This window comes from Parabacteroides sp., from assembly GCF_977054455.1.
Map to the genome: position 1 here is coordinate 1 of NZ_CDRTCT010000005.1, position 57,671 is coordinate 57,671.

General features: G+C 45.0%; 38 protein-coding genes (1 of these 38 running past the window's edge). 8 read left to right on the forward strand and 30 right to left on the reverse strand.

The genetic code is table 11. The annotated features are described in order from the left end of the window. Window positions 1-116 precede the first annotated feature (116 nt). The 17 genes from ACW6QF_RS03320 to ACW6QF_RS03400 all read right to left on the reverse strand — a co-directional run bounded on the left by ACW6QF_RS03320 (window position 117) and on the right by ACW6QF_RS03400 (window position 27,766). The gene (locus ACW6QF_RS03320; RefSeq protein ID WP_456086813.1) at window positions 117-1,061 is read right to left on the reverse strand and encodes a pectate lyase-like adhesive domain-containing protein; all 945 of its coding nucleotides are present in this window, start codon (window positions 1,059-1,061) and stop codon (window positions 117-119) included. A 567-nt stretch (window positions 1,062-1,628) separates the two neighbouring features. Further along, the gene (locus tag ACW6QF_RS03325; protein WP_456086814.1) at window positions 1,629-2,342 is read right to left on the reverse strand and encodes a hypothetical protein; all 714 of its coding nucleotides are present in this window, start codon (window positions 2,340-2,342) and stop codon (window positions 1,629-1,631) included. A gap of 76 nt (window positions 2,343-2,418) precedes the next feature. Further along, window positions 2,419-7,248, reverse strand: coding sequence for an efflux RND transporter permease subunit (locus tag ACW6QF_RS03330; RefSeq protein WP_456086815.1), 4,830 nt, complete (start codon window positions 7,246-7,248; stop codon window positions 2,419-2,421). A 17-nt stretch (window positions 7,249-7,265) separates the two neighbouring features. Beyond that, complete coding sequence (locus ACW6QF_RS03335; protein ID WP_456086816.1) at window positions 7,266-7,547, reverse strand: hypothetical protein; 282 nt, start codon at window positions 7,545-7,547, stop codon at window positions 7,266-7,268. Window positions 7,548-7,640: 93 nt separating this feature from the next. Next, a complete protein-coding gene (locus tag ACW6QF_RS03340; protein WP_456086817.1) occupies window positions 7,641-10,850 on the reverse strand; it encodes an efflux RND transporter permease subunit in 3,210 nt (1,069 codons plus the stop codon). Next, window positions 10,847-11,905, reverse strand: coding sequence for an efflux RND transporter periplasmic adaptor subunit (locus ACW6QF_RS03345; RefSeq protein WP_456086818.1), 1,059 nt, complete (start codon window positions 11,903-11,905; stop codon window positions 10,847-10,849). Before ACW6QF_RS03345 ends, ACW6QF_RS03340 begins: the two co-directional genes overlap by 4 nt. A 1-nt stretch (window position 11,906) precedes the next feature. Beyond that, on the reverse strand, window positions 11,907-13,382 hold the full coding sequence (locus ACW6QF_RS03350; protein ID WP_456086819.1) for a TolC family protein: 1,476 nt from the start codon (window positions 13,380-13,382) through the stop codon (window positions 11,907-11,909). A gap of 37 nt (window positions 13,383-13,419) precedes the next feature. Then, entirely contained in the window at window positions 13,420-16,692 is a 3,273-nt protein-coding gene (locus ACW6QF_RS03355; RefSeq protein ID WP_456086820.1) for a golvesin C-terminal-like domain-containing protein, read from the reverse strand. A 16-nt stretch (window positions 16,693-16,708) separates the two neighbouring features. Then, window positions 16,709-17,602, reverse strand: a complete 894-nt coding sequence (locus ACW6QF_RS03360; protein ID WP_456086821.1) for an ABC transporter ATP-binding protein — start codon at window positions 17,600-17,602, stop codon at window positions 16,709-16,711. 163 nt (window positions 17,603-17,765) lie between these two features. Continuing rightward, complete coding sequence (gene rbr, locus ACW6QF_RS03365) at window positions 17,766-18,344, reverse strand: rubrerythrin (RefSeq protein WP_456086822.1); 579 nt, start codon at window positions 18,342-18,344, stop codon at window positions 17,766-17,768. A 229-nt stretch (window positions 18,345-18,573) separates the two neighbouring features. Next, on the reverse strand, window positions 18,574-19,050 hold the full coding sequence (locus tag ACW6QF_RS03370) for an HlyD family efflux transporter periplasmic adaptor subunit (RefSeq protein WP_456086823.1): 477 nt from the start codon (window positions 19,048-19,050) through the stop codon (window positions 18,574-18,576). Between the two features lie 2 nt (window positions 19,051-19,052). Next, on the reverse strand, window positions 19,053-21,254 hold the full coding sequence (locus tag ACW6QF_RS03375; protein ID WP_456086824.1) for a peptidase domain-containing ABC transporter: 2,202 nt from the start codon (window positions 21,252-21,254) through the stop codon (window positions 19,053-19,055). Window positions 21,255-21,262: 8 nt separating this feature from the next. Continuing rightward, the gene (locus tag ACW6QF_RS03380; protein WP_456086825.1) at window positions 21,263-23,542 is read right to left on the reverse strand and encodes a TonB-dependent receptor; all 2,280 of its coding nucleotides are present in this window, start codon (window positions 23,540-23,542) and stop codon (window positions 21,263-21,265) included. A 19-nt stretch (window positions 23,543-23,561) separates the two neighbouring features. Next, complete coding sequence (locus ACW6QF_RS03385) at window positions 23,562-24,857, reverse strand: radical SAM protein (protein WP_456086826.1); 1,296 nt, start codon at window positions 24,855-24,857, stop codon at window positions 23,562-23,564. A gap of 100 nt (window positions 24,858-24,957) precedes the next feature. After that, a complete protein-coding gene (locus tag ACW6QF_RS03390; RefSeq protein WP_456086827.1) occupies window positions 24,958-25,212 on the reverse strand; it encodes a hypothetical protein in 255 nt (84 codons plus the stop codon). Between the two features lie 40 nt (window positions 25,213-25,252). Continuing rightward, window positions 25,253-25,645 carry a DUF3244 domain-containing protein gene (locus ACW6QF_RS03395; protein WP_456086828.1) on the reverse strand — a complete coding sequence of 131 codons (393 nt, stop codon included), beginning with the start codon at window positions 25,643-25,645 and terminating at the stop codon, window positions 25,253-25,255. A 174-nt stretch (window positions 25,646-25,819) separates the two neighbouring features. After that, the gene (locus ACW6QF_RS03400) at window positions 25,820-27,766 is read right to left on the reverse strand and encodes a tetratricopeptide repeat protein (protein ID WP_456086829.1); all 1,947 of its coding nucleotides are present in this window, start codon (window positions 27,764-27,766) and stop codon (window positions 25,820-25,822) included. A gap of 897 nt (window positions 27,767-28,663) precedes the next feature. Here ACW6QF_RS03400 and ACW6QF_RS03405 point away from each other — a divergent pair. Beyond that, on the forward strand, window positions 28,664-30,340 hold the full coding sequence (locus ACW6QF_RS03405; protein ID WP_298548105.1) for a SulP family inorganic anion transporter: 1,677 nt from the start codon (window positions 28,664-28,666) through the stop codon (window positions 30,338-30,340). Here ACW6QF_RS03405 and ACW6QF_RS03410 read toward each other — a convergent pair. Beyond that, window positions 30,333-30,503, reverse strand: a complete 171-nt coding sequence (locus tag ACW6QF_RS03410) for a hypothetical protein (RefSeq protein ID WP_456086830.1) — start codon at window positions 30,501-30,503, stop codon at window positions 30,333-30,335. The genes ACW6QF_RS03405 and ACW6QF_RS03410 overlap by 8 nt on opposite strands. Before the next feature lie 104 nt (window positions 30,504-30,607). Between ACW6QF_RS03410 and ACW6QF_RS03415 the strand changes: the two genes are divergently transcribed. Continuing rightward, window positions 30,608-33,163 (forward strand): T9SS type A sorting domain-containing protein, encoded by a 2,556-nt coding sequence (locus ACW6QF_RS03415; protein WP_456086831.1) that lies wholly within the window; start codon window positions 30,608-30,610, stop codon window positions 33,161-33,163. 97 nt (window positions 33,164-33,260) lie between these two features. Here ACW6QF_RS03415 and ACW6QF_RS03420 read toward each other — a convergent pair whose 3' ends face one another. The 4 genes from ACW6QF_RS03420 to dinD are packed head-to-tail and all read right to left on the reverse strand — an operon-like array spanning window position 33,261 to window position 37,783. Next, complete coding sequence (locus ACW6QF_RS03420) at window positions 33,261-34,040, reverse strand: radical SAM protein (protein WP_456086832.1); 780 nt, start codon at window positions 34,038-34,040, stop codon at window positions 33,261-33,263. A gap of 36 nt (window positions 34,041-34,076) precedes the next feature. After that, window positions 34,077-36,104 (reverse strand): helix-hairpin-helix domain-containing protein, encoded by a 2,028-nt coding sequence (locus ACW6QF_RS03425; protein ID WP_456086833.1) that lies wholly within the window; start codon window positions 36,102-36,104, stop codon window positions 34,077-34,079. A gap of 12 nt (window positions 36,105-36,116) precedes the next feature. Beyond that, window positions 36,117-36,923, reverse strand: a complete 807-nt coding sequence (locus ACW6QF_RS03430; RefSeq protein WP_456086834.1) for a hypothetical protein — start codon at window positions 36,921-36,923, stop codon at window positions 36,117-36,119. A gap of 20 nt (window positions 36,924-36,943) precedes the next feature. Next, window positions 36,944-37,783 carry a DNA damage-inducible protein D gene (dinD, locus tag ACW6QF_RS03435; protein ID WP_456086835.1) on the reverse strand — a complete coding sequence of 280 codons (840 nt, stop codon included), beginning with the start codon at window positions 37,781-37,783 and terminating at the stop codon, window positions 36,944-36,946. Between the two features lie 264 nt (window positions 37,784-38,047). Between dinD and ACW6QF_RS03440 the strand changes: the two genes are divergently transcribed. After that, the gene (locus ACW6QF_RS03440) at window positions 38,048-38,650 is read left to right on the forward strand and encodes a DUF4294 domain-containing protein (protein ID WP_298553209.1); all 603 of its coding nucleotides are present in this window, start codon (window positions 38,048-38,050) and stop codon (window positions 38,648-38,650) included. Here ACW6QF_RS03440 and ACW6QF_RS03445 read toward each other — a convergent pair. Then, window positions 38,642-39,172: an RNA methyltransferase gene (locus tag ACW6QF_RS03445; RefSeq protein WP_298553211.1), complete on the reverse strand. Its 531-nt coding sequence runs from the start codon at window positions 39,170-39,172 to the stop codon at window positions 38,642-38,644. The two genes, ACW6QF_RS03440 and ACW6QF_RS03445, sit on opposite strands and share 9 nt — an antisense overlap. Before the next feature lie 790 nt (window positions 39,173-39,962). On the opposite strand from ACW6QF_RS03445, the gene nadA reads away from it, so the two are divergent. Genes nadA through ACW6QF_RS03460 form a run of 3 tightly spaced genes read left to right on the forward strand, consistent with a single transcriptional unit; the run spans window position 39,963 to window position 43,415 of the window. Further along, a complete protein-coding gene (gene nadA / locus ACW6QF_RS03450; protein ID WP_456086836.1) occupies window positions 39,963-40,949 on the forward strand; it encodes a quinolinate synthase NadA in 987 nt (328 codons plus the stop codon). Window positions 40,950-40,973: 24 nt separating this feature from the next. Next, window positions 40,974-42,425, forward strand: coding sequence for an MBOAT family O-acyltransferase (locus ACW6QF_RS03455; RefSeq protein ID WP_456086837.1), 1,452 nt, complete (start codon window positions 40,974-40,976; stop codon window positions 42,423-42,425). Between the two features lie 6 nt (window positions 42,426-42,431). Continuing rightward, window positions 42,432-43,415: a hypothetical protein gene (locus tag ACW6QF_RS03460; RefSeq protein WP_456086838.1), complete on the forward strand. Its 984-nt coding sequence runs from the start codon at window positions 42,432-42,434 to the stop codon at window positions 43,413-43,415. Window positions 43,416-43,432: 17 nt separating this feature from the next. Here ACW6QF_RS03460 and ACW6QF_RS03465 read toward each other — a convergent pair whose 3' ends face one another. The 7 genes from ACW6QF_RS03465 to ACW6QF_RS03495 form a co-directional block, all read right to left on the reverse strand. After that, complete coding sequence (locus tag ACW6QF_RS03465; protein WP_456086839.1) at window positions 43,433-44,530, reverse strand: acyltransferase family protein; 1,098 nt, start codon at window positions 44,528-44,530, stop codon at window positions 43,433-43,435. Window positions 44,531-44,534: 4 nt separating this feature from the next. Next, window positions 44,535-46,850: a type IX secretion system anionic LPS delivery protein PorZ gene (porZ, locus tag ACW6QF_RS03470; protein WP_456086840.1), complete on the reverse strand. Its 2,316-nt coding sequence runs from the start codon at window positions 46,848-46,850 to the stop codon at window positions 44,535-44,537. Between the two features lie 13 nt (window positions 46,851-46,863). Next, the gene (locus ACW6QF_RS03475) at window positions 46,864-47,445 is read right to left on the reverse strand and encodes a non-canonical purine NTP diphosphatase (protein WP_456086841.1); all 582 of its coding nucleotides are present in this window, start codon (window positions 47,443-47,445) and stop codon (window positions 46,864-46,866) included. Window positions 47,446-47,529: 84 nt separating this feature from the next. After that, window positions 47,530-48,408 carry a YitT family protein gene (locus tag ACW6QF_RS03480; RefSeq protein ID WP_298553221.1) on the reverse strand — a complete coding sequence of 293 codons (879 nt, stop codon included), beginning with the start codon at window positions 48,406-48,408 and terminating at the stop codon, window positions 47,530-47,532. Window positions 48,409-48,418: 10 nt separating this feature from the next. Further along, window positions 48,419-51,256: a leucine--tRNA ligase gene (gene leuS / locus ACW6QF_RS03485; protein WP_456086842.1), complete on the reverse strand. Its 2,838-nt coding sequence runs from the start codon at window positions 51,254-51,256 to the stop codon at window positions 48,419-48,421. A 95-nt stretch (window positions 51,257-51,351) separates the two neighbouring features. Further along, on the reverse strand, window positions 51,352-51,912 hold the full coding sequence (locus ACW6QF_RS03490; RefSeq protein WP_298553223.1) for an ORF6N domain-containing protein: 561 nt from the start codon (window positions 51,910-51,912) through the stop codon (window positions 51,352-51,354). A gap of 926 nt (window positions 51,913-52,838) precedes the next feature. After that, complete coding sequence (locus ACW6QF_RS03495; protein WP_456086843.1) at window positions 52,839-54,290, reverse strand: arylsulfatase; 1,452 nt, start codon at window positions 54,288-54,290, stop codon at window positions 52,839-52,841. Between the two features lie 86 nt (window positions 54,291-54,376). Here ACW6QF_RS03495 and ACW6QF_RS03500 point away from each other — a divergent pair, with 86 nt between their 5' ends. Further along, the gene (locus ACW6QF_RS03500) at window positions 54,377-55,852 is read left to right on the forward strand and encodes a right-handed parallel beta-helix repeat-containing protein (RefSeq protein ID WP_456086844.1); all 1,476 of its coding nucleotides are present in this window, start codon (window positions 54,377-54,379) and stop codon (window positions 55,850-55,852) included. A 45-nt stretch (window positions 55,853-55,897) separates the two neighbouring features. Further along, a protein-coding gene (mutS, locus tag ACW6QF_RS03505; protein ID WP_456086845.1) for a DNA mismatch repair protein MutS crosses the window boundary here: on the forward strand, window positions 55,898-57,671 show its 5' portion. The gene runs 866 nt beyond the window's last position; 1,774 of the gene's 2,640 nt are visible here — the first part of the coding sequence; it begins with the start codon at window positions 55,898-55,900; its stop codon lies beyond the right edge, outside the window.

Consider the following 57,671-nt stretch of genomic DNA (forward strand, 5'->3'; position numbering starts at 1 on the left):
AATTTATAATGTTAATTAGTGTAGATAAAACTCAGACTTTTATATGCGATAGCCCTAAAGTTCTATCCAACGGGTGGGATACTTTTCAATTATTTTAGTGGAGTACTTTTCAGTTATTATCTACAATTAATTTCTTCAATTGTTGCAAATCTCAAATTAAGAGTAGAATCCAGTTGATTAGCTGTGCTTACAGCTACAAATGCTTTTTGGCCCCAAACATAAGCCAATGCACCATTATTAGATGTATGCATTGTTGCCAATTGTAAAGAACGATACCATTTATCATTTTCAGGCGTTACTACTGAAGCGATTATCTCAGCTACAGATGTTGTCGGATTACTGCTCCATTCGGAATAGGCATGTCTGTCGTAAAAAGCAATTTGCGGAACATTGTTCTCACTAATTGTTCCACTAACCAAAGTAAACTTCGGCATATTATCTACTTGACGAGACAATTTAACAGCGAACTTTCCATTGCCACTTGTGGTAAAATTAGTAGCTTCCAACTTTGAAGAGTTCAAATGCAAACCACCTTCTTTATTATCAGATAATAAAACCTTATTGAACTTCAGATTATTCAGATTGTAAAGATTGAAAGCCAAAATGTTTGTATTCCTTACAGTCAGGTCTTTGAAAGTAATAGGGCTGTTTCCTGAACCATCAAAGTAGAATACATAATTTTTAGTAGGATCAAAACTTCCCTCTACTGTATTTGAGGTATTTTCACCTGTAATACTATGTCCAGCTCCATCAATGGTTAAAGATGTAATTTTTGCTGCAGTAGCATTCAAGTAGAATACTCCTTGCCATTGTGCTCCTGTAGGTCCCGCAAATGAAACCTCAGAGATGTTCAAATCGTTTGCCAAAGTAATCGTTGTAGTCTGTGCCGTCTTAACTTCGTTTAGCTCTTTCAACACATTTTGCAACCCCTCCGCGGTTGTCACTGTGTAATCATTTCCGGTCTTTGTATAACCGTCTCCTGAGGTATCTTGCGCCTGCAACCACCCCACACTCGTCACCGCCATAAAGACGGCGAACAACATAAGTAATCTTTTCTTCATAACTTTTTTAATTAAAGCATTAATAATGAGTTTATTGAATGATATTATACTCTCTCTGCTCCAATCGCTTTATTAACTTACCCCATACGCACGTTTATCATCTAATAGAAGTTAACAGGTGTGATTTTATGTACTTTGACGACCGAAAACGATCGTTTTTTTTAGTCATTTTTTGTCTGGATGCGGGTTTGGAGAGTTTTTAGGCAAAAATCGACGATAACTATTGATAATTAAGGCATATTTATTTTTGAAAAAGTTTGGAGGATTGAAAAATAATGTTGACTTTTGATGACTAAAAAAAACGATCGTTTTTTTTAGTCATTTTTAGGATAGATTTTTGATTTGCAAATAAGGTTTGATTATCAAAATATATTAGTACTTCAGGAAAAACGCTTACGTTTTTTCACAAAAACCTGCCGACAGTTTTCTAAATGTATTTTCACAAAACAGCATTTTCGGAATAGGTTTCCGCAGATTCCGCATGTCCGCCCTATACAGTTTTGGGCTGGTAAGATTTACTGTTTTTCAAGCTGTTACGTTTATATTTTCCTTGCATGACCCGCACGATCAGACAAACTTCTCCCTCTTCTGCAAGTTCAGGAGGCCGATCAGCATCCAAACGATGCCGGCGATGAGGAGGAAGATGCGGCTTTTGATGATGATACCTTCCCAGATGACCGGCAGGAAATTGCGGGGGATGGAGAAGGGATTGAGGAGGATATTCCAGAAGGAACGTTCGATAAGGGGCGTGTTGCTGAAGATCAGCAGGGCGATGCCGATGACGATCATCAGAACGGCAGTCCCGTTGCCGCTGCGGGTGATGGTGGAAAACATGAAGGCGAGGTTCCCGAAGAAAAGGATCGGGAACATCAGCTGCGCCGACATCTCAAGAGGGTTGACGGGATAGAGCAAGAGCGTAGCCAGCCAGGAGAAGACGACCAGGATCGCGAAGACCGCCACATAGATCATCATAAGGCGGATGCCCCATACCTTATATTTATAGTCGGGGATGCCGAACAGGATTTCCAGTATCCGGCTGTCCTCATCGTTCTGGATGCCGAAAACGGCAGGGTAGAACACCAACAGGACACAAGGGAACATCAGGAGGTTATAGACCACCCCTTCGTTGACCTCCGACCGGCTCCAGGCGGTCTGGAACATGAAATAGCCGAAGAACAGGAACGCCGCCAGCAGGAACCAGATGAATTTCCCGGCAAAGATGATCTTCAGGTTATATTTAACCAAGCGGGGCAAGAGGGATATGAATTGTTTCAGTGTCATAATGATTTATGATTTGAGATTTATAATTTATGATTTATGCGTCGATGATAAATCATAAATTATAAATCATAAATTTTTAAAGTCCTTTCAACAAGCAAAGATAAGCATCTTCCAGGTTCGGTTCCACCTGTACCGCCCCCAGATAAGGAGAGGCGGACGAGAGGTAACGGACGCGGATCCGGTCGTCCCTCTGGATATGGTTGACGATGCGGGATTTATCCAATGCCTGTTCAAATTCCGTCTTATCGATATCGAACTGCCAGACTTTTCCTGCCGCCATGCCGACCATATCGACCGGATCGCCGAAATACTTGAGGCTGCCCTTGTTGATCACGGCCACCTGGCTGCACGAGCTGGATATGTCTTCGATGATATGGGTGGAGAAGATCACGATGCGATCCTTGCTCAGCTCCACCAACAGGTTACGGAAGCGGATGCGCTCGCGCGGGTCGAGTCCGGCAGTCGGTTCGTCCACCACCAAGATGCGCGGCAGGTGCAGCAGGATGAGGGCGATGCCGATACGCTGCTTCATACCGCCGGAGAAAGAACCGATCTTCTCGTCCTTGCGGTCGTACATATGGACGGCTTTCAAAACATATTCGAGGCGTTCGCGGCGGACAGTACTGTCGACGAGGCCCTTCAGGATCGCCTGGTAGTCGAGAAATTCCCAGGACGACATGTTCTCGTAGGTCCCGAACTCCTGGGGCAGGAAACCGATCAGGCTCTGCAACTCCTCCCGGTAGACACGCGTGTCCAGTCCGTTGATCCAGATACTGCCGTAGCTCTGCTCCAGGATGCCGCAGACGATACGCATCAGCGTCGACTTGCCTGCCCCGTTGGGACCCAACAAGCCGAACATGCCGGTACGGATCTCGAACGATACGCCACGGAGCGCCTTGAACGGACGTTTCCGCCTGCCGATCAGAGGAATCCCCTTGACCATGCGAAACCACGAACGGCGCAGCCCGGCGAAACGCCCCTTCACACGCTCGATATTGATCTCCTTCTCGTAGAGATAGCCCGAAGTTACGTAGACAGCGATACAGAACGCCCACACCAACCCGACCGTCCCCACCAGGTTCGGATTGTCCAACCTGCGGAACAGGCCGAAGAGGATCAGCGGCGGGATGCTCCAGAAGAGGATGCGGTTGAGGTGCTTCACCGTCCGGCTCCCCGCAAACCGCCAGTAGAGGTATTCGCGTACCTTCCGCCACAGGTAAAGGGCAGCCGCATAGACCGCGAAGGAAAGGATAAAGATCCACAGCCGGCTGTCGGCAAAGAACCAGGTGAACCAGATCCCGAACCCTAAAAGGGCGAACTGCCAGCTCACGTTTATAAAGTCCTTCAGCGAATGGCATTCGCCGTCGATCCCCAACCGCCGGCGGATCAGCCGGCCGCTCCGCCACTGGCGGCTGACGCGTCCCGGCCAATCGTATATCTTCACCAAGTTGCGGACGGAAATCCGGATGTCCGCCTCCGGGTCGATCACCTTCGAACGGGCGCGGCGCAGGCTTGCCTGCATAAAATAGGTCACGCCCGGAATACCGGCCGACAAGACCACCCCGTAGACGGACTGCCACAGGAGGCTGCCGCCATAGAGGCAGATACAGCCCGCGCCCGCCACAAAGAGCACGCCGTGCAGCCCCCATATCTTCGGAGAAAGACCGCGATACCACGCCAACGTATTTTCCAGCCCCATGCAGACGGTAGGGATCAGGATCAGCGTCAGCAACGCCGAGAAGGAAAGACCGCCGATCACGGTGATGGCAAACGGCGCCCCGATCGCCCCGGCATACTCCGAGTTGCCCATCGCCATGGGGAACAGGGCCACAATGGTCGTGATGGAGGTGATCAGGATCGGACGGATACGCGACAACCCGGCCGTCATCAACGCCCGGTTACGGCGATACCCGCGCCGGCGCAGGATGTTGGCATAGTCGATCAGGATAATGCCATTGTTGACCACCACTCCCAGCAGGATCAGGAAGCCGACCATCACGTTGGCATTGTTCAGCAGGCTGTTGCCCGTCAGCAACAAGGCCAGCAGCGAACCGATCGCAGCCAGCGGGATGGAGAACAGCAGAACGAACGGCGTCGCAAAGGACTCGAACACCGAAGCCAGGATCATAAAGATCAGGATAAAGGCCGCCAACAGCAGGAACTTGAAGTCGGCCAGCATCTCTTCTTCATGAAACACCTCGACCGCCACGCCCGAAGGCAAGTTATAGCCCGACACCAACCGGTCGATATCCGAACGGTAGCCTTCGAGGAGGTCTTTCGACTCTTCGACGTCGCGCGAGAAAGAATAGAACAGCTCGATCTGCTTGTCCTGGTTCACACGGGTGATGCGGGCACGTCCGCGTCCATAGTCGACGGAAGCGATATCCTGCAACCTGTGCAAGCCGCCGGAAGCGCCCGGTATGCGGACTTCGCGCAGGTCGTCCACCGTCTTTTCCCGCTCCTTCTCCGCCTCCCGCTCTTCTTCCGTGCCGTTCGAACGGTTGCGGATGATGATATCGTAGGTGTCCTCCCCCACCTTGAAGGAAGTGCCGGACGAAATCTCCGGATTCAACGACGTGAGGCCGGAGGCTATGTTCTGGCGGGAGATATCGTAGGAGGTCAGCAGGACCGGATCGAAACCGAGGCGGATCTCCGGCTGGCGGCTGTTGTAGGAGACACGGGTAGTGCGGATGAACTCCTGTTCGTCGAGGTAATAGCGGAAATCCTCCGCCACCCGCTGCATGAGGTCGAAATCGGAGCCTTTGATCACGATGCGTTCGCGGTTGTCGCCGATCCCCAAGAGGCGCATGAAGCCGGACATGCCTGACATGCCGCCTCCACCTTCCAAGACGGATCCTTGCCCGCCGCCGCTCCCGGCTTCGGAAAGGGATATCTCAGCGCCATTCACATTCCGCAGACGGGTTTGTACGTCGGACTTGATGTCGGAGATGCTGCGTCTCCCGATCTCCCGGTAATCTTCCCTGAGGACGAACGTCAACTCGGCATCCGTTTCCCGGACACGGCTGATGAGGTCTTGCTTCTCCGGGAACCCGGCAAGGCGTCCTTCTATGACACGGACCACCTCGTCGGCATTCTCCAGCGTGCTGCCGGTCGGCATCGTCACATAGATGCCGAACCGGTCGCTCTCCACCTCTTTCCGGTCCTGGATATCCAGGGAGACAGAGAGGATCAGGCAAAGGAACAGCAGGATGACGGCCCCGAAGACCGTCACGCCGGGATTCCGCATACAGGTCTTCAACAATACCAGATAGATCTGTACCGGCCGCTGCGTGACAGACACCTTCTCATAAAAGACGGTGTCCCCGCCCTTGAGCCGGGACCGCATCGGTTCGAACCATTTGCGGAACCCATCGAGGCGACCTGTCTTTTTGCGGCTCCGCGTCAAGCGCGGGGACACAGGACGCGGGGACAGGGAAGGGCGGCGCAACACCGTATAGGTGGCCATCGGGATGAAAAGAAGGGCGACGGCCAGGGAGATCAGGAGGGTCGAGATGATGGAGACGCCGATATGGTGGCCCATCAGCTTGATCAGGAAATTGTCGGAAAAGACGAAGGGCAGGAAGACCGTAACCGTCGTCAGGGTGGCGGCGAGGATGGAACGCCAGACTTCGCGCGTCCCTTGCGTCACGGAACGTTCGGGCGTGCTTCCGGCGGCATTGAGGCGGTAGATGTTCTCCAATACCACCACGCTATTGTCCAGCAACATGCCGATCGCCAGCGCCATGCCGACCAGCGTAAGGCTGTTGATCGTAATCCCCGCCCCGTAGAAGAAATTGAACGCCGTATAGACGGAGATCGGGATGGACAGGGCGATGAAGAACACCAACCGGAGGTTCTTCAGGAAGAGCCAGAGGATGACGACGGCAAGCAGGCCGCCGACGAAAGCGAGACGGATAATCTGGTCGATATTGTCTTCCATCGTCTCGGCCTGGTTGTTCTCCACCACGATCGTCAGGTCGAGCGGGGCAAGCCGTTCGTTCAGGCGGTCGACCACTTCGACCGTCCGGTGGGAAAGCCCGATCAGGTTCGCCTGCGAATCGGCAAGCAGGGAGACGGAGACGGCCTCTTTCCCGTTCACGCGGCTATAGCTCGTCTCTTCCTTCATATCGAAGAAAATCGTCGCAATGTCCTTCAGCAGGACGGGACCGGGAGCGACGACGATGTTTTCGAGGTCGGAGACTTCGGTATAAGGCGAGTTGACATGGACGAAGTATTTCCCGTCCGGCTCGTTGGCATAGCCGACGAAGGCCTTCTCCTCGGTATTCTGCGTCAGGAGGCTGCCGATACCGGAAGGAGTCAGATTAAGGGCTTTGCAGGCATCGGGATCGAGCTGCACCTCGATGGCCTTCTCACGTCCGCCATAGACATTGACGGAGGCGATGCCGTCGATGTTTTCCAGATCGGGCCGTATCTCTTTCTCCACTAAGTTACGGACGCGGTCCGTACCGCCCGACCCGCGCACCTGAAGCGACATGAAGCCGCCGCTGAGCATCGAGACATCGACCTTCCGCACCTGTACCGTAAAGCCTTCGGGAAGCGAGGAGGCGGTCTCGTTGATCTTCTCCTGCAACTTCAGGGCGGTGATCTTGAAGTTGACATTCGGCTTGAAGTCGATCTTGATGGAAGACTGGCGGCTGTCGATCCGGGATTCGATCTGCTCCACCCCGCCGATCGTGCCGATGGCTCCTTCGAGGGGGATCACGACCTCCGACTCCACATACGACGGGTCCATATCCTGCGTCGACGCGACCTGCACGAACAGCATCGGAAGCTCCGCATTGGGCAACAGCTCGACCGGCAACTGCTTGTACGACACGTAGCCCAACCCCGTCAGGGCTATGAACAACATGCAGATGGCAATCCTTCTATGTAGTAAAAAATTCATATCGCTTTTCTTTATGATCATTCATGACAAATATCCGAACGGCGGGCCGTTTGCCCTCCGAACCTCTTCGGGAACCCCAACGGCAGGCCGTTTGCCCTTCCAAAGGGCTTCGGGAACCCCAACGGCGGGCGGTTCACCCTTCCGAAGGGCTTCGGAACCTCCAACGGCGGGCGGTTCGGCCTCGGAACCAAGGTTCGCGCCTCCAACGGCCCGCCGTTCACCTTCCCGAACCCCTTCGGCGCCTCCAACCGCAGGCGATTCACCTTCCCGAACCCCGTGTTATACTTTCTTTTAGGCACGGATTTCACGGATTACGCAGATTTCACGGATTTTTCTTTATCTTTTCCGTGTAATCCGTGAAATCCGTGCCTAAAATCATAACATAACGTAAGCTATGACCGAATTTTCGGACAGTCTCCCCCGGAAATACCATTTTTCCCCCTTTTCATCCTTTCAAACACATCATAGACGCAGGGGATCACCACCAGGCTCATGACGGTCGAAGTCACCAACCCGCCGATCACCGCGATCGCCATAGGCGAACGGAGCGAAGCGCCTTCGCCGAAGCCGAACGTCATCGGCAGGAGGGCGAGGATCGTCGTGAGCGTCGTCATCAGGATCGGGCGGATACGCTGCTGGCCGGACTCGACGATGGCATCCGTCAGCTCCATCCCCGACTGTTTCAACTGGTTGATGCGGTCGACCAGGATAATCGAGTTGTTCACCGCGATGCCGACCAGCATCACGATGCCGATCACTCCCATCATGTTGATCGTCGTCCCCGTCAGGAAGAACAGCAGGACCGCTCCTACCACCGCCAACGGGATCGTCAACAGGATCGTGAAGGGGTGCAACAGCGACTCGAACTGCGAGGCAAGCACCATATAGACCAGGATCACCGAGAGGACAAGGGCAAACATCAGGCTGTTCATGGATTCCTGCCGCTTCTCTTCCTCGCCGGTGACGGTAATCGAGTAGTCGGCAGGCAGGTCGATATCTTTCACGGCAAGGCGTATCCCGTCCGCCACCTTGTCGAGCGAATAGCCCGCACCGAGGTCGGCCGTCACCTTGCCGATGCGGTTCTGCCCGCGTCGGAAGATTTCTTTCGGAGCCTGCGAACGGGTGATCGTGGCGATCTCCTGCAGGCGGAACTCTTTCTCGCCGCTTCGTATGACCAACCCGCCGAGGTCGTGCAAGGTGATATCGGGAACCTTGATCAGGATATCCCGCATCTCTCCCCGGTATTCCATCTTGCCGGATTCGAGACCGCCGAGCTGCTGCTTCAGCTGTTCGATGACGGTCGAGACGCTGACATTATGGATGCCGGCAACCGTGCGGTCGACGGAGACCGTTACCTCCGGGGCACCGTCTTCGACGGACGAACGGAGGTTATAGATTCCGGGAATGCCGGCTATCCGTTCCATTACTTCAGCGGTGACGGCGCCGATCTCGTCCAGCTCCTCCCCCTTCACCTCGACCACGATAGGGGCTCCTTCGCTTCCCAAAAGGGAACTGAGGGAGTTTTCTTCCTGTTTCAGGGTGACTTCCAGCCCTTCGGTGTCCTCGGTCGTCCGGACGAACCGCGCCATCACCTCTTCGGGCGGAACCGGGCAGGAGGGAGAAAGGATCACTTTCATGACAGCCGTGTTCTCGCCTTCGAATATATCATTCTCCGAACCGCTGCCCGATCCGATATGGCTGTAGACCGTACACAGGGAGTCCTGCGAGACAGCACGCATCAGCTCCTCCAAATTCCCGACAGCCGAAGCGGTGCGCTCCAACGGGGTCCCCTCCGGCAACTTGATAACGGCGGAGAAGGCCCTGCTCCCGGCTCTCGGCATGAATTCCGTACCGATAAAGGGAACCAACAACCCCGCTATCACCAACAACAGCAGAGCGCAGCCGATCACCCCCCAACGGCGGCGGAGCAGGGTGCGCAACAGGGGACTGTAAGCGGCAATCCGGATCCCTTGTCCCCGCGCCCGACGCGGGGAAGCAGGCGAACCGGCACTATCACCGCCGGTTTCCTTGCGATCACGCGTCAAGCGCGGGAAGGGGTTGGGACGTCCGGTAATCCGGTCGTATAGCATCGGGATCACCCCTATCGCCACAAACAACGACGATACCAGCGAGAACGTCACCGTCCAGGCCTGATCCTTGAACAGTTCTCCGGAGGCGCCATGCAGGTAGACGATCGGCAGGAAGACGACGATCGTCGTCAGCGTCGAGGCCATGACCGCACCGGCCACCTCGGAGGTTCCCGTTATGGCGGCCTCACGCACCGTCATCCCTTTCTCCTGGTTACGGAAAATGCTTTCGATCACCACGATCGCATTGTCCACCAGCATACCGGCTCCGAGGGCCAATCCGCCGAGCGTCATGATATTCAGCGTAAGATGGTTGAAGAACATCAGGTTGAACGTGGCGACAATGGAAATAGGGATCGCCAGGCTGACGATCAGCGTCGTCCCCAGGCGGCGTAGGAAGACGAACAGGATCACCACCGCGAGGATAATCCCCAGGACGGCACTGCTCTTCACCTCCCCTATCGCGTTCTTGATAAAGGTCCCCTGGTTCGTGATCACCTGGAAACGGTAGCCGGGCAACGCCTGCTCGATAACCTCCAACCGGCGGATCACGCCATCGACGACCTTCACCGTATTGAAACGCATCTCCTTATAAACGGACAACCCGATACTACGCTCGCCATCGATGCGGACAATATTTTCCGGGCGGGCATTCTCGAAGCTGACGGTAGCGACTTCGCGCAGGAAGATCGGAGCTTTGTCCGCAGACGATGAAACGGCCGCGCCGGAAGTCCCCGCTGCTGCCGTCCCGCCCGTCTCGGCCGTAACCGGCTTGTAGCCGACAATCAGATTCTCGAAATCGCGCTCCGTCGCAAACAGGCTCGAACTCTTGACGATGTATTGCAAGCCCAACTCGCTGACACGGCCGCCGGATATGCTTTGGTTGTTCGCCTCTATCTTGGAAGACAGGTCATTTATCGTCAGCTTGAAGGCATCCAATTTATAAGGGTCGGTGCGGATCGTCAGCGTACTGACCTCGTCACCCGACAGCGTGACATCCGCCACCCCTTCCAGACGGATCAACTCGTTACGGATATAACTCTCCGCCACCTTCCGAAGCTCCGCCATATCGGTAATGCTGCGGTGCGAAAGTCCGATCAGGACGACGGGGGACTGGTTCGGATCGTGCTGCGTGATCTTGAGTTCGGTGATATCCTTGTTCTGGGCAAAAGGGTTCATGGCTTTCTGCAGGTCGAGAAAAGCCTCGTCCATATCTTTCTTCCAGGTGTACTCGACCGTGATGCGGGCGGAACCGGCACGGATCACGGACGATACCTGTGTCACGTCGCTCTGCCGGATCGCCATCGACTCCATGTTCTTGACAAACTGCTTCTCGATCTCCTCCGGCGGACGTTCGCCTGCCTTCAGTTCGATGAAGAGGCGGGGATTATTCAGGTCGGGCAACAGGTCGACCGCCAACTGGTCGTACGAAATCTTGCCCAACAGCAGGATCGCCAGTACCAGCATACAGATCGTAACCGGTTTGCTTACCGCAAATTTGATCATCCTTTTCATCTCTGAACCTTTACCTTTGCATTCTCTTTCAATGTCTCGAAACCTTTCACCACCAGGTTATCGTTCTCTTTCAGCCCTTCCAGAACCTGGATGCTCTTGTCGTCCTCCAGCCCGGTCTTGAGCTCGCGGAGCAGGGCCGTGTTCTTCTCGACGACATAAACGTATTTGACACGGCGGTTGGACTGGATCACGTCTTTCGGTATGATGATGGCACTGTCCGCTTTGTCCACCACGATATCCGCTTTGACGAACATACCGGGACGGAGTTTCAACCCCTCGTTCCGGATCAGTATCTTCCCTTTGAAGGTACGGGTTTCGGAACTGATGGCGGGCGACAGTTCGCTGATCACTCCCCGGATCGTATCTTCGGGCAACGTATAATGGGTGATATAGACCGGCTGGTCCGCTTTCACATACCCGATAGCGCTTTCCGGCAGGTTGATATCCATGTACATGCGGGCATAGTCCATGATGCCGGCTACCGGTTTTCCCTGTTCGATGCGGACATCGGACGTGTAGTGGGGCAGGTCCACGATCACCCCGTCGAAAGGCGCTCTGACATTCATCTTCTCCAGATTGAGCTTGCCGTTCTCGTAGTCGTAGCGGGCGTTCGTCACCTTCACTTCCGTGTTACGCATTTCGCTAAGCGTCACACCGCCTTTCTCATACAGGGCTTTCTGCTTCACCTGTTCCTGCTCGGCTATTTCGAGGCTCAACTCCTTGGCGTCGATAGCGATGCCGTTTTCGTATTCCCGGTCTTCGAGGCGGACGATCAGTTGTCCTTTGGAGACGATATCGCCCAGTTTAAAGGGCTTGCCTGTACGGGGATTGGTTTGCAGTTTATAGAGGCCGCTCATTTCGGAATTGAGCGTTACCCCGCAGGTTGGCTGTGCCGTCCCGGTCGTATTGACCAGCTTGCTGATAGAGCCTTTCTTCAATTCCGTTACCGACACGGGCGTGGCGATATCGTTCTGCGTACTCTGCGGCTGATGATTGCAACCGGTCGCCAACAGAGCAAACAATAAGAGAGATGTGACTGTATATTTCATATTCATACTACTTTTTCGTTACTAAATCTTCCATCGGGACAATGGGCACGTCGTGCTCGAAGTCGTAGAGGGAAAGTATCTTGAGGTTCAACAATTCGATCTTATAATTGATAAGCGCCTGCGTATAGGCGATCTTTTTATTCGATAGCTGGGTCTGGAACTGGTTCATGTCCATACCGGTGATATCGCCCTCCCGGTAACGGGTCAGGTTCAGGTCGTAGGTACGCTGCGCATTTGCGACGTTCTGCTCGGCTATCTTGATCTGCGAAAGCAGGTTCTCCAGGCTGCGCCAGGTCTGGCGGATGTTCAGTTCGATGCTGACCTTGTCTTCATGGAACTCCAGTTGGTTGATCTTCCGGGCTACTTCCTGCGCCTTCACACGGGCTTTCTTCTCTCCCCAGTCGAAGATCGGGACACTGAAGCTGATGGCGACACGCGGGTTCTGCGTCGGGTTATTATATATCTTTTCCAGATGGCGGTTATCGCCGATCAGGCCGAAGGAAAGGGAGATGTCGCCTTTGAACTCGTTCAGGGCCTTCGTCTTGATCATATCGAATGCCAGTTCTTTGCTCTCGATCTCCCGCTGACGCAGTTCCAGGCGCGATTCGAGGCCATGCTGTATCGCCTTTTGCAGATTCACTTCCACCGGCTTGATCTTTACTTCGGCAAAGACCATGATGTCCTCGTTCAGGTCCATCCCCAACGTCTGCTTCAACTGGTCTTTCGAGTTTTCGAGCGATACCTGCTGCTCTTCCAGGGAGGAGCGTGCGGAGGCGAGGTTCACTTCCGCCTGGAACAGCTCATCGCGGGCAGCCAGGTCGGCTTCGACCTTATTCTTGATAATCTCGTAGCTTTGCTGCGCATTGGCCAGTTCCTCTTTCGTAATCGCCAGCTGGCTTTGTGCCATATAGACGGAATAGAACTGTTGGGTAATATCCTTTTCCGTACTCAACCGTTGCAGGGCGTAGCTGATGTTGGCATTCTCATAATCGTATTCGATCTGTTGCAGTTCCATCTTACGCTTGTTATAAGTAAAGACGGGTTGCGAGAGTTGCAGGTAGAGGTCGTTGCTGAATGCCTTGTTACTGGTCTTCGTCCCGTCGATATTGGAGTTGTTATCCTGCCAGCCGAAACGGTTGATCAACGAGAGGACACCATCCGTCCACAAGATCGGCTGGTCCACCTGGAACGTTCCGGTCGTACTGAACCGCTCGTTCGTGTACCACTGGGACAGGCGGTTGTCGAAACTGCGGCTCTTGCTGTAATCCACCGGATTGAGGTTCAACGAGAACTTCGACTTCAGGGAAGCCCGCTGTGCAACCAGGTTCTGCTGATAGCGCTCCAGGTTCATGTGGGAACGGCGCAGGGAAGGGCTATGCTCTTCCGCTATATCCATCGCCTTCTCGATCGTCAGCGAGACCTGTCCCTGCGACGGGACAGACACCCCTAAGCAAACGGCGGCCGCCAGCATTATCTTTTTCATGGATAGTAACTCTCTTCGTATCATGTATCTAATTCTATTAATATCGTTTTACTATTTTGACCGCATCGGCCGTTACGCTCCGTAGCTTGCACTCGTTCGTCAGGGTGATCCGGACCGTATCGGAACCGAAGTAGTAGGCGCCTATGGGTTCCCAGCCTTCATTCGCCCTTTTCAGGTCTATGTAAGCATCTTCGTTTTCCTCGTCATACTCCACCTTAAAGTGGTATTCCCCGCCGGCCTGTTTATTATATTTCAGCTCATTGTCTTTGGAGACATAATAGTAGACGTCGTATTGCCCGGCAGAAGGGACCGGAATTTTCCAGGTCGCCGTCTGGTTGCCGTTGCCGCTCTTGATCACATAGGCGGACCGGATATAACGGCCATAGTAGGCGGCGTTCGTCGTAGCCGTCCACTGCAACGGGGCACGCCAGGGAGAGACACCGGCATACTTGAAAGAGGTATCTTCCACCTTGTCGAGCCATTTGGGCAGAAGCCCGACCACGGCCGGTTCGGACAGGGAGAAAAGAGGATCTTCATTATCCACGATCACCTCCCCTTCCGCTACGGGAGAAAAGTCCGCAACGATGAAATCGCCTTCGGCATCGACCGCCCTCTCCCGCTCTTCCCGGATGTCGGTGACAGGCAGGTTCAGGACATTCGGCAAGTTACCGGCTATCAGCGTATTCACATCCACCTGTCGAGGCGCTTCCTCCCAGACCGTTACCAACAGCTTGGTCTGGCGGGCGGCAAGAGGCAGTTTACGGCTCGTACGCGGATCGATATCCGGGCCATAGCCTCCGGCCTGTATATCGAGTTGAAGCATACCGTCGTGATCGGAATTATTGCTGACTAATTGCTTCAGCACGAAGCTCTCCTGTCCCTTGTTCGTGATCTTGGTCACTTCGGGCCGGCCGATCGTATAGAAAGGCAGAGGCGTCGGACGGTCCCATCCGGAAATACCCGCACGGATATCGGACCCGCTGATCATCCCCAACGTATCCAACAGGTTCTCGAAACGCATATTCCGAAACTCGTTCCGTTCCAGCAGGGCATACAGGGAATCCCGGAACAGGCTCACCCCCATCTTCACTTCGGCAGGGGCAAACAGGCAATACCCTTTCAGGCTGATCGTGTTATTCAGCAAGTCGCGGTGTTCCACATCGGACAAAAGCTCCTTAAACGAATGTTTCTCCATCAGCAGGTTCGCTTTCTCGTTATTGCTGATCCCGTTTATCTCGCGTTCCCATCCGTTGTTATCGGACTTCTTTTGCAGGTAGAGTTCGACCAGCCGGTTCGTAACGGGCCATTCGGAAGAATAGATATTATACCGGAAGTTATAGAGTTCGGGAAACAGGAAATACGGATTGTTCTGGGAAGAGATATTATACTTGCCCCGGCTGCCGGAAGAGAAATTATAGTTGCCCTCCGTCTGCGAGAAAATCCACAGGAAACTGTTCATCACCCGAATCTCCGCCTCCTCCTCGCTGATCTCACGCCCTCCCCGCTTCGACCACTTCAACTGGTTTTTCTTCTGCTTGACAAAGTCCATCTGATTGAACATGCAGCCCAGTTCGGGGAAAAGGACCATTTCCGGCTGCACCACTTCCTGCGCTTGCGACCAGGAACGGACATAGCTGTAGAACTGCGCCGGGACCTCCACCACCGAAAAACGGTCGAACGGGTAACTCAATTTATACGTACGTTCGAGGTTCTCCCGCAGGTTGCGGATCAATCCCGGAATCGTATCGCGGATCGAATCGAACGCCGCCTCGTAATAATCGTGCCCTTTTATGTGCCAGACACTATAGAGCGTACTGTCGCTTTCCACGCTCTTCTGCTCGTATTTCCCGATAATCAGGGATACGGACTGATAAGGGTTGTTTGCCGACTGCGAAACAGAGACCAGTCCGGGAAGCGGCTTCACATCCAACCGGAAGCGGCTGAAATAGGTCTGCCCCCAGTCGGGACTCTTGTCGCTATACCCCGTGCCGGGACGCGGATACCAATAGGTTTCGGGTGTAAACAGCACATAATCGGGAGTCTGGAAACTATATTTCTTATCGAGCTTGAGCATTTCCTTGTCATACGGTTGCTGCAGGACCTCCGCCGGAATGTCCAGATAGCAGAAATCATCCTTTATCCGCCCCTCGTAGCGGACCGAAAACGAAACGGTGTCCCCCTCGGCTATCCTCCTTCCGAAATCCACCGTTAAAATCTGTTCCTCGCGCTTGAAGTCCAACGGCTTCTCCCCCTCCTTCACCTCCTCGACCCTCAATCCGGGATTCAGGCAGAAGGTGAATACTTCCGACGCAGCGAGTGCCGTCCCTTCCATCCCGACAACGGAACGGATCGTTTCAGGCTCCTGCTCCACCGAAATATCGTACCGGTCGATCGCCATCTTCGGCTCATGGACATATTTATTATTGATGCTCGTGTACAAAGCACGCACCTCCCCTTCCCTAAGAATCAAACGTACATGCCGGAAACCCGCCGTCCCTGCCAGCAAGAACATGCAGAGCGAAAGGAACAGCCACGGATAATGGCTCCTCCTGGCATTCGGCAACCGCCTGAACAGAAAGATCGTAAAGAAGATGAATCCCAGTCCGGCAAAGAAATAAATCGCCCGGTGGTTCAAGATCAGCTCCAGATTGCTGAACCCGACGATCGTCGATTTGAACAACGGCAGGTTATACACCATATAATCGAACAGGTAGTAGAACTTATCCTGTATATAAAACAACGTCAGCCCGATATACCCTAACAAAAGGATAAAAGTGAGCGCCTGGTTCTTCAACAGCAACATCAGGAAGATGGAAAGGCCGATAATGAAAATCAGTGTCGGTATGCTGATCAGAAGGAAATACACTCCATAGGCCTGCAAATCGACAGCTATACCGGAAGCCATAAAGTTGAAAGCCAGCACAATCGCCAAGACCAGCAGGTTCAGAAGCAGGAACACCCTGAGGTTTCCCCATATCTTCCCGACCACATACTCGGCATTACTGAGCGGCCGGACATAAAAGACCTCGGAAGTATCGAGCTTCTTGTCCCGTTTCAGAAATTCGGACGAAAGAAAGACAGCGACCACCGCCTGCCCCGTGTTCAACAGCAACAAGATCAGATAAGGTATATTGGATGGAACCGCTTTCCCGAACCAAAAACCTCCGGAATCTTCGGCCAACAACAAGCTAAAACTGAGAACACCTAAAATAAACGCGGCAAGCAGGGTGAAGAGACGGAAGAACCAACTTCTCACCAATATCTTGCTTTCGTATTTGGCTACGGATCGTATGTTCGTGATAAATGACATAGGCAGGCGAACTCTTTTAATCGTTTCTCCAACGGTCCAACTTGTTTTCCATATAGTAGACATAGGCATGTTCCAGGTTCGGCGGATAAGACTCCGCGTCATATCCCCGCACCTCGTCGGCCACGACCTGCACTTCCCAACCCGTACCGGACGGGATCGTCGAGATAACCGGGTACAGCTTATCCACCTCATGCAGTTCGTCGCCGGTCACCCGTATGCGCCATACTTTTCCTTCCGCCTGCCTCAACATGTCCTGCGGGGAACCGTAGAAAGAAACTTCCCCTTTATTCATCAATGCCATACAGTTGCAAGTACTCGATATATCGCCCACGATATGGGTGGAAAGGATGATGGTCACGTCATTCTCGCTCACTTCGGAGAGAAGGTTACGGAAACGGATGCGTTCTTCGGGATCGAGCCCTGTCGTAGGTTCGTCCACGATAATCACTTTCGGATGATGGATCAACGCCTGCGCAATCCCCAAACGGCGCTTCATCCCTCCCGACAGCTTGTTGGCATACCGGTCGCGCACATCGAAAAGCCCTACGTTTTCCAACATCTCGTCCACCGCATTCTTTCGCAAAGACTTACGGTTCATGCCGGAAAGACGCGCGGCGTAGTCCAGAAACTCGTACGTTTTATATTTGGCAAAAAACCGGAAATCCTGTGGCAGATACCCCAATATGCCCCGTATCTCCTTGCGCTGCCGTATCAGGTCGTACCCGCAGATATCCACCTCGCCCGAAGTCGGTTCCATAAGGGCCACTAAAATACGCATCAAAGTAGATTTACCCGCCCCGTTCGGCCCTAAAAGTCCGAACATACCGGTCGGTATTTCCAGACAGACGTCTTTCAGCGCATGGTTTCCGTTCGGATACACTTTATTGAGATTTCTTATCGATATGCTCATCAACAGGTAAATTCAGATTCATATAAATAGAGGGTCTAAAGATAGGAGTTATAATATAAAAAAAGGCACGGATTACGCGGATTTCACAGTTTTAAATCAAATTAAACCGTGTAATCCGTGAAATCCGTGCCTCAAAATAAATCAAACTATGTAAATCTATCGATTAATAGTTCTGTTTCATCGGTTCGAAATAAGCCTGCGGGTGAGCGCATGCCGGACATTTCATCGGAGCCTTCTTGCCTTCGAATACGAAACCGCAGTTACGGCACTGCCAAAGAATAGCTTCGTCTTTTTCGAATACCTTGTTTGCTTCCACGTTAGCCAAAAGCTTGCGATAACGTCTTTCGTGTTCGGCTTCTACTTTTGCAACCATGCGGAAAACGACGGCGATTTCCTTGAAACCTTCTTCGTCTGCGATATCAGCGAAAGCCGGATAAAGGTCAACCCATTCTTCGTTTTCGCCGGCAGCAGCAGCCGCCAGGTTTTCAGCAGTTGTTCCGATCACGCCTGCAGGATAAGCGGCTGTGATTTCAACCATACCGCCTTCGAGGAATTTGAAGAAACGTTTGGCATGTTCCTTTTCCTGTTCGGCCGTTTCCATAAACACGCCTGCAATTTGTTCGTAGCCTTCTTTTTTAGCCACACTTGCAAAGAATGTGTAACGACTTCTTGCCTGAGATTCACCGGCAAACGATTTCAGCAGATTCTGCTCGGTACGAGTACCCTTAATACTTTTTTCCATAACGCTAATTTATGTATATATAAAATGAGTTTGTCTAATCGCCCTGAATAAATAACGCTCAAAGGTAGGAAAATGTTCGCCAAATCGTAAATTTACATATACAAAATATTTTTATGCATCGATAGATAATATTTATAAAGACAAGATTTATCAATTTAAAGCTTACAAACATGTCATAAGCTGAGCTGTTCAGGTAATCCAAGAGAAAATTTGACTCACTATCGATAATCTATCTATAAATCATATACTCTAATAAAGTTTTCCGAGAAAGCAAAATAGAAACTTTCCCCTTCATCCCTTTTTGCATAACGGGAACATAATCTAATTTCAAATTAACGGAAAAGTAATTATACCCATCTATTGTAATAACTTTAGGAGAAATAGAATATACAGAACTATGAAGAAAACCATAATCCTTTCCACTATACCCTTCTAATTCCACTTTTCCTTCCATTCCTACTTTAATTTGCGAGATATAGGCATAAGGTAATTTTGCCTCAACCACTACTTCTACTGGAGAGACATTCAATAAAATAATCCCACCGTCAACCGTATTTGAATAAGGAACAAAAAATGCAACAATCAATAAAAATATAATAATCCCTGTAATTATTTCCATTCCAAAACGAATGAAGGCTGGGGGAAGTTGACCAATGATCTTTCGAACACGTTCACTTCTTAATTCTATATCTTTTTTATTTTCCATTTTTAAGTTCCTAATTCTAACTGATTCTTTACCAAATTATAATAAGTTCCTTGAGCCCCAATTAAATCAGCATGTTTTCCTATCTCAATAATTTGTCCTTTATTTAACACAATAATTTGATCAGCATTTCTGACTGTACTCAGGCGATGTGCAACAACAATAACAGTTTTACCTTTGTAAAACTTTGTCAAATTTTCCACAATAGTACGTTCATTATTAGCATCCAATGCATTAGTGGCCTCATCTAAAAATATATATTGTGGATTTTTATAAATAGCCCTTGCAATCAATATTCTCTGCTTTTGGCCTTGACTCAGTCCTATTCCGTCCTGTCCTATTAATGTATTATATTTCAAAGGAAGACGTAAGATAAAATCTTCGATATTTGCCATGCGGGCAGCATTTATTAATTTATCTTTATCTATATCGCCGTCATCTACAGCTATGTTACGTGCTATTGACTCTGAAAAGATAACGCCATCCTGCATAACAACGCCACACTGTCTGCGCCACCATTTCAAATTGTAATGGCTCAAAGGCGTTTGCCCAATAAAAACTTCGCCTCCTAATACGCGATAATATCCAAGCAACAATTTAATAATAGTAGTTTTTCCACTCCCACTGGTTCCAACAATAGCAGTCACTTTTCCTTCTGGAATCTGAAATTCTACTTGATCTAAAACTTTCTGAGGATTATGCGGATCATATTTAAAATCTACTTGATGTAACCGTAAGCTTTTATCCATACCTTGAAAAGTTGTAAAGGCATTTGGATGACTTTCTTCATTTTCCTTTTCATGTATTTCATTTATACGCTCTAAGCTTATTTTTACATCCTGCATGGAATAAATAAAACTCATCAACTGTTCTATAGGTACATTCAACTGCCCGATAATATATTGTACAGCTAACATCATACCCAAGGTCATATTACCATTAATAACTGCCGTTGCCGATAAAACTGTAATAATAATATTCTTTATTTCATTAATAAAAATACTGCCTGCTTCCTGTGTTTGTTGTAACTTAAGACTTTTCATATCAGTTTCCAGTAGCTCAACCTGTACATCTTCCCAATCCCAGCGACGACGCTGTTCACAATCTTGCAATTTAATTTCCTGCATAGAAGTCAAAAACTGGTATGTTTTATTGTTGTTTTTTGCTTGTTTTTCAAAATAAAGATAATCTATTTGTTTCCGTTTGTCCAAAAATATAGCAATCCATATCGTATAACAGATACTTCCTATAAGAAACACTCCAAATATCAATAAATTATAGCTCAACAACACAATACTAAATACAAATAAACTCAATAACGAAAACGTGACATTTAACATCTGTGTCGTCAAAAATTTTTCCACTCGGTCATGATCTCCCATTCGTTGCATCAAATCACCCAATAATTTTGTGTCAAAAAAAGACATTGGTAATTTCAACAATTTGATAAAGAAATCTGATACTAATGAAATATTAATCCGCATACTAATGTGCAATAAAATCCAACTACGGATAAAATTGACCGATGTCCGACTTATTGTCAAAATCAACTGACCTGCCAATATCAAATATATAAAATGAAGATCCCGATGCGTAATACCAATATCAACAATCGCTTGTGTCAAAAAAGGAAAAATCAATTGTAATACACAACCTATTCCAAGTCCTAATATAATCTGCCAAAAATAACGTCTATACTGTTTGAAGTAATTAAACAGAAAACCAAAAGAACGGTTTACTTTTTTTTTATCATCTTTCCTTTCAAAAAAAGAAGGTGTAGGTTGAAGAAACATAGCAATACCTTTATCCTCTCCCTTTGATAGGGAACTCAACCAATATTCCTTGAACTCATTCTCTGTATATTTTAACAATCCAATATTGGGATCGGCAACATAAAAAAAATTTTTTCTTTTTTTTCTTTTTATTTTATAAAGGACAACAAAATGACTTTGGCTCCAATACAATATGCACGGTAATGAAGCCTGTTCAAAAGCCTCAATCGTAGTTCGTCCACAAAGTGTCTGAAATCCTATCTTACCTGCTGCTTCTGAAAGCCCTTGCATAGATATACCTAACGTTGTCACAAAACAAAAATGGGACAAGCTATCCAAAGAATAATCTTTTCCATAAAAACGACAGATCATTTGAAGGCATGCAAGTCCGCATTGCATACCATCATGTTGTTTTGTAATAGGAAAATTTGACATAAGCCCAACTATTTGCGACGAACCGAAATACCTTCTTCCGTACTGTTAATAACATTACCCAACTTGATCTTCCGCTCTCTGTTTTTTCGAAACGTATAACGAATCAGGAACCAGGGATGCCAACCCTTATCAACCATTTTGACAGAAGAGAAACTTTGATAATTACCGCTATATGTATAAGTATCGGTACGTACCGGCCCTGTAAAATATTCCAAACCGACAGAAACATAAAAATTATTTGTAAAATTATAAATGACCTGCAGCAAAGAATAATCCGGAGTCCGGTATTTTGTCCGTGAAATAGCCGTATAAACTGAATTATTATAAGAAAAGTCCGCGTTAAACGTAAACTTTTTATACCAAGCCATCCCTCCGAAATTTACATAAAAACTCTTCTTACCCGTTTGTCCGGTAAAATAATCTACACGATGGCCACCTCCTCCATAAACACGCCCCCATTTAGTTCTGTAACTTAGAGATAAATCCAATATCAATGTTTGATACTTGTCGTTATTCCTGTAGCTGCTGGTATAAATGCCATTCTTGCTGTATCCATAAGGCTCTATAATATCCGTATTCAACTGGTAACTTATAGATGGAGATAAATAAAAGCCTTTTTTATCAAGTGTATATGAAAGGCTGAAATCATGCGTTTGGGAAGGCAGCAAATAAGGATTACCGACTGTAATTACCAAAGAGTCGGTAGATGTATTGTATGGATTCAACATCTCGATAGATGGCGAATTATTGGTCAATGTATATCCCATTTGCAGAGAATTGTGATCATTGAAATTGTAAGTTCCGCTAACCGAACCTCTCGGTTTAAAATAATGGTGGGAGTCATCGCCAGCCTTTAGCCAGATTCCCTCTACTCCTACAGATCCCATATAATAAAATTTGCCGATTTGGCTGCTAAAAGCTCCATATAGAAATTCGTCCCATTGACGGTGATGGAAAATAGGATAATTGCTGGAAACACGATTGACATGGTCATTGACAAAATTAGTCTGACTGCCAATATTCAAGCTGTTTGATTCTCCCCAGTTATAAGAATAATCAATGTTCAAACGGCCGGATGCCCGGTCGTTCTTAAACAGGTATCGATTATCATAAACCCAATCCGGATACGTTTCCCGTTGGTTTCCATCGTTTTCATTTTTATTTTTATTGAAAGCAAAAGTCGTTTCCAATATCTGTTCGTCCGTAAAAGTATGTTGATGATAGAGGCTTCCAGTAAATATATAGGAATCATCCTTGTTAGCTGATTTTGTCGTAAACGCTTGTTCGCGATCTGTCTGCCATATACCGTCTCCCCACATTTCAGACTCGGCTCTGTTCTTTTTTCCATAAACGTGGGCTGCGAGATAATCTTTTGGAGTTATTTCCCATTTATATAGCAATTCTCCTAAGAAGTTAAAGCCCTTATCCTTGTTTTCAGCATCAAACTGCTTGAAATAACCATCGTTTTTCTGCCAACCGTTCGATTCCGTTTTATTGCGATAAGTATATCCTCCCGCCACTCTGCTGTACAAGGAATATTTAGGATTTCCGATCTCAAAATATAGGGCACTTACACTCTTGTTTAAAGGAAAGTCATGTCGTCCCATCGTTTCAAAAAAGACATAAGGTTTTGTCTTATTCTTTAATTTGATATTTAATATCTTATGCACATTATTCCGAAGATAACGGGCTCCTACGACATCAACGACTTCCACCGATTCGATCTCTTTGGGGTCGATAGGTGCTATTCCGGTATTGACCATTTTTCCGTTAATCAGGATCAAAGGCGATTGTCCATTATTCATCGTGACGGATTGAGTCGCGACATTCACACTCAATTGTGGAATTTCCTTTAATGCCTGAAAAGGATTGCCACTGTTTTTTGCTTGTTCAGACAAGCGATAGATAGAACCTGTAGCTGTTCTCTTAATCCGGTCGCTGGCAGATGCAGTTACGACAACGCTGTCCAACGTGAAACTCATTTCCCTCATTAGGCCAAGTTGAACCTTCATATCCTGTCGAATCTCATATTCAGTTTCTAAAAGCGTGTATCCCGGATGCTCGATATGTAAAAGATATTTACCTTGCGACAGATTTTTGATAGAAAATTTACCCTTGGTGTTTGTCATGTCCATAGCGGTCAGTGTATCATTTACAAACAGTATGACTTGTACACCGGAAAGTGCTACTTTGTCATTCTCGTCCAACACAGATCCTGAAAAATCATATTGAGCCCGTCCTACCAGCGCACTCAAAAGAAAAATCAAACATAACCAAAGTTTTTTCATATCGTATGATTTTATTATTTCACATCTTATATAGTTCGTTTTGCAAAAGATGATACTTAAAAGAATATATCAAATACTCCTGAGTGTTCATATTGATGGCATCAAATGTACACATTTTTTCATTTGGATGTGCTAATATCTGTTTACTACATATACCAAAACATACAGGATACCATTTACATAGTTTGCAAGTTTCAGGTTGTTCGTCTTTCATCCATAAAGCTATTTTATTTAAGTTCCACTGAATATTTCCTGTTTCAAATTCCAATTGTCCCAATGAATTGGTATCATCAAAATCTGATATTGTTGTACATTTAAATATCTTTCCATCATAATTAAACAAAGTTTCTCTATGTCTTTGAGCAAAACATACACATCCTTTAGGCATAATATAATAATCTAAAAGAAATTTTTTGTCAAAAAATTTCTGGATTGCTTCGTGTAATAATGGAACATTAACTTTATCAGTTGATATTTGCCATACTTTTTTTAATATTACATAACAAGTCTTTCTGTCTAAAAAATCTATATCGGATATAATTTCATCTATCTTTTCAAGTGTTCGATTATCAAAATTTATTCGCACAGCCAACCAATGTTTAGGAATTTCTGAATCTATTAATCTAAGAATATCTATTACTTTTTGGTATGTATCACCCGGATTATATTTATCTTTTTTTATTTTATTATGGACCACTCTATCACCATCCAAAGTAATTTGAAAATGACATTCAAAATCTTTCAAAAATTTTACATGTTCGGAGGTTATTAATGTAGCATTAGTCGTAAAATCTGCTATTAATTCAATATTTTTTTCTTTACAAAAAATTTTCGTAAAGGATAACAGCTCTCTAATTTTTTCAAACTCTATAAATGGTTCTCCTCCGAAAAATGAAAACTTTAGTGTTTTATAAGATAAGCAGGAATACTCTAACTCTATATTATTTTTTATAGCTTCAACAACTTCTCTTTTTAATTTACTACCAGATATACGATTCTCATAGCAATACCAACAATTCAAATTACAATCCAAAGTTGTATTAACTACAATCTGATACATAGATGAATCAAACATTTTTTGTTTGATTATATAATTAGCAATTTCGTATCCGTTAAAAGAATCTTCAACAATAAAATGATTATCAACCAATTCTTTATAAAAATCATCATCTTTCTTTTTTATTTCTTGGCAGTCTAATTCAAATAGATCATGTTTCTTTTTATTCAATAGCATGAACTTATTACTGAACGTATTATAATGCAAATAAATCTGATTCTCTAATTCAGTACAAAATTGATAATATGTTTTTTTCATGTCTAATATTATATTTGTTTTAATTAATAATCATCAAAATAAGGGTAGTCTTAATTTTATCATTTCATGCAAACATATTAGACTACCCTTACTTATCAATCTAACCTAATGCAGGACCCGGTGGAGGTGGAGGTGTCGGTTGACATGCTCCACTACCATTATTTGTTCCACCACATCTACCGTCATGATTATTAGTACCACTACACTTTCCAGTACCATTATTAGTACCACTACAAGTACCACTACCATTATTGGGAGAAGCAAAAACAATATAACCTCCTCCATTCACAGTAAGTAGTTCTTCAACTTCTAATCTTTCAACCAAGTCAATTGGTAAAGTCATTAAACTATTCATACTCTTAAATTTTTAGTTAAACAATTTGTATAATACATTTTTATATTGAAAAGTCCCCATAAAGATATCCGCCCCACTGATTTCTCAGCTTGAGCGTATAGTTAGCCTCTTCCCAACCTGTAACAGATATTTCGATATTAGTTGTCTGAGCAGCAGGAACGTTTTGTTCGTAAACAATAATTTTATTTTTTACGATAGTGATAGTAATGTCGGAACGGAGGGTCGAACATTGGATAAATAAAAGATCACCTGTAATATAAGCGGAAAGAGGAGTAGAGGGTGAAATACTTCTTGAACCTTCAAACCAGTTACCATCTAAAACAATTTTAGCCCCGGATTTATCCGCATACACTAAAAATCCGATAGACATACTCAAAACTAATGTTACCATCACACGTGTGGTCCATGCCATAATTTCTTTGTCTGTTTTCATAATACCTTCAATTTTTAATGACTGATTCGTGTTACAAAGTTATTCGCATAGACTATGTGAAACAAGCAAAAGACCTGTACAACAGGTGGACACATATACATAAAAACAGACACATAATATATTATTAACCAATATATTACTTTTTTTGGCAACTAAAAAAAGTGGACATTCACTTCAATACCCCTGTAACCACATATCTAACGATTCATTTTCTGCTAAATCCAATCCCATCCGCTCTTTCATCCGCTGTTTACGCTTCGTCACAGAAGCTGGGGAAATTCCTGTTAAGGTAGCAATCGTACTATTATTCAGATGAAGTTTTATCAGGCAACAGATTTGAAGATCGCTTTCAGTCAAAGATGAGAACTGTTCGCGTAAACGGACTGTATAATTATCATGCAAGAGATCAACCGCTTCAATAATACCTTCCCATTCAACTTGCATTTTGATATATTTTGGAGATAAACGAAGTTCTTTCAATATGGTTGTTCGTTTTATCAATTGGTCACATAAGAACTTTTCTCTATTCCGCAAACGAATATTTTCATCCGTGAGTTTCTTATAATCTTCAAGTTCACTGTCTTTTTGTTGTAACGATTGTGTGAACTTATCGATATTTTCCTGCAATGACTTATTGGCTTCCTGCAAACTATTGTTCCGGTTGTGCAGACTTTCTATTTCAGACGATTGTTCCTTAATCGAATCTTCCAAACCTGTATGATTAGATATTTCATCGGATAATTCTTTTATGCGTACCTCATTTTTACGAATTGTCAAATCATTTTCATTTAGCTGCTTAGTATATTGACGTAATAAATCCTTATCTTCTTGAATCGTGCGCTCCCTTGTCAACAAACGCCGTTGATAGATATAAACAAGTACCACCATAGCCAAAAGCAATAAAGACAAGATAAAAAGGCTACTCTTCAACAGTTGGCTTTTTTCCAACTCCAAAGTAATCTTTTCGTTTTTCAATTTTTCATGATCATATTTTGCTTGAATTTCAGCAACCATATGACTACGGTTGATCTGATCTACAGAGTCACGGCATTGCCAATAATTTTCATTATACTTGATTGCCTTTTCATAGTTATGCACGTCCCTGTGCATTAAATATAAATATTGATAAGCGCTCCTCTTTGTATACATATTATCTGTAACAAGCACTTTATTTAAATAGAAAGATGCAGAATCATATTTTCCTATAGATTTATATGCATTACCTAATACTAAGCAAACTTGCGGAAATGTTCTTTTATTATATAATTTTTCATTTTCAACTCTTTTTAAACAAACAAGAGCCATTTCATATTTTCCTATGGCTTGATAAATACCTCCCAATTCACTTAAAGCTGTCCCCAAACTCTTTTTATCATTTGCTTGTACAGAAATATTGATTGATTGATTATATGATGATATTGATTTATCCCATTGTTCCATATTTCCATATATTCTTGCTAAATAGATTAAAGAAAAAGCAATATAAAAGCTATCCTGCGATTGTTCTGCCAATTCATATGCTTCCTGAAAAGCCAATAATCCTTCCTGATTAAGACCCCGATAAGCATAAATCATCCCCAAATTAGAATTTATCAAATATCCTAACCGGTAATCTTCCGTCTTCTTCACCTCATCAGCCGCACGCAAATAAAACTCCGTTGCCTTCTCAACCTCACCCAAATCTTCATTTACACGACCTTCATAATTCAACACCAAAGCCCGACGATTCGGATCTTCTTGTTTCATAAAGTAATCGTAAGCCACATTCACCAAAGAATCAGATCTATGTTTTATGTAATTTTTATCTCGCGCTTGCACCAGTAACAAACTCCAGGTTGCATTCTGCAATTTATCGGAGGATGAAGGAGGACTCATATTTTCCAACAACAATAACGCACTGTCAGGATGGTTATACATCAAAGATTCTGCGCGGGTCAATTCAGGCAAAATTTCTGCTGTCTGGCGGTTGGTACAAGCCAACAGATAAACCAAAAACAACAGCAATAATATATTTAAGGCGTTTTTCATGTATATAGACTTTGTTTGCAAATATAACAAATTTTCAATGAATACATCCGAATCCATTTCAGAAGATTCTGTTTCGAACGTTTTTGCTGACATACATATTTCTGTTTTCAAATCTTTCAGGCGAAAGATTATCTATTTTCAGAGCTCTTCCCCAAATCATCTAAATGATTTTTAAAATGATCCGGATGTTTTTCCAAAAACATTTAGATATTTCAGGCAAACCAACGGGATGAATCCGGAAAATCATTTAGATGATTTTTCCGGAAGAGCCAAAACAAAGGAAAAAAGGGAGTACGAAAGAGTTGAAAAAGGCATTTAAAAGCTATTTTAACACCTCACAAGTCTGATCAGAAAGGTATTTGGCGATTGACATTTTGACGGGAATATAGCCTTCCGATCGACACTACAATCTGTTTTTCGACCATCATTCCGCTTTTCAGCCTGCCAAAAATAGATATCGAAGCAATTCCGAAAACAAAATGACAATCGTATCTTCCGTTTCCTTAGCTTATTTGTAATCACTCCGGCCACAGACACATACAGGCAAACCTGAAGATAGCTAATCCGACATTTTGTCAATATCTGACATACGTCACACAATCTCCCAACCATCCATACTCCGGGTTCGGGAATCGAAATTTATTCCGATTCTAATCAACTTGCGTCCATCGTCTTCACTCCTTCTTGTCTTATTGTCTATTTTTACAAAATACCCGTTGGTCCAAATCGAAATACTACCCCATAAAAATGAGATTTCTATCCCATATTTTTCGATTTTCTATTGCGGGTAATATTTATTAATAATCTTATATATATTATAACACTGATTATCAACAAGATAAAAAAACGTCTCTTTTGAGGGGGTTATTGTTGTTTTTTTAAAATAAAAGCCGAACATATACAGAGTTACTCTGTTTTCTATTTAAGAATATATTATACAATCTACTTTTTTTGTACCTTTGCAGCATTTTTTAATAATCAGGCAGAAAGATGAAGAATAAGTTTGATTTTCAGCCCAAGCTGGTATCGGCGCTGAAAAACTACTCGAAGGAGAAATTTATGACCGACCTGATGGCCGGTATTATTGTCGGGATCGTGGCGTTGCCACTGGCTATTGCTTTCGGTATCGCTTCGGGAGTAAGCCCGGAAAAGGGATTGATCACAGCCATTATCGGCGGGTTCATCGTATCGCTATTAGGCGGTAACAACGTGCAGATCGGAGGACCGACAGGTGCGTTTATCGTAATCGTATATGGCATTATCCAGAATTTCGGGATCGAAGGGCTGGCCATCGCCACCGTGGTCGCGGGTATTATCTTAGTGATCATGGGGGCATTGAAATTAGGGACGGTTATCAAGTTTATCCCCTACCCGATTGTCGTCGGTTTCACCAGCGGTATCGCCCTGACGATTTTTACCACACAGATGAAAGACCTTTTCGGCTTGACGATGGATAAGGTTCCGGCGGATTTTATCTCCAAATGGATCGCCTATTTCGAACATTTCGACACGGTGAACCTATGGTCGCTATTGATCGGACTCGCCAGTATCGTGATCATCGCCGTCACACCGAAGTTTTCGAAGAAAATCCCCGGTTCGCTGATCGCTATTATCCTGATGACAGTCGTTGTCTATGTCATGCGTTATCATTTGGGGATCACGGGGATCGAAACGATCGGAGACCGTTTCACCATCAACGCCTCCCTGCCCGGACCGGAAGCTATCAGCTTCAATATGGAGACGATCAACCTCTTGCTTCCTTCCGCCTTTACTATCGCAATGTTAGGAGCGATCGAATCGTTGCTCTCCGCTACGGTGGCCGACGGTGTCACGGGCGACAAGCATAACTCCAACACCGAACTGATCGCACAGGGGGCTGCCAACATCATCGTGCCGATCTTCGGCGGTATTCCTGTGACCGGAGCGATTGCCCGTACGATGACCAATATCAACAACGGCGGACGTACACCAGTGGCCGGCATCATCCATGCGATCGTGTTGCTGCTGATTTTGCTCTTTTTAGGCCCGTTGACCAAACATATCCCGATGGCTTGCCTGGCGGGTGTGTTGATTATCGTTTCTTATAATATGAGCGAGTGGCGTACGTTCCGTTCGCTGATGAAGAATCCGAAAAGCGACGTGTCGGTATTGCTGGTGACTTTCTTCCTGACGGTGATCTTCGACTTGACGATCGCGATCGAAGTCGGATTGCTTATCGCCATGTTCCTCTTTATGAAACGTGTGGCCGAAACGACTCATGTGTCGGTAGTAAAAGACGAGATCGACCTTTCGGACGATGGTGAAATCCACCATGACGAGGAAGTCCTTTCCCTCCCTAAAGGTGTGGAAGTATATGAAATCGACGGCCCGTTCTTCTTCGGGGTGGCCAGCAAGTTCGACGATATCATGCACAATATGGGCGACAAACCGAAGATCCGTATCATCCGCATGCGCAAGGTCCCCTTTATGGACTCGACCGGATTGCATAACCTGGAGAACCTCTTCCGCATGTCACAAGCCGAACATATCCACATGATCCTTTCGGGTGTGAACGAGCATGTACGCCGCGTACTTGTCAAATCGGGTTTCGACAAAAAGATCGGAACGGAAAATATTTGCAGCAATATAAACGAAGCTGTGGCAAAAGCACGCGAAGCGACTACATAAACACGATGTGAAGGAAACGGTCGCCCGATTTATATTTATCCTGCTTTGCTTCAAATATGAATTCTTTAGCGATCGTTTCCGCATCTTCAAAACTAAATCCATTTTCCGGCTGGCTCCAATACCAAAGCTGCGGTACGTTCTGTTTGCTATTCGGTGATTCCATTGTTTTATACATTTACTTTATTCAGTAGACACAGAATTTGAAAAAACCCCTATCCGAATCAGAAATAAATATTACATTTGTCACCACATTAAAGAATAAAACCTATGAACAAGAAGGTTCTCTTTCCGCTGATAAGCCTGCTCCTGTTACTGGCAGGAACGACTTTTCCTGAATCCGTTTACGCACAAATCAGCGAAGGTGGAACACCCGCCTCCTTCAAGTATCAAAACACACTGAAAAGCGATCTGCCAACCGTCCGGATTCCCATCGACTTCAGCGTCGAAGACCTGAAAACAGTCGACAGATGGCAGGTCAGCCAGGGGGCGCCGCTGAAAGTTTCCAAACTCATACAGACCGATTTAAGCATAGACAATGCGGGAAACTGGATAACATTGCCCGGAGGTGAAAAGATATGGCAATTACGTTTACAAGCCAAAAATGCAATCGCATTAATGCTTTATTATAAAGAGTTCTATATCCCGGAAGGAGGACGTTTATTCATTTACAATGCTGATAAGTCGCATGTAATCGGCGCTTTTACACACGCAAACTCCGTTACGTCAAAATTTGCAACCGAATTTGTGGCCGGTGACGATATCATCCTTGAATATGAAGCAGCTGCAAGCGGTGAAAAACCGCGTATCTATATCGATGAAGTAGGTTACGGGTACAATCATTTGTTTGTTTCCAACCGCTTCAAAGATACCGAAGAGGAGCTTTCGGGTCCCTGCATGGTAAATATAAACTGTGAAGAGGGAGACGAATGGCAAAACCAAGGAAAAGGAGTCTGCCGGATGATTGAAAAAATAGGAAACTATGCCTTTCTGTGCAGCGGTTCGTTAGTCAACAATACGGCCAAAGACAAAAAACCTTATATACTTTCAGCTTTTCATTGTACGGAAGACCTGGAACACAATACGTCGACCAGCAAAGACGATTACAATCAATGGTTATTCTATTTCCATTTTGAACATTCAGGATGCGACAATACATCTCCCATTCAGAATTATAAGACAATGGTCGGATGTTCGAAAGTTGTTTCCATACCGATAGAAAAAGGATCAGACGGCTTATTGTTATTGCTAAACAAAAATATTCCGGAAAGCTATGACGTTTACTTCAACGGATGGGATCGGACCAATAGCATGAGCTTGTCCGGAGTAGGAATCCATCACCCAGGTGGAGATTATAAGAAAATATCCACGTATGGCAATCATTTGCCTTCAAGCGCCACTTGGAAAAATTCCGATAGCGATGAAACAGGAACGGCAAATGCACACTGGAATATCATATTCGACGAAACGCCAAACGGGCACAGTGTCACGGAAGGCGGTTCGTCCGGTTCACCCGTATTCAATCAAAATAAACTGATAATCGGAACATTAAGCGGAGGAAATTCGAGTTGTGAAGATCCGGAAGGCATAAACCTCTATGGCAAATTATTTTATCACTGGAACAAATACAGCCAAGCCGATACCGGACGCATGGACAAATGGTTAGACCCTACCGGATCAGGAGTGACTTTACTTAACGGGATGTCGCAATCAGGCAAAGAGTATAACACCTCATTGCAAAAACCAACCGAAGTAAAAGCGGCACTTAGTCCTGACAATACTATAAAAATAAGCTGGAAAGCACCTGTATACAAACAAATAATCGGCTGGGGAAGCCAGGATGTCACCTATATGATCGGACTTGAAGGTGAACCTTTCTATGCAGGACAAAGATGGGAAGCAAAGGAATTAGAAGCAATCGATACTAAAACCATTACTTCCGTAAACTTCTTTCCTGAAGCGAATGTCGAGTATTCCGTATACATCGTGCAAGGAGACCGGACATACGAACAAGACGTGACATCTTATGATCCGTATGAAATATACTCAGTCCCTTTAAAAACTCCGTTTACAATCGATGCAAATGAAGATTTAATTGTTGCCTTTCATGTTAAAAAATATAATAAGACAACTTATCCTGTTTATTTGGATGAAGGACCGGCAATCGATCAAAAAGGAAATTTAATTTCTATGGATGGCAAAACCTGGGAACTTTTGCAGGATGATATCGATTGTAACATTGTTTTATCGGCAATCGTCAGTTCCGAAGAAGGAAAGGTAACCCAACTCCGGAGCTTAGGTACAGACAGTAAACCAATTGCAATCAAGAAATCGACACATTCTTTTGATATCCGAGAGTCTCAATTGAAATCTTTAGTTCAGGAAGGTAATTCAATTACTGCGTTTCCTGAAATCACCCAATATAATATCTACAAAAATAATACTAAGCTCGCATCTGTAGCTCCTACCGAAAGAGAATATACGGACAAACAAACCTCCGTTATTGATAACATATATGGAGTATCGGCCCAATATGGCGTAGAAGAGAGTGATATAAAAGATATTGTCTATGATGCAAGCGTAGATATTGAAAATATAGCTCTTTCTGAAATATCGCTCACTCCTACCGTATTCAAGGAACAAATACAATTGACAAGCAATAAACCGGTTAATTTACTGGAAGTATTTTCTATCGATGGTAAAAAATTCATGCATCTGAAATATCCGGGAAATATCATTAAAACCGGTTCCCTTCCCTCCGGTATTTACTTCTTCCGTCTTCATACGGACGGCGAGATAAAGGTGATTAAGGGATTTAAAAATTAAAAATGGAAAATTGAGAATTAAAAAATGGAAGACTATAGGATATTGCAATATCTTTCAATCTTCCATTTTTTAATTCTTAATTTTTAATTCTTAATTTTCACGCCGATACCGTCACCTCAAACCCTTCCCGACGTGCACGGTCGGCAATTGCTTCCAGTTCGTCTTTTGTCACCTTCTTCAGGTTCTTTACGGGCGTTTCGCGATCTATTGTATAGATCATGACCTGTTTAGGCTTGATTTGCTTCAGAGCCTCCAGCCAGCCGGATATTTCGGATTCGGTCGTGTTCGCCACGCTTTTGCCATCAACCTCTCCTTTCAGGAACATGGTTTGGATAATCAGATTGCCATTGAAACGGCAAAGCTGTTCCAGCAATCGGTCGAAAGTAAAGGACGGGGAATTCGGCACATTCAGTTGCCCGATGCGACTGTCCGATACGGAATCGAGCTTCAATATATTATCTTCAATCTTATTCAATGCCAGGAAAACATCCTCCTTATGAAGCATGGTCGAATTGGAAAGGACAGCAATCTTTGCTTTCGGGAAAAAGCGGTTACGGGTCTCGATCGTATCGTCGATGATACCGGCAAATTCCGGGTGCATGGTAGGTTCGCCATTCCCGGCAAAAGTGATTACATCAGGAGCGATACCCTCCGCCTGCATGGAAGACAATTTATCGATCAGAGCTTCCTTTACCTCCGCACGGGTCGGCAGTTTACTACGCGTACGACGGTTCTCATTCAGTCCGCATTCACAATAGATGCAGTTGAACGAACAAAGTTTCCCGTCTGTGGGAAGCAGGTTCATACCCAAAGAAACACCTAACCGACGGCTATGGACCGGCCCGAATACTATTTTATCAAAAAGAATTGTAGACATAATAATTTATATTTGAATGCAAAGCTACAAAAGTTATCAGAATTTCCAGCGCAACAATGTATATACATCTGTTTTGATATGCCCTTCGATCTCTTCCAAGTCGGTGCCGATCACATCGCGATCAGCATAATACGTGTATCCGAATTTAGCGGAAAGTGAAAGTCGCTTCACGATATCCCACCGGAAAGAAAGTGCCAGCCGGACTCCTTTTCCGTAAAAGGAAGGCATATTGAAGGCATATAAGATATTCTTTTCATAAGAGGATATCCGGGTCTGATAATTATCCGTATGAAAGCCTGCCACATAAAAATCTGTCTGAACAGGGATATCAACCGGTTTCCAACCTACGCCCTGGGCAATCATCCACCCCCTGCTCTTTTCGTTTGCTTCCGCATAACAAATGCCGTCTGCGGATGTCCGCAACGAGACGGACGAAGAAACCGCATACAATACTTGCATCCGCAAACGCTGTTGACGGTAGGGTTCTATATCTTCCTTTTGTTTGTGTTTATAACGGACGTACACGGATAGGTTCCGGCTCGGTGTATAATCGAGCTGAAGCATATATTCCTTTCCCGTCGACGGCGCATCCACTCCATATCTCAGCCAAGGAAACCGGAATACATCCGCATACGCGGACAACTTCCAGCGGACAAAAGGCGTCCATTGCATTCCCATATACACTCCCTGTTCATTCCGGACAGCCGAGTTTTGTGAAAAAGCATTCCCGAAAAAAGCCTGATAGCGTTTATCATAATAACGATACAATAACAACAGGGAAAAATAAGAAGCAGGCGTCAGCTGCAAGGCATTCAGGGAGGCAACCGCCCCATTCCGGCTTAAAGCCGTTTCGCCGTAAAACTTGATCAACTTATTTTTCAACAGATAATCCACACTGACATTCCAATTCCGGTTACCGCGAAAATAGAAAAGGTTGTAAGGTTTCGGATCAGGCTGTATCGAATCGTTTCCAAAGGAATAGGAGAGGGCGGTCAGGCCGATACATAAATCGGGTGTTGCATATCGTATGTTCCCGCCATATGTCCGCATGGAAACGTCACGCATTTTCTCCCTGTCCCGCACCAGACGATGCAAACCGTCCGTTTTGAACGAAGTAACGATCGTGCTGTCCACACTTCCATCCAACTTCCGATACGAATAGAACAGGCTGATATCTAACTTTTTCCAGTTGACGGTAGCAGCCGCTCCCCGGAAGAAGTCGTTTTCATTGGTTGAAAAATGACGACGGAATCCGTTCGTCCTTCTTTCCGCTTGCGAGACAAGGGCATTCCGGCCGGGAGAAAAATCATTGCTGATCACCAGACCTTGCCCGAAAGATATTTTATAATCGCCTATGGCAAGACTTTTCAACCATTTATTCATCTCTTTCAGAAAGAGGTGTACCGAATAGTAGTCATACCCTTTATGATATTCATTCCAGAAAGGTTCTCCCGCATCTTTTTCTGCGACCAGACCGAACCGGATACGTTCATCGAATGCATACGAATAACGAACAGAATGATAAAACGGCTCTCCCAAATACTTCCGATTCGGATATTGCTGTAGTACACTGTCAGGATATGAACAATAGCCTTTCTTTTGTTGAAAACATCTGTCACATCTGATTTGAAGGCTATTAGAACCTCGTTTCAACAAGTTTTTCACTCTAATAGGACGTTTATCAACTATTATTTCACCGATATAAACAAACGGGACAAGCAAGGAAATCGTCTCCAAATCGAACGCTTCGACATTTTTAAGTTCATAAAGAGTCAACATTTTTCCATAGCGCAAACGATATGCCAACAGTTCCCGTATCTGTAGATCGGATAGGAAAGGGAGACGTTTCAATTGTCCCTCCGTCACTGTATTGAGTTCGAAAGGGTGTTCTACAAGGTAGGAAAGATCGGTATAAAGTGCTTCAATACGCTCTTCATCTTCCGTTTCCGAAGCCATTTCTTCTATATATTCCATCCACTTATCAACAGAATATAATGTCTGGCTTTTAAGTTGATAACTGCTTATTAACAAGCATACCAACAGGTTTATAAACATTCGTTTCATAGTCAAGCCTGATTAAAAGGAATAACTTAAACCCAGTCCGGTACTGACTCCCAAAACCGGATGATAAACTGTCGCGACATCTACTGTAAATCCAACCAGACGGTATCCGATACCCAAAGTGGGCAGGAGAGGAGTGGTCTGTACTCCCGCCCGTATACGAAAGTTTCCGAACGGAGCATATTCAATGCCCGCATTTCCTGTCAATACATGCGTTTTATTGCTTTCAACGGTTCCTGCTATCAACAACCCGTTAATAACCTCCCATTGAAAACCTATTTGTACGAAATAACCGGTAAAACATTTTATTTCAGCAGTATATTTATGAATGGCAATAGAAGGAAAATCCATTATCAACATTCCAATCAACAGTTTGTCAACGGGAGCAAACAAGATTCCGACATCTGTGGAAAGTTGCTTCGGTACTTCTTCCCACAAGTCGGTCTGTAACATCTTATATTGGAAACCAATGCCGATCCTCCACCGGTCATTCAACCGTTTCCCGACCGACAACCGAAAAAGAGTTTCCCTATACTGATCGTATCCGAAAGAAGAGATATCAACACCTGCCGACAACAACGGATTAGGGTAGACAAAACCAATCCCCACCGTTCCCAGTTCTTTTACACCATAGCGATTAAAGTATTCTAAATGAATAATTTTATCAGTATGCAAAGCCACCAATGCCGGATTAAACAAAACAGATTGCGTAACCCCGTTTCCTCCCATTCCCAAACTACGGATATCGGGAATACGGAAGTTATCAACAGCATGAATGTTGATAGATACAAAAAACAAAACGAACAAATTTATTGATTTCATAATAAGGTTTGTTTAAATCGTCAACTTTCAGGATTATTTTTTTTCAAAACTTTCTTATCCTCATTTTCTATTCTCTTCCGGACTTTCTTCACATCTTCATCAGGAGATAACTGTTCAGGACGAATCCCTCTTTTCAGCAACATATCCCGAACCGCCGAATTATTATCAACATGCTCCTTTTCAATAGGAGATTGCCCGTATAAATCTTTTGTTTGTACATTGATATTTGTCATTTCAGCAGCCAAATCTTTAGCTTTGATACTTACAGTCGGAAGGAAATCGGCAACCGGACGTCCGGAAGGAACTCCCATTTTCTTTTTCAACATCTGTGTGTTCATATTGAATAGAGCCTGGTCACCTTTTGAACGGATAACGGCAAAACCTTTACTATCAATTCCCCGTTCATATAATATACCGGACAGTTGTTTTTCTGTTTTACTCAGTTTTTCACGCGCTTTTACACGTTCATAATCCAAAAGGCGTTGTTCAATGATCTCAGCCTTACGCGTTTGTACGGCAAAATAAGTTTGGGCGAAAGCTATCTGAGGCTTTCTACTATCCCCATTTTGGGCTATTAAATAGCATGCATAACGTGTTAATAGAATGTCATCTATTTGTTTTTCAACTCCATACCCTATAGAAACCATTTTCCCGACGTCGGGAAAATGGTTTTGTATTTCTTCTCCTGCATGTTTACATGCTTCTTTTGCTTTCACTACTACATTGTTAATAAAGTTATCCCACTTTGCATAGCCCAGCAATGGTTGCAACTCTCTGGCACTCCAACATTCTATGCCTTCTACAACATTTGCAGCAGCTTCAAACTTATCCAATAAGTCCTTGATTTCTTCTTTTTTCATAATACAAGTTTTTTGAATGATTATTATTTATGGACTATATATTCAGGATTGATAAATATGGGAAGATAACAGTATGTTTCATAGTCTGTTGATTTTAGTTGTTTATATTGTCACAAAGGTAATGATTTATATAATCCCTGCAACACATTAACAACTTATTTACAACACATCCCTTTATTTTCTATAATCGGAGCTATCACACCGATTAGTCAAATTCTGTAAAACCGGCAGATGCTATTCGTAAATCGATTACTTTTGTGAACGATGTTGAGAGGCAAGTATAAAATATTGATAATATTCATGTTGTGCGCGGTAGGAGCCCATGCACAAAAATTGAAGATCAATACCGTTCCAGAAGGATTACAAAAAGCTTATCTGGATGGAAAGGATACGGTGCCTGTTGTTAATTTACGGGAAATATTTATTTACCCTCCGGTAAAGTTTAAGAATAAACGAGAACAAGCCCGATACAACAAGTTAGTTCGCGATGTGAAGCGCACGTTGCCGTATGCCAAAATGGTTTATGAAACACTGATCGAAACCTATGAATATATGGAGACGCTCCCCGACGAAAAGTCCCGTCAGGCACATTTGAAACGGATGGAGAAAGAACTCTTCCAGGAATATAAACCGCAGTTGAAAAAACTGACCTTCTCACAAGGCAAACTGCTTATCAAACTGATTGACAGAGAATGTAACCAATCGAGCTATAACCTGTTGAAAGCCTATTTAGGCAGTTTCCGGGCAGGCTTCTGGAACCTGTTTGCCGGCATGTTCGGCGCCAGCCTGAAAACCGAATATGATCCCAAAGGAAAAGACGCCATGACGGAACGGGTGGTCGTACTTGTCGAAAACGGGTTAATCTGACAACTGCTTGAAGAAATCCCAGATAATGATACCGGTAGTCACCGATACATTCAGAGAATGCTTAGTCCCGTATTGCGGTATTTCAATGCACATATCACAGTTATCAACGACACATTGTTGAACACCTTTCACTTCGTTTCCCATAATAACGGCATACTTTTTATTCTTGTCCAACAACAACTTGTCCAACATCGTACTGCCTTCGGCCTGCTCAACCGCACAGACGGTATATCCTTGTTGCTTCAGTTTATCAACAGCTTCCATCGTATCTTCGAAATACTTCCAGTCGACAGTCTCTTCCGCCCCCAAAGCCGTCTTGTGGATCTCGGCATGAGGCGGACAAGCCGTGATACCGCACAGATAAATACTCTCCACCCTGAAAGCATCAGACGTACGAAACACGGATCCCACATTGTTCAAGCTTCTTACATGGTCGAGCACAACGACCAACGGAATTTTTTTACTATCTTTGAATGCTTCCGGAGTCAGGCGGTTCAGCTCTGTTATCTTTAACTTGCGCATAGCTATCATTTCTTTGCCCGCAAAAGTAGTGAATTAATGTGGATATGCCGTTGAAAAGCTATTGATAAGTGGTGGACACAAAATGAAAAATAGTTCTTGCATTATTCGATTTGTTCGCTATACATCCTCTTGTTTTTATTATGCAATAAAAGTAACGGATTATTTACTACGCCCTTTCAACAGCGGTTATGCACGTATCAACAGCCCTCAACCGCTATAAACTTTTACACACAAGGAGTTTTCAACCGGAAACTAATAAAGTCCGTAAAGCAAAGGATACCAATATATAAAACGATAAATAGGATGTTGGTATCTACTTAATAAGTCGTTTACAGCGTTTAACAACGAACCGGACAAGTATTGTAGCATAATTGTATTAACTGTTTCAACAGGCTATTATAATTATCATATTTAGATTTAAAATAAAGAATAAATAAGATTATGATAATATGATTGTGGATAACTTTGAAAGGAAGGGATAGAGAAAACCGGCGGCAAGCCTTTTGGGAAAGATGTAAGTATTTTGGTGGAAACCTGCCGGGAGTCTTTGGTATTTGTCTGGCTGATTTCTTACATTCTCTCCTGCCTGTTTATTTGTTTTATATATGTTTCCTATGGGAAAATCAATAAAGTTTTTACCTTTGCACATTATCAACTCATAGTTGATAATAGGAGTAAAATAAAGATTATCAGTTATAAAGAATGATGATAACTTTGTTGATAGGCTGTAAATAACGGTTTATGCTCATGAGTGATTATTGAATTTTACAATCATTTAATACAGGTAACTATGTTGACAAACCAATCGATCGGATATATGGACGCACCCATTCCAAAGGGTTTGGACTTGAAGGAAGAGATAAACAGGATGCGTAAAGAAAAGAACGCCGTTATCCTTGCTCATTATTATCAGACGGGTGATATTCAAGATATAGCAGATTTTGTGGGAGACAGTTTGGCATTGGCGCAACAGGCAGCCAAGACGACGGCCGATATCATCGTTTTCTGTGGTGTCCATTTTATGGGTGAAACGGCGAAGGTGTTGTGCCCGGACAAGAAAGTGTTGGTACCGGATTTGAATGCCGGCTGCTCGTTGGCAGATAGCTGTCCGGCTGTCGATTTTGCTGAATTTGTAAAACAGCATCCCGGTCATGTGGTGATTTCGTATGTAAATACGACAGCTGCTGTAAAGGCCGTGACAGACGTGGTAGTGACTTCTACCAATGCCCGCCAGATCGTTGAAAGTTTCCCGGAAGACACGAAGATCATTTTCGGTCCGGACCGGAACTTAGGAAATTATATTAATGGCATTACCGGACGCAAGATGTTGCTTTGGGATGGCGCCTGCCATGTGCATGAACAGTTTTCACTCGAAAAGATAGTGGAATTGAAAAAGCAGTATCCGGATGCCGAAGTCATTACTCATCCGGAGTGCAAACAGCCCGTTATACAGGTCTCAGACTTCGTAGGATCGACTGCCGCTCTGTTGAAGCATACTGTCAAGTCGGATAAGAAACAATTCATTGTAGCGACGGAAAGCGGCGTTATTCACGAAATGCGCAAGCAAAGTCCCGATAAGGAATTTATTCCGGCTCCTCCCAACGACAGCACATGTGCTTGCAATGAATGCAATTTCATGCGCCTGAACACGATGGAAAAACTGTATAACTGTTTGAAATACGAACTCCCTGAAATCTTTGTCGACGAACAAGTACAGGAAAAAGCGATCCGCCCGATCAAAAGGATGCTGGAGATATCGGAGAGGTTGGGGTTGTAAACGGGTTAAAAAACATGGGACAGTATGTTGTTTAACTCCTTTGAGTTTTTAGTATATCTTCCGCTGGTATTTCTCTCTTATTGGTTTGTGTTTGGTAGGAGTGTCCGGTTGCAGAATTTGTTTGTCGTATTTGCCAGTTATTTGTTTTACGGATGGTGGGACGTACGTTTTCTTTCATTGATAGCATGTACTTCTTTTTTCAGTTGGTTGAGCGGTATCGGGATACAGGGAATAAGGGATAAATATCAGGGAGATGAAAAAGTTGTGCGTCTTGGGTGCAGATGGGTTGTGGCCGGTAACTTGTTATTGAATTTGTCCATTCTGTTTTTCTTCAAGTACTATGATTTTTTCATTGATAGCTTCATCAGGCTTTTTTCTGCATTCGGGATAACATTGCATGCAAGTACTTTATATGTTATCTTGCCTGTCGGTATTAGCTTTTATACATTCCAGGCGTTAAGTTATACTATAGATGTATATAGGGGAAAGTTGCAGCCGACGAAAGATATTGTCGCCTTTTTCGCCTATGTCAGTTTTTTTCCTCAATTGGTGGCGGGCCCTATTGAAAGAGCCACTCATTTGTTGGTTCAGTTTTATAAGCCGCGTGTTTTCGTTTATGATACTGCTGTGGATGGCGTTCGGCAGATGTTGTGGGGATTTTTTAAGAAGGTGGTGATCGCCGATAATTGCGCAGTGGCAGTCAATGATATTTTTGACAATTATACCGATTACTCTGCGAGTACGCTATGGATGGGAGCGGTCTTGTTCGCTTTCCAAATATATGGTGATTTTTCCGGATATTCGGATATTGCGATCGGAACGGCCAAATTGTTCGGGATTCATTTGTACAGGAATTTCAATTATCCTTATTTCTCCTCCAACATAATCGATTTCTGGCGCAGGTGGCATATTTCTTTGAATACTTGGTTTGTGGACTATGTCTATATTCCGTTAGGAGGAAGCTGGCGAGGCGTTCCGAAATATATTCGGAACGTTTTGATCGTATTTCTTTTAAGCGGATTATGGCATGGGGCTGATTGGATGTTCGTTACATGGGGCGTCTACCATGGCCTGTTGGTCGTTTGCTTATTTTTGGCAAAAAAATACGACAGGTATTGGCCGCAATTCAGTTCCATGTTATCCGTGCCTGTCACATTTGTTTTTGTCGTTGTAGGATGGATTTTCTTCAGGTCGGAAACATTGTCCATGGCTGTGGATTACATTTTAAGGTTATGTTCGCCTTCTTTGTTGTGGGTTCCGAAAATAATGGGCATCGATAATGTGTATGCGTTGATTTCTTTGTGTTTTATTATTGTTATGCTGATCGTGGAATGGTGGAACAGGGACAAGGCTTTCGGATTGGACATAAGCGCAGTCGGAAACAAATGCGTGCGGTATGGCTTGTATGGCATGATCTTGTTCTCCATTTACTTTTTCGGTAATAATGCTTCAAGTTTCATTTATTTTCAATTTTGATGGTTTATGAGGTCAACAAACAGGCAAAAAGCAAGTATAGGATTCTTTTTTTCGTTCGTGTTCATTTTGTTGATGTTGTTTAATTGGTGTACACCTTCCATATACAGGGCTTTCCCGAATGATTATGCGAGGACACGTTTGATACTGAATACGTTGGACAATACTTCCCATGTGCCGGAAGTTGTCGTTTTTGGAAACAGTAGAGGCATGAGCGGCATAAACGGGTATCAATTGGAGGAAAAACTGGAAGGCAATCCGGTTGTTTACAGCTTTACTTCGACCGGGCAAACGCTGAGCGAAAGCATTCTTTATTATACCTCTTTGCCTTCATCGGTGAAAAGAGTCATACAATGTGTGGACATTGATCGGTTGGCTGACCCGATAAATGATATGGATCTCCCTAACCGAGTTGCTTTGCATATGTATGGGTACGAGATGGACGAGGCGACTCGTGCCTTCCTGCCCGGCTTGCATGAAAGGATGGACTATCCGGATGCCTGTTATAATTATGAGGCGCGTAATTGTTTGTTTATGGGACTGGCTTCTTGGATACGCGATTTGCTGGACGATGATGTGGTGACCGGGATGTTGGAAACCGAATTGCGTTATCCTAACTCGAGCATGTCCGACCGGAACGAAACCCTTTATCGTCACAGCGTGGAGGAGCAGAATCGGACGAATAGGCTGGATTCATTCCATATCAGGGAGGAATGGGTCGATTTGATAATGAAGGCACACGCGTTATTGAAGGACAAAGGCATCGACTATTGTTTGGTCGTGATGCCTTATAATCCGGATGTTACATCCATGTCCAATTCGGACAAGAAACGCGCCTTGCGACTTTTCAAGGAAAAATATTATTTTGTGCCGGTTATCGATTGTATGGAACAGCTGGACGCTTCCGATTTTTACGATGCCATCCATCCTAATAGGAAAGGGGCTGAAAAGATTACTAACTTTATATTGGCATCCATTATGGAGTCGCGGTAGTGGAGACAGTGTGTCGGTTATCCTTGTATAAAATCTTTGGCATATTGGGTTTTATTACTTCTATTGTTTCCGAATTTTGGTCGGTAGAGGCAGGGTTTTTCGATATACTTCCATGACAACATGCCGAAGCAGGTGCAGATGACGGTTGTCAGCGCCAATGTCAGGGACAGGCTATATTCGTGCAGTCCGAAGTGGATGAATGTTTGGATGACAGGGAAATGCGACAGGAATATCCCATAGGAGAAATTTCCCATCCGGTTGAATACGTGTAGCCATTTGAATCCATAGGCTACCGATAAAATGACGGAAGCCAGCGCGATGGGTTCGAATATGCTCAGCAGCGGTATATCTCGGCAGGCAAACAGCAGGATGCCTGCCGGAAGCAGGTATTTCATATATTTCCTGAACAGCGGGAAGTAGATTAGTAGGATGATACCTGAGCAGAAATACATCATCTGTCCGGGAAATTGGCGTTTCAGAAATTCATATATAGGTTCGTGTGTCGTGTCGGCCAAATGGTTGCAGGTCGTATGATAGGCAAAGGAGAGGAGATAGATGAGCCACAGACATATCAGCTTGTTATATTTCCTCAGTAACCAGTAAATGAGAGGGACTGTCATATATAGCATCAGTTCAACTTTGATCGTCCAGAGGGAACCGTTCATGGCGTGCATTGTGTTGTCCTCAAAGACGCCCGGAAGATCTGGGCAAAGAAAATTCAAAGTAAGCAAATTGGTAAATAAATAAGTATAAGATTGGGAAGATGTAAGAAATTCACGATGCGGCAATACAGTCAGACAAAATCCCAATATCAGGCACAGTAAGATCACTAAAGAATAGGCTGGCATAATGCGTTGCACACGTTTACGAAAGAAAATATAGGTATCAGATGAACGTAAAAAACTGAACATGACCAAGAATCCGCTGATGATGAAAAATCCTTTCACACGGAATCCTCCGCTAACGATCCAAAACGGATTAGTATCTGTCAACGTGCTGAAGTGGTTGAACATGACCGAATAGGCTAAGAAGAAGCGGATGAAGTCAAAGTTGTTGGCCTCTTTTACTTGAATTATCAGATTGGTATCGAGCAATGTATTTTTTATTGAACTCATTTTTTTATTTAATGATGGCAATCTTGGTTACCACACTTTCTTTTGAATCTTCGGTAGCCGAAAGTACCAGATAGATACCTGAAGCCACTCGTGCACCTTTATTGTTATTGCAATTCCATGTAGCTTGTCCGCCTGACGATTGGGTTTGATAGATTAGATTTCCATTCAAATCTGTTATTTTTACGATGGAATTGTCCATTAAACCGGTAATCGTTACTTTGTTTCTATGTTCCGGACGGACAGGATTAGGATAGGCGTAAACATTCGAATAGTCGCTTTTCCCTTCCGTTGCTTCTCCTTTATAGGAGACCAGGCCTTTATCCGTACCGATGAAGACTTCACCTGTTTCACCATTTATGTCGATCGAATAGACGAGGTCGGATAGGAGAGGGCTGTTGGAAGTATTGAAGTGATGGACGACTTCCTGATTGTCATTGTTTAGAACGTAAACGCCATTGTTTTCTGTTCCGATCCATTTCTGGTTCCCGGCATCCACTTTGATGGTTGATATGACTACGTTGTCAAGAAAATAATACGGGCTTCCATCTTCATTTATCAGTTTTACGCGTGTGCAACGCATCGACGAGGCGTTTTCGGATGAAGCCTGTTTGGGGTTGGTGAAATAGATAGCTCCTTTGTTGGTACCTACCCAGATATACCCGTCTTTATCTTCTGCCATGCAATGAAAGTTGCTGGGAGAGAAATCCTTGCCATCCGTATCGATGAAACTTTTGAAAGTATAAGAGGTCACCTCGTCAAGCGAATTACCATTGGCTATGACTGTCAGACAAGACTGGTTGGTAGGGCGCGGTATGTTTATCCATTTATCGTTATTTGAAGTAATAAGTATGTCATTTACGGTGTATTTGTTGTTTAAAGATTCGACCGAGATGCCATGCCATTTTCCTTCTTTATCCAATATCTTAATAGCTTTGCTTACTTCCGAATTGGTCATCCACAAGTTACCGTCCTTATCGAGCGTAACCCCGTCCATATAGCAATAACGGGATGAATAGCCACCGGCGTTCTCGATAGGGCTGTTCTTTTGGTCATATAAGGCGACGGGTTCTCTGTTTTTGTATTGGACGATGCCATCTCCGTATGATGATGCGTATATGATTTCGTTCTCTGATTCATCAAAGTCAACCACTATACCTGTATAATCGCGAGGCCACACTTTCAGTTCTTTTTGGACAATCGAAGGGTCGAGATAGGTCCATTTGTCGTAATCGTATACCATGACCATTCCCCATTTGTTCAATCGATATCCATTGAGGTTTTTACCGCCCGGTATGACATAAACTTTGCCTTTCTTGCAGATTATGTTGTAAGCGCTGTTCATGTACGGGCCGTTCAACGTGATCGGTTCGCTTGTCGCTTCAAACTGATTGGCTCCTGTTCTTTTGATAGAGCGCAAACCTTTGTTTCCTTCGGCTATCCAATATTTGTCGGTTTGATAAGTGCTGATATCCTTAATGGGCAGGTTGTTGATTTGATCGAAAGCCTTTGTGTCTGTAAACAGGTAAATTTGTGAAGCAGCTATGCAAGCCAGTTTATCACTGGTAACTTTAATATTATTCATTGAATTATTGCTTACCAGAGGAACTGTCGTACCGTTAGATTCGTAATAGACTCCTTTATTCTTTGTCAAATAAAACAACTGATTCTTGAATAATACGATTTTATCAACAGAATTGTCAGATGAAAATCCCGGGATTGTATAAGTTTTCCAGTTTGATGTATCCAAAAGATTATCTTTTAAAGAAGCATAGAGAATGCGGGACGATTCTGTTGTGGAAGCATATATATGATCGTTCAGAATAGCACAGGATGTGATATTTATGGATAAATTATAGGTATCGGTTATTTCTTTTTTTTCCATATTGATGACTACTATACCTGATTTAATGGATAAATAAGCATATTCGTTATGGATCATGACGGAATTGACTTCTTTATTTCTTATTGATGTAGTAGTGGACAGATAAGGAATATTCTTTATCGAACCTTCTTGCAAGATGTCAATGTTACAGTTTTTGTAAACAATCAGCAGAGACTTGGTTGATTGGTTATAAGAAATAAATTGTATTTCGGTGTCATTTAATCCGTTTCCTTTGTAATATTGTTTAATGCTATTATCTTCTTTTCCATACGTGTACAAAGCTCCTTCCGCTACAACGAATACCTGATCGGCTGATTCTTCTACATAGTCGGTGTTGTTGTAGGAGAGATACGTTTTCCATCCGAGTGTGTTGTCGTCGGCTGCTAAGACAGGAAATGATAGTATGAAAAGCAAGATAATAGTCAATATATTTCTCATATTAATCCTGATGTTAGAGTGTGTAATTTGATAAAAAGGCAGTTAGCTTTTTAACTGCTTCGGCACGATGACTGATCTGATTCTTGATGTCGTTACCCATTTCGGCAAATGTTTGCGAATAGGTGTCGGGAACAAATATAGGATCGTATCCAAAACCGCTTCCTCCTCGTTTTTCCTCGATGATAGTGCCGTTTACAATTCCTTCGAACAGATACTCTTTTTCATCTAAAATAAGAGCTATGACCGTGCGGAAGCGGGCTTTCCGGTTTTCTTTGCCTTCCATTTCGTGAAGAAGTTTGTTCATGTTGGCTTCGGAATCGTGTCCGGGACCAGCATAACGAGCCGAGTATACTCCTGGAGCATTGCCGAGGGCTTCTACTTCCAAACCGGTGTCGTCAGCGAAGCAATCATAGCCAAAATTATCTTTTATGTAACGAGCTTTTTGAAGGGCATTGCCTTCCAGTGTGTCTGCTGTTTCGGGTATATCATCATGACAATCGATATCCGAAAGACTTACTATTTCTGTATATCCGGCAACTATTTTCCGGACTTCATCCAGCTTATGCTGGTTATTTGTTGCAAATACAAGTTTCATGTTTGTTGAGTATGAATAAAAAAGCACTTCTATACGATGTGTATATAACGTACGGAAGTGCTTTAAATTGTTTGGATGATTGTTTTAAGTTTTTATCTGGTCAAACCCTTCCCCATATACCCCTCTGACGATACTTTGGGAGATGAAGGCTTGGTGGTCGATTTGTTTTACTAGGCGGAAGATGGAGACGGATTCTGATTTTTTTGCCAGCAATACAACGACTTTGACCGGTTTGCGGGAATATCCGCCTACACCGTCGAGGATGGTGCAACCGCGATCCAGGTCATGGATGATCCGTTCGGCTATTTCGTCGTATTTCTGGGAAAAGATCAGGAACTGGACGGATTGACGGTTTCCGTTCAGGACGACGTCGATTATATAATTGCTTACAAACATTTCAACGAACCCGAAAACGATCTTTTCGACATCATGGAACAGAAAGAATGAAGAGCCGATGATGATAAAATCGCAGAACAGCAAGGCTCGCCCGATCGATATATTCTTGTATTTGTTTACAATAGCCCCAACGATATCCGTTCCTCCCGTACTTCCGTTTGCCGAGAAGACAAGTCCGAGGCCGGACCCGCAGAGGAATGCACCGATGATGATGGACATAAACGGTTGATCGTGTAAAAGTGGCTGCCCTTTCAGAAGCCATTCGAAAAATGACAAGGAAGCCGACAAAGAGAATACTCCGAAAATCGTTTTTATCAGGAATTTGAATCCTAAAATTTTCAGTGCCGCTAACAGCAATACGATGTTTATGACAAAGTAAGAGACTGAAACGGGGATTAATTCATTACTGGCAAAAAAGATCAAGGCACAAATACCACTGACTCCACCGGTGATAATTTCATTCGACAGAATGAAAGCGTTGAAGCCGAAGCCGTACAAGAGGGTACCCAACAGGATCATCAGGTAATCTTGTACAGCAAAATAGACTTTGTTGTTTATAAGCTTCATATAAATAGATTTAGATTACGATGTTTACAATCTTTCCGGGAACAACGATAATCTTTTTCGGAGTCTTACCTTCCATCCACTTAGCCGAATTTTCATGGGCAAGAGCGGCTTTCTCTATCTCTTCGCGAGGCATATCGGCCGGAAGTTCCATACTGAAACGGGCTTTCCCGTTGAAGGAGATAGCGTAAGTAAGCGAGTTTTCTTTCAAGTATTCTTCGTTGTAGACAGGCCATTCGGCATCACATACGGTCGTGTCGTGACCGCAAGTGTGCCATAATTCTTCAGCAATATGAGGAGCGAACGGGGCAAGCAGAACGATTAACTGTTCCAGGATCGTCCGCTTGTTGCATTTCAAGCTGCTCAATTCGTTTACACAGATCATAAAGGCGCTGATGGAAGTGTTGTACGAGAAATGTTCGATGTCGTATGTCACTTTCTTGATCAGTTTATGCAGTGATTTTAGTTCGTCGGCTGTCGGTTCCGCATCCGTGATCTGCAACGTATCTGTATTACCGAAGAACAATCCCCATAGCTTTTTCAGGAAACGGTGTACGCCGTCGATGCCGTTCGTGTCCCACGGTTTGGACTGTTCCAACGGACCTAAGAACATTTCATACAAACGGAGGGTATCAGCGCCATATTTCTCGACAATCATATCCGGATTGACCACGTTGAACATGGATTTCGACATCTTTTCAACTGCCCATCCGCAGATGTATTTGCCATCTTCCAATACGAATTCCGCATCGTTATATTCCGGACGCCAGTTTTTAAAGGCTTCGATATCCAGTAGGTCGTTTGATACGATATTTACATCTACGTGGATAGGAGTGACCTCGTATTTATCTTTCAGGTTCAGGGATACGAACTTGTTTGTTCCGTTGATACGATATACGAAGTTGGAACGTCCTTGGATCATACCCTGGTTGATCAGTTTCTTGAACGGTTCCTCTTCGCAAACAACACCCAGGTCGCACAGGAATTTATTCCAGAAACGACTGTAGATAAGGTGTCCGGTAGCATGTTCGGTTCCTCCGATATACAGGTCTACGTTGCGCCAGTATTCATCTACGTCCTTCGCAACCAAAGCTTGGTCGTTGTGCGGGTCCATGTAACGCAGGTAATAGGCGGATGAACCGGCGAATCCCGGCATCGTGCAAAGTTCCAGCGGGAAGATAGTCTTGTTGTCTATTTGGGAGACTTCCGTGACTTCCTGTTTTACGGTGTCCCATGCCCATTTTACAGCGTGTCCTAAAGGCGGTTCACCTGTTTCGGTCGGCAGGAATTTGTCTACTTCGGGCAATTCTAACGGCAATTTGTCTACGGGCAACATCTGAGGCATACCATCTGCATCGTAATAGACAGGGAACGGTTCGCCCCAATAACGCTGGCGGCTGAAAATAGCGTCGCGCAAGCGGTAGTTCACCTTTACGCGTCCTAATTTATGTTCTGCCACGTATTTCTTAGTGGCGGCGATTGCTTCTTTTACGGTCAGTCCGTTCAACGACAGGTCGCAATAAGGCGCTACGTCCGGTCTCGGTGAGTTGCAGACGATTCCTTCTTTCGCATCGAAACTTTCTTCGCTTACGTCGCAACCTTCGATCAGCGGGACAATCGGCAAGTTGAAATGTTTGGCAAATGCATAGTCGCGACTGTCGTGTGCCGGAACGGCCATTATGGCACCGGTCCCGTAGCCGGCCAATACATAGTCGCTGATCCAGACGGGGACGGCGTCACCCGTGAACGGATTGATTGCGTATGAACCGCTGAATACACCGGTAACGGAACGATCGGCGATACGTTCGCGCTCCGTACGTTTTTTAGTGCGGTCCAGATAAGCGTCGACTTCCTGCTTCTGTTCCGGAGTCGTCAATTGTGCGACCAGTTCGCTTTCAGGAGCCAAAACCATGAAAGTAACACCGAACATGGTGTCGGCACGGGTTGTAAAGATGGTAAATTCGAGGTCGCTGTCTTTTACTTTGAACTGGATTTCGGCACCTTCGCTGCGGCCGATCCAGTTACGCTGTGTTTCTTTCAGCGAGTCTGTCCAGTCGATCGTGTCCAGTCCGTCCAGAAGGCGTTGTGCATAGGCGGATACGCGCAGGCACCACTGGCGCATGATCTTTTGTTCCACCGGATAGCCGCCACGTTCGGAAACGCCGTTCACCACTTCGTCGTTGGCCAGTACGGTTCCCAGTGCGGCACACCAGTTTACCATCGTTTCGCCCCGATAAGCGATCCGGTAGTTCAGCAGGATTTCCTGTTTTTCTTTTTCGCTTTTGGCTTTCCATTCGTCGGCCGTGAAATGCAATTCTTCGCTGCAAGCGACATTCAAGCCTTCCGTTCCGGACTGTTCGAAAGCGGCAACCAGTTCGCTGATAGGACGTGCCTGCTTTTTGTCGTTGCAGTAATAGCTGTTGAACATCTGGATGAATGCCCATTGCGTCCATTTATAATATTCGGGATCGCAAGTACGGATCTCGCGGCTCCAGTCGTAGCTGAAACCTATTTTGTCCATCTGTTCCCGATAACGGGCGATGTTTTTCTTTGTCGTTACTTCAGGATGCTGTCCGGTTTGGATGGCATATTGTTCTGCCGGTAGTCCGTAGGCATCGTAGCCCATCGGATGCAAAACATTGAAGCCTTGCAGGCGTTTGTAACGGGAATAAATATCAGAAGCGATGTAACCGAGCGGGTGGCCTACATGTAGTCCTGCTCCTGACGGATAAGGGAACATGTCCAAAACGTAATACTTTGGTTTGTCGGCATTTTTTTCGACTTTATAAACCTTATTGGCAATCCAGTATTCGTGCCACTTTTTCTCAATTTCTCTGAAATTGTACTCCATGATCGTTTATCGTTTATTTTATCGTTTTCTATTTAAAGCCACAAAGTTAGTGAATTTTGTAATACATAAAGAGTTGAAGCGGCAAATTGAAAGATTTAGTCTTTTACATACCCGATTTTGTTTCTGGGTTTATTCTCTTTTTCCTTGTTCCGGTTAGCCAATTCGGCCAATGCCAAATATATATCATCAAAGTGTTGTTCATAACTTTCATGATCTTTAGACAGGCTTTCCATATCTTCCCGAAGGTAACGAAGCTGGAGTTTGAGTTCGGCCAGTTCTTTGGCTGTCTGGTTGCTTTCAAGTATGTATTGTCTTGTTTTTACGAAAGCCCGCATGATGTTTATATTAACTTGTATGGCTACGGGGGAACGAAGGACGCTTGACAGCATGGCTATGCCCTCCTGTGTGAAAGCGGATGGTGTGATATAAGTATGTTTTATTGTTTTTGGTAACTGGTCGCAATTTGCGACCAGTTCGCTCCATTCTTTTTCTGAAAGGATAAACATGAAATCACTTGGAAATCGTTCGCTATTACGCTTTACCTGCTCTTTCAAGCGTTTTGTTTCTACCTGGTACAACATTGCCAGGTCAAAATCCAGCATCACCTGTTGTCCCCTGATCTCGTAAATCTTGTTTTGAATGATTTGAAGTTCCATAGCTAAGTATTTTTATTGTTTTAATTTATCAAAGGAAAGGATAATAATCTGATAAAGCAAAAAGACAGGAAACTATTTTCTTGTGATAAGGAATATAGGTAATTATCAAAATCATATGAACTATATCAAAGAAAAAACAGGACCTTATCATATAAGTTTTCCCATTTCCTCTGTCACTGTATCACTGATTTCTTTTTACCAATTGATATTCAACTTGTTTGATTAGTGATATATGCCCGTTTTCTCTATCACTACAGTATCACTACCCTATCATCGGCAATTTGGAGGAAAAACAGGTATTGCGTTTATATGCAACTGTATATAAGCGCATTGCAAATAATATAAATGATAAACGCCCTATTCCATCTCTGCAAATCACTCGATGTATTTTATGTAAAAACGGCTATAAAATATGTGAAACCGGGTGGTTTTCATTGTCCGGCAAGGTACTTTAGTTGCCGGACATCCCCCTGTTGCCCTCTTTTACACCCGGATGTACCGGTTCTCTACACCCGGATGTAAAGGAGGGCAACATGGGGGTGTTTACAGCATTATGTGCTTGTTTCAGCTAAAAAATGAGATGGCTTTTGTAGAATGAAGAACCGTATTTCGCCAATTTAATACCTATTATATTCGTTTTTACATTTGTTTATTCGATTATTTTACATGTTTTTTCAAAAGTAACAGAAGGCAATATGCTGGTTCCCAATCATATGATAAAAACATCATGTCTCAGGAGTGATAGAGGCAGTGATACAGGAAAATATCCTGTATCACTGATATAACGATTGAATATCAATAGCTACACTTTTGTAGTGATAGAGTGATAGAAGATTTGCAGAAAACTTCGTATGTAGATCACAACCTTGGAAAATTTTGATGCGGTTGTCCTGGATTTTGACATCCTTTTCTATAAATTTTCCCTATTATTTCGCCTTTTCCTCTTTCAATAGCGGCCAGTTCGGATCCGGTCTGTGTTCACGGACCATGATATCTTTCAGTTCCGCTACTTTTTCAGGATACAGGTCCAATATATTGTGCCGTTCCGACGGGTCGGAAGCCAAGTTATACAGTTCATAATAGGGCTTGTCACCCCGGATATTCATGTGAACCAATTTCCACGGTCCTTTGCGTACGGCCTGGCGGCCGTTCAGTTCCTGGAATTCGAAATACAGGAATTCATGTTCTTTCTGTCCTTTCCGGTTTTCCAGGAGGGGGAGCATGCTGACGCCGTCCATTTCCTTCTGCTTGGCTTTCGGATGGATGATTTCTTCGAAGGTCGGTAATACATCCCAGAAAGAGCACATAAAATCGGTTTCCGTACTCGGTTGGACATGTCCCGGCCAGGAAATGATCATCGGGACGCGGATGCCGCCTTCGTACAGATCCCGTTTGTATCCGCGATAAATCCCGTTGCTGTTGAAGAAGTCGGGATCGGCGCCCCCTTCCATATGCGGGCCGTTGTCGCTTGCAAAGATGATGATGGTGTTATCATATAAGCCTTTGTCTTTTAACTTCTGGATGATCTGACCGACATAGACGTCCAGGCGGTAGACCATAGCGGCGAAAGTGGCATGCGGATGGAACTGCGTGCAGTAACCTCCCTTGCGGAAGGCAGAGCTGCCCGGTTCGACTCCTTTGTAAGGTTTTTCCGGATACATGCCACGGAATTTTCGGATGATGCTGTCTTCCGGCACGATCAGTTCCGCATGCGGGATAATGGTCGGATACCACATGAAGAACGGTTCGTCCGGATTCATATTGTCCAGATAGTCCAATGCTTTTCCGTGAATAAGATCTTGCGAGTAGGTACCTTCTCCGTACTGTACATTCAGGTTGTTGTCTTCGAGTTCCACCCGTTTGTCGTTGTCCCAGAGGTGGTCGGGATAATAGCTGTGTGCCAGCAACTGGCAATTATATCCGTAGAAAGTGTCGCAACCCTGATTTTTAGGATCCCCGGTCGTACCGATATAGCCCAGTCCCCATTTGCCGAAAGCGGATGTCTTATATCCCGCATCTTTCATAACTTCGAAGATGGTACGGGCATCGGCGGGAAGCGGAAACTGCCCCTCCGGATCGAGTTCGAGGTTACCGCGGACAGGCGTATGCCCGCTGTGCGTGCCTGTCAGCAGGCAGGAGCGGGAAGGGGCGCTGACGGTGGTCCCCGAATAGCACTGCGTAAAACGCATTCCGCTTTGTGCCAGCTTATCGATATTGGGTGTCTCGAACTTTTCCTGTCCGTAACAACTTAGATCGCCATAACCCAGATCGTCCGCAAGGATAAAAACGACATTCGGTTTCTTGTCCTTATTCTTCTCCGCGTGGATGAAAGGAGCTGCCAGCAAAAGGCCGGTCGAAATTAGAATTGCTTGTTTCATGATAGATGTTTTTTGTTAGAATGCTTACAAAGTTATATTTTTTATAAAGAATAATTATCTTTGAGCATAAAATATAAGTGAATATCATGAAAAAAATAACCTGTTTACTCTCCGCTTGCCTGCTTCTGTTGGTATTGGCAAGCTGTTCGGAATTTTCGACTACTTATTATTTGGATGCTGCGAATGGCGATGATAATCAGAGCGGACTTTCCGAATCGAATGCCTGGAAAAGCCTTTCCAAACTTCGGGACGTGAAACTGAATCCGGGTGACAGGGTGCTTCTGAAAAGAGGGAATACTTTTCAGGGTGAACTCGAAATATCGGGACAAGGAACCTCTGATAACCGGATTTATATTGAGGCATACGGTGAGGGAGATAAGCCCTGTATTGTCGGCAACGATACTTCCCTGTATGCCGTCCGTATCCTCAATTCGGATTATCTGACACTGCGGAATGTGGAGATAGTCAATACCGGGAAGGAAAGGAAACCGCACCGCACGGGGCTGAAGATCGAGTGCCGGAACTATGGAGTATCCAAGAACATCGTCATAGACGGTGTGGATATACGGGATGTGAATGGTTCGTTGGTCAAGGAAGAAGGAGGCGGTAGCGGCATCCTGATCGTGAATGGAGGGAAAGATGTCATATCCGTCTTCGACAGCCTGACAATAGAGAATTGCCGGATCCGGCGTTGTGCCCGTAACGCGATGATCTGGTCGGGATATAGCAGCCGGGAGAACTGGCATCCGAGCAAACATACGGTTATCCGTAAAAACCTGATAGAGGAGGTACCGGGCGACGGTATCGTTCCGATCGGTTGCGACAGCACGTTGATCGAGTATAACGTGATGCGCAATTGTCCGGCCACCCTTCCCGATACGGAGGCCGCCGCCGGTATCTGGCCGTGGAGCTGCGACAATACGATTATCCAGTTCAATGAGGTGAGCGACCATAAGGCTCCCTGGGATGCACAAGGTTTCGATTCGGACTGGAATTGCCGGAACACGCTTATCCAGTATAATTATAGTCACGATAATGATGGCGGGATGGTGCTGATCTGTAACTCCGGCGAAGCTCCGGCTTCTTTCAATGCCGGGAACGTGGGGACCGTTGTGCAATACAATATCAGTGTTAACGATGGCCGCCGGACCCGTCCGACACGTGTCGGCATGTTTTCTCCGTTGATCCATCTGGCCGGGCCGGTAAAGAATACGACTATCTGCCGTAATATTATCCATAGGGGAATGAAATACATAGAAGAGATGGACTGCAGCATGATGACTTTCGACTCTTGGGGCGGCTATCCGGACAGCACGTTTGTACATGAGAATATTTTTCAATCATTTGAAAAAAGCACGTTCAATTTTACAAAGTCAACCAACAATGTGTTTGTGTACAACTATTACGTAGGCAGGTTCACGCAGAAACCGGACGATAGATTGCCCCAATCTTTTCCCGATGGATATAGTATCCCTGAAATGCTGGAAATGGTCGAGATTGCCGGCACGTATGGCAGGTTTGTGAAATCAACAGCTATCCGTAAATTTTTTGAACAAAGATGAAAAGTCGTACCTTTGTACGGTTGAACAGATAAAAAGAAAAGAACAGTGGCAAAGATAGTGGAAACACCCTTGATGAAGCAGTATTTCGATATAAAGGCGAAACATCCTGATGCAATCCTGCTATTCCGTGTAGGCGACTTTTACGAAATGTATGGCGAAGATGCTGTGACAGGAGCTGAAATCTTAGGTATCGTACAGACGAAAAAAGCGAACGGGCCGGGGCAAACGGTCGAGATGGCCGGTTTCCCCCACCATGCGTTGGACAGCTATCTGCCTAAACTGGTGCGTGCCGGCAAGCGCGTAGCCATCTGCGACCAGCTGGAAGATCCGAAGCTCACGAAGAAATTAGTGAAGCGAGGCATCACCGAACTGGTGACTCCGGGTGTCTCTATCAACGACAATATCCTCAACCATAAAGAAAACAACTTCCTTGCCGCCCTCCATTTCGGTAAGGATGTCTGTGGAATCGCATTCCTCGATATCTCTACCGGCGAGTTCCTGACAGCCGAAGGAACCGTTGATTATGTGGATAAACTGCTGAATAACTTTTCCCCGAAAGAGGTATTGGTCGAACGGGGCAGCCGTAAACGTTTTGAAGAGGCTTTCGGTCCCCGGTTCTTTATTTTCGAACTGGACGACTGGGTGTTCACTTCGGAAGCGGCCAACGACCGCCTGTTGAAACATTTCGAAACGAAGAACCTGAAAGGCTTCGGTGTCCAGCACTTGAAATTAGGAATCGTAGCTTCGGGGGCCATCCTGTATTATCTGGATCAGACGCAGCACACCCATATTTCTCATATCACCTCTCTTTCCCGTATCGAAGAAGACCGTTATGTGCGCCTCGACAAGTTTACGGTGCGCAGTTTAGAGTTGGTCAGCACGATGAACGAGGAGGGGACGAGCTTGCTGGATGTACTGGACAAGACCGTATCCCCGATGGGATCGCGTATGCTGCGCCGTTGGATCTTGTTCCCGTTGAAGGATGTGAAACCGATCCACGAGCGTCAGGACGTAGTGGAATATTTCTTCCGCCATCCCGAAGTGAAGGAACTGTTGGAAGAAAAATTAGAACAGATCGGCGACCTGGAACGTATCATTTCCAAAGTAGCGGTCGGCCGCGTCTCTCCCCGCGAAGTGGTGCAGTTGAAAGTCGCCCTTCGCGCCATCGAGCCGATCAAGGAGGCTTGCACGGCAAGCGATGAACCGAGTCTTTGCCGTATCGGCGAACAGTTGAATGCCTGTGCCTTGATCCGCGACCGGATAGAAAAGGAGATCAATAACGATCCGCCTTCCTTGTTGAACCGGGGCGGCGTGATTGCGACAGGCGTGAACGCCGAGCTGGACGAACTGCGTGCAATCGCTTATTCGGGCAAAGATTATCTCTTGAAGGTGCAAGCACGGGAAATAGAGCTGACGGGCATATCGAGCCTTAAAATCGGTTTCAACAACGTCTTCGGATATTATATCGAGGTGCGTAACGCCTACAAGGACAAAGTTCCTGCCGAATGGATACGCAAACAGACCTTGGTGAATGCCGAACGTTATATTACCGAAGAACTGAAAGAATACGAAGAAAAGATATTGGGGGCGGAAGAGAAGATACTTTCGCTGGAAGCTCGTCTTTTCAACGAACTGGTACTTTGCCTTTCCGAATATATCCCGCCCATCCAGGTGAATGCAAACCTGATCGGTCGTCTGGACTGCCTGCTCTCGTTTGCCAAGGTGGCTGAAAGCAACCGCTATATCCGTCCGGATGTGAATGATTCGCAGGTGATCGATATTAAGGCAGGCCGCCACCCGGTGATCGAAAAGCAGTTGC

Coding starts and splice junctions, on each gene's coding strand:
- ACW6QF_RS03320 (WP_456086813.1), bottom strand. CDS start 1,061: ATGAAGAAAAGATTACTTATGTTGTTCGCCGTCTTTATGGCGGTGACG.
- ACW6QF_RS03325 (WP_456086814.1), bottom strand. CDS start 2,342: ATGACACTGAAACAATTCATATCCCTCTTGCCCCGCTTGGTTAAATAT.
- ACW6QF_RS03330 (WP_456086815.1), bottom strand. CDS start 7,248: ATGAATTTTTTACTACATAGAAGGATTGCCATCTGCATGTTGTTCATA.
- ACW6QF_RS03340 (WP_456086817.1), bottom strand. CDS start 10,850: ATGAAAAGGATGATCAAATTTGCGGTAAGCAAACCGGTTACGATCTGT.
- ACW6QF_RS03345 (WP_456086818.1), bottom strand. CDS start 11,905: ATGAATATGAAATATACAGTCACATCTCTCTTATTGTTTGCTCTGTTG.
- ACW6QF_RS03350 (WP_456086819.1), bottom strand. CDS start 13,382: ATGAAAAAGATAATGCTGGCGGCCGCCGTTTGCTTAGGGGTGTCTGTC.
- ACW6QF_RS03355 (WP_456086820.1), bottom strand. CDS start 16,692: ATGTCATTTATCACGAACATACGATCCGTAGCCAAATACGAAAGCAAG.
- ACW6QF_RS03360 (WP_456086821.1), bottom strand. CDS start 17,602: ATGAGCATATCGATAAGAAATCTCAATAAAGTGTATCCGAACGGAAAC.
- rbr (WP_456086822.1), bottom strand. CDS start 18,344: ATGGAAAAAAGTATTAAGGGTACTCGTACCGAGCAGAATCTGCTGAAA.
- ACW6QF_RS03370 (WP_456086823.1), bottom strand. CDS start 19,050: ATGGAAAATAAAAAAGATATAGAATTAAGAAGTGAACGTGTTCGAAAG.
- ACW6QF_RS03375 (WP_456086824.1), bottom strand. CDS start 21,254: ATGTCAAATTTTCCTATTACAAAACAACATGATGGTATGCAATGCGGA.
- ACW6QF_RS03380 (WP_456086825.1), bottom strand. CDS start 23,542: ATGAAAAAACTTTGGTTATGTTTGATTTTTCTTTTGAGTGCGCTGGTA.
- ACW6QF_RS03385 (WP_456086826.1), bottom strand. CDS start 24,857: ATGAAAAAAACATATTATCAATTTTGTACTGAATTAGAGAATCAGATT.
- ACW6QF_RS03390 (WP_456086827.1), bottom strand. CDS start 25,212: ATGAATAGTTTAATGACTTTACCAATTGACTTGGTTGAAAGATTAGAA.
- ACW6QF_RS03395 (WP_456086828.1), bottom strand. CDS start 25,645: ATGAAAACAGACAAAGAAATTATGGCATGGACCACACGTGTGATGGTA.
- ACW6QF_RS03400 (WP_456086829.1), bottom strand. CDS start 27,766: ATGTCAGCAAAAACGTTCGAAACAGAATCTTCTGAAATGGATTCGGAT.
- ACW6QF_RS03405 (WP_298548105.1), top strand. CDS start 28,664: ATGAAGAATAAGTTTGATTTTCAGCCCAAGCTGGTATCGGCGCTGAAA.
- ACW6QF_RS03410 (WP_456086830.1), bottom strand. CDS start 30,503: ATGGAATCACCGAATAGCAAACAGAACGTACCGCAGCTTTGGTATTGG.
- ACW6QF_RS03415 (WP_456086831.1), top strand. CDS start 30,608: ATGAACAAGAAGGTTCTCTTTCCGCTGATAAGCCTGCTCCTGTTACTG.
- ACW6QF_RS03420 (WP_456086832.1), bottom strand. CDS start 34,040: ATGTCTACAATTCTTTTTGATAAAATAGTATTCGGGCCGGTCCATAGC.
- ACW6QF_RS03425 (WP_456086833.1), bottom strand. CDS start 36,104: ATGAAACGAATGTTTATAAACCTGTTGGTATGCTTGTTAATAAGCAGT.
- ACW6QF_RS03430 (WP_456086834.1), bottom strand. CDS start 36,923: ATGAAATCAATAAATTTGTTCGTTTTGTTTTTTGTATCTATCAACATT.
- dinD (WP_456086835.1), bottom strand. CDS start 37,783: ATGAAAAAAGAAGAAATCAAGGACTTATTGGATAAGTTTGAAGCTGCT.
- ACW6QF_RS03440 (WP_298553209.1), top strand. CDS start 38,048: ATGTTGAGAGGCAAGTATAAAATATTGATAATATTCATGTTGTGCGCG.
- ACW6QF_RS03445 (WP_298553211.1), bottom strand. CDS start 39,172: ATGCGCAAGTTAAAGATAACAGAGCTGAACCGCCTGACTCCGGAAGCA.
- nadA (WP_456086836.1), top strand. CDS start 39,963: ATGTTGACAAACCAATCGATCGGATATATGGACGCACCCATTCCAAAG.
- ACW6QF_RS03455 (WP_456086837.1), top strand. CDS start 40,974: ATGTTGTTTAACTCCTTTGAGTTTTTAGTATATCTTCCGCTGGTATTT.
- ACW6QF_RS03460 (WP_456086838.1), top strand. CDS start 42,432: ATGAGGTCAACAAACAGGCAAAAAGCAAGTATAGGATTCTTTTTTTCG.
- ACW6QF_RS03465 (WP_456086839.1), bottom strand. CDS start 44,530: ATGAGTTCAATAAAAAATACATTGCTCGATACCAATCTGATAATTCAA.
- porZ (WP_456086840.1), bottom strand. CDS start 46,850: ATGAGAAATATATTGACTATTATCTTGCTTTTCATACTATCATTTCCT.
- ACW6QF_RS03475 (WP_456086841.1), bottom strand. CDS start 47,445: ATGAAACTTGTATTTGCAACAAATAACCAGCATAAGCTGGATGAAGTC.
- ACW6QF_RS03480 (WP_298553221.1), bottom strand. CDS start 48,408: ATGAAGCTTATAAACAACAAAGTCTATTTTGCTGTACAAGATTACCTG.
- leuS (WP_456086842.1), bottom strand. CDS start 51,256: ATGGAGTACAATTTCAGAGAAATTGAGAAAAAGTGGCACGAATACTGG.
- ACW6QF_RS03490 (WP_298553223.1), bottom strand. CDS start 51,912: ATGGAACTTCAAATCATTCAAAACAAGATTTACGAGATCAGGGGACAA.
- ACW6QF_RS03495 (WP_456086843.1), bottom strand. CDS start 54,290: ATGAAACAAGCAATTCTAATTTCGACCGGCCTTTTGCTGGCAGCTCCT.
- ACW6QF_RS03500 (WP_456086844.1), top strand. CDS start 54,377: ATGAAAAAAATAACCTGTTTACTCTCCGCTTGCCTGCTTCTGTTGGTA.